Origin of the sequence: Streptosporangium sp. NPDC002524, assembly GCF_040295985.1 — a bacterium.
GTDB lineage: Bacteria > Actinomycetota > Actinomycetes > Streptosporangiales > Streptosporangiaceae > Streptosporangium.
The window spans coordinates 115344-173014 of record NZ_JBEOWK010000002.1 but is presented as its reverse complement, the minus strand read 5'-3'; the positions used below and the strand labels follow the sequence as shown (position 1 = coordinate 173014).

The 57671-nt window shown below is 72.8% G+C and carries 26 protein-coding genes and 2 pseudogenes (2 of these 28 cut by a window edge); 21 read left to right on the top strand and 7 right to left on the bottom strand.

Features of this window, described 5'->3' with window-relative positions; all coding sequences use genetic code 11:
• The 12 genes and pseudogenes from ABT053_RS03405 to ABT053_RS03360 form a co-directional block, all read left to right on the top strand.
• Positions 1 to 6677, top strand: partial view of a non-ribosomal peptide synthetase gene (locus ABT053_RS03405; RefSeq protein ID WP_350967225.1) — the 3' portion only. The gene continues 193 nt to the left of window position 1, outside the view; only the last 6677 of its 6870 coding nucleotides appear in the window; the start codon falls outside the window, past its left edge; its stop codon occupies positions 6675 to 6677.
• The gene (locus ABT053_RS03400; protein ID WP_350967224.1) at positions 6678 to 9959 is read left to right on the top strand and encodes a non-ribosomal peptide synthetase; all 3282 of its coding nucleotides are present in this window, start codon (positions 6678 to 6680) and stop codon (positions 9957 to 9959) included.
• Between the two features lie 308 nt (positions 9960 to 10267).
• On the top strand, positions 10268 to 15511 hold the full coding sequence (locus ABT053_RS03395) for a non-ribosomal peptide synthetase (RefSeq protein WP_350967223.1): 5244 nt from the start codon (positions 10268 to 10270) through the stop codon (positions 15509 to 15511).
• A gap of 512 nt (positions 15512 to 16023) precedes the next feature.
• Entirely contained in the window at positions 16024 to 21570 is a 5547-nt protein-coding gene (locus ABT053_RS03390) for a type I polyketide synthase (RefSeq protein WP_350967222.1), read from the top strand.
• On the top strand, positions 21567 to 21776 hold the full coding sequence (locus tag ABT053_RS03385; protein WP_350967221.1) for an MbtH family protein: 210 nt from the start codon (positions 21567 to 21569) through the stop codon (positions 21774 to 21776). Before ABT053_RS03390 ends, ABT053_RS03385 begins: the two co-directional genes overlap by 4 nt.
• Positions 21773 to 25009 (top strand): non-ribosomal peptide synthetase, encoded by a 3237-nt coding sequence (locus tag ABT053_RS03380; protein ID WP_350967220.1) that lies wholly within the window; start codon positions 21773 to 21775, stop codon positions 25007 to 25009. The genes ABT053_RS03385 and ABT053_RS03380 overlap by 4 nt, the downstream gene beginning before the upstream one ends.
• Positions 25010 to 25125: 116 nt before the next feature.
• Positions 25126 to 32358, top strand: coding sequence for a non-ribosomal peptide synthetase (locus tag ABT053_RS03375; protein WP_350967219.1), 7233 nt, complete (start codon positions 25126 to 25128; stop codon positions 32356 to 32358).
• A pseudogene (locus tag ABT053_RS43435) lies at positions 32355 to 33698 on the top strand (condensation domain-containing protein); the annotation flags it as partial. The gene ABT053_RS03375 and the pseudogene ABT053_RS43435, both read left to right, overlap by 4 nt.
• Positions 33675 to 35063: pseudogene (locus ABT053_RS43430) on the top strand (AMP-binding protein); the annotation flags it as partial. The pseudogenes ABT053_RS43435 and ABT053_RS43430, both read left to right, overlap by 24 nt.
• Before the next feature lie 165 nt (positions 35064 to 35228).
• Positions 35229 to 36545, top strand: coding sequence for a thioesterase domain-containing protein (locus ABT053_RS43425; RefSeq protein WP_502991702.1), 1317 nt, complete (start codon positions 35229 to 35231; stop codon positions 36543 to 36545).
• A gap of 364 nt (positions 36546 to 36909) precedes the next feature.
• On the top strand, positions 36910 to 38193 hold the full coding sequence (locus tag ABT053_RS03365) for an MFS transporter (RefSeq protein ID WP_350967217.1): 1284 nt from the start codon (positions 36910 to 36912) through the stop codon (positions 38191 to 38193).
• 474 nt (positions 38194 to 38667) lie between these two features.
• A complete protein-coding gene (locus tag ABT053_RS03360) occupies positions 38668 to 39477 on the top strand; it encodes a maleylpyruvate isomerase family mycothiol-dependent enzyme (RefSeq protein WP_350967216.1) in 810 nt (269 codons plus the stop codon).
• A gap of 230 nt (positions 39478 to 39707) precedes the next feature.
• Here the strand turns inward: ABT053_RS03360 and ABT053_RS03355 are convergent, their stop codons facing one another.
• Both ABT053_RS03355 and ABT053_RS03350 read right to left on the bottom strand, forming a co-directional pair.
• Entirely contained in the window at positions 39708 to 40085 is a 378-nt protein-coding gene (locus ABT053_RS03355) for a VOC family protein (protein ID WP_350967215.1), read from the bottom strand.
• Complete coding sequence (locus ABT053_RS03350) at positions 40082 to 40699, bottom strand: TetR/AcrR family transcriptional regulator (protein ID WP_350967214.1); 618 nt, start codon at positions 40697 to 40699, stop codon at positions 40082 to 40084. The genes ABT053_RS03355 and ABT053_RS03350 overlap by 4 nt, the downstream gene beginning before the upstream one ends.
• Before the next feature lie 85 nt (positions 40700 to 40784).
• On the opposite strand from ABT053_RS03350, the gene ABT053_RS03345 reads away from it, so the two are divergent.
• Complete coding sequence (locus ABT053_RS03345; RefSeq protein WP_350967213.1) at positions 40785 to 41657, top strand: SDR family oxidoreductase; 873 nt, start codon at positions 40785 to 40787, stop codon at positions 41655 to 41657.
• A gap of 85 nt (positions 41658 to 41742) precedes the next feature.
• Here ABT053_RS03345 and ABT053_RS03340 read toward each other — a convergent pair whose 3' ends face one another.
• Complete coding sequence (locus ABT053_RS03340) at positions 41743 to 46359, bottom strand: bifunctional nitrate reductase/sulfite reductase flavoprotein subunit alpha (protein WP_350967212.1); 4617 nt, start codon at positions 46357 to 46359, stop codon at positions 41743 to 41745.
• A gap of 703 nt (positions 46360 to 47062) precedes the next feature.
• On the opposite strand from ABT053_RS03340, the gene ABT053_RS03335 reads away from it, so the two are divergent.
• Positions 47063 to 49186: an alpha-L-fucosidase gene (locus tag ABT053_RS03335; RefSeq protein WP_350967211.1), complete on the top strand. Its 2124-nt coding sequence runs from the start codon at positions 47063 to 47065 to the stop codon at positions 49184 to 49186.
• A gap of 80 nt (positions 49187 to 49266) precedes the next feature.
• Here the strand turns inward: ABT053_RS03335 and ABT053_RS03330 are convergent, their stop codons facing one another.
• A complete protein-coding gene (locus tag ABT053_RS03330) occupies positions 49267 to 49731 on the bottom strand; it encodes an ATP-binding protein (protein WP_350967210.1) in 465 nt (154 codons plus the stop codon).
• The gene (locus ABT053_RS03325) at positions 49728 to 50030 is read right to left on the bottom strand and encodes a hypothetical protein (protein ID WP_350967209.1); all 303 of its coding nucleotides are present in this window, start codon (positions 50028 to 50030) and stop codon (positions 49728 to 49730) included. The genes ABT053_RS03330 and ABT053_RS03325 overlap by 4 nt, the downstream gene beginning before the upstream one ends.
• Before the next feature lie 128 nt (positions 50031 to 50158).
• Between ABT053_RS03325 and ABT053_RS03320 the strand changes: the two genes are divergently transcribed.
• Together ABT053_RS03320 and ABT053_RS03315 are read left to right on the top strand one after the other, a co-directional pair.
• On the top strand, positions 50159 to 51016 hold the full coding sequence (locus ABT053_RS03320) for a helix-turn-helix domain-containing protein (RefSeq protein ID WP_350967208.1): 858 nt from the start codon (positions 50159 to 50161) through the stop codon (positions 51014 to 51016).
• Positions 51017 to 51039: 23 nt separating this feature from the next.
• Positions 51040 to 51237, top strand: a complete 198-nt coding sequence (locus ABT053_RS03315) for a DUF397 domain-containing protein (protein WP_350967207.1) — start codon at positions 51040 to 51042, stop codon at positions 51235 to 51237.
• A gap of 704 nt (positions 51238 to 51941) precedes the next feature.
• On the opposite strand, the gene ABT053_RS03310 is transcribed toward ABT053_RS03315, so the two are convergent.
• The gene (locus tag ABT053_RS03310) at positions 51942 to 52433 is read right to left on the bottom strand and encodes a hypothetical protein (protein WP_350967206.1); all 492 of its coding nucleotides are present in this window, start codon (positions 52431 to 52433) and stop codon (positions 51942 to 51944) included.
• Positions 52434 to 52845: 412 nt separating this feature from the next.
• On the opposite strand from ABT053_RS03310, the gene ABT053_RS03305 reads away from it, so the two are divergent.
• The 4 genes from ABT053_RS03305 (at position 52846) to ABT053_RS03290 (ending at position 56801) form a co-directional block, all read left to right on the top strand.
• Positions 52846 to 53664 (top strand): NAD-dependent epimerase/dehydratase family protein, encoded by an 819-nt coding sequence (locus ABT053_RS03305; protein WP_350967205.1) that lies wholly within the window; start codon positions 52846 to 52848, stop codon positions 53662 to 53664.
• Complete coding sequence (locus tag ABT053_RS03300; RefSeq protein WP_350967204.1) at positions 53661 to 54818, top strand: DegT/DnrJ/EryC1/StrS family aminotransferase; 1158 nt, start codon at positions 53661 to 53663, stop codon at positions 54816 to 54818. Before ABT053_RS03305 ends, ABT053_RS03300 begins: the two co-directional genes overlap by 4 nt.
• Before the next feature lie 161 nt (positions 54819 to 54979).
• Positions 54980 to 55864, top strand: a complete 885-nt coding sequence (locus ABT053_RS03295) for a glycosyltransferase family 2 protein (RefSeq protein ID WP_350967203.1) — start codon at positions 54980 to 54982, stop codon at positions 55862 to 55864.
• Between the two features lie 103 nt (positions 55865 to 55967).
• Positions 55968 to 56801 (top strand): MBL fold metallo-hydrolase, encoded by an 834-nt coding sequence (locus ABT053_RS03290; protein WP_350967202.1) that lies wholly within the window; start codon positions 55968 to 55970, stop codon positions 56799 to 56801.
• A gap of 105 nt (positions 56802 to 56906) precedes the next feature.
• Here the strand turns inward: ABT053_RS03290 and ABT053_RS03285 are convergent, their stop codons facing one another.
• Positions 56907 to 57380 carry a MarR family winged helix-turn-helix transcriptional regulator gene (locus ABT053_RS03285; protein WP_350967201.1) on the bottom strand — a complete coding sequence of 158 codons (474 nt, stop codon included), beginning with the start codon at positions 57378 to 57380 and terminating at the stop codon, positions 56907 to 56909.
• A gap of 103 nt (positions 57381 to 57483) precedes the next feature.
• On the opposite strand from ABT053_RS03285, the gene ABT053_RS03280 reads away from it, so the two are divergent.
• Positions 57484 to 57671, top strand: partial view of a dihydrofolate reductase family protein gene (locus ABT053_RS03280; protein WP_350967200.1) — the 5' end (the start) only. It continues 364 nt past the right edge of the window; only the first 188 of its 552 coding nucleotides appear in the window; it begins with the start codon at positions 57484 to 57486; its stop codon lies off the right edge, out of view.

Sequence of the window (57671 nt, the reverse complement as noted above, 5' to 3'; positions counted from 1 at the left end):
CCGCCGCGTACACGATCCCGATGACGTTGCGGCTGACCGGACCGCTGGACGTCGCGGCGCTGGAGCGGGCGATCGGGACGGTGGTCGCCAGGCACGAGAGCCTGCGGACGCGCTTCCCCGCCGACGAGGACGGGCGTCCGACGGCGGTGGTGGAGGAGCGGGTCGAGGTTCCGCTGGAGAGGGCGGAGGCGGACGGCGAGCGGTCGGCGATACGGCTGGTGAGCGACGCGGCGGCGCTGCCGTTCGACCTGGCGCGGGGACCGCTGCTGCGGACGCTGCTGGTACGGGTGGGCGGCGGGAGCCCCAGGGACGTCGTGGATGCCGGGCGTGCCGGGGACACCGGGAGCGCCGAGGATCATGTGTTGCTGGTGGCGCTGCACCACATCTGCGGTGACGGCTGGTCCACCGACATCCTCGCCGAGGAGCTGGGGGCCTGTTACGCGGGGACGGAGCTTCCCGAGCCGCCGGTGCAGTACGGCGACTACGCGCTGTGGCAGCGGGACCGGCCCGTCTCCGAGGCCGGTCTGTCGTACTGGCGCTCGCGGCTGGCCGGGGTGGTCCCGCTGGAGCTGCCCCTGGACGGGCGGCGCCGGGGCGAGCAGACGTTCGCGGGGGCCTCGCACGGTTTCGACATGGGACGGGACCTGCTGGAGGGGCTGACGCGGCTGGCGCGCGAGTCCGGCACGACCCTCTACATGGTGTTGCTGGCGGCGTACCAGGTGCTGCTGGGCCGGTACGCGCGCCAGGACGACTTCGCGGTCGGCTCCCCGGTGGGCGGGCGTCCCCGGCGGGAGCTGGAGGGCGCGATCGGCATGTTCGTGAACGTGCTGGCGATGCGCGCGGACCTGTCGGGCGACCCGGGGTTCCTGGAGTTGCTGGAGCGGGTCAGGCGGACCACGACGGAGGCGTACGAGCACCAGGAGCTGCCGTTCGAGCAGCTGGTCGGCGAGCTGGGCATCGAGCGGGACGTGAGCAGGTCGCCGGTGTTCCAGGCGGTCTTCGCGCTGCAGAGCTATGGGCGCAGGGAGGGGACGCGCTGGCCCGGCCTGTCGGTGGAGCCGTGCCTGTTCGAGGCGAGGGCGACGCGTTTCGACCTGGAGCTGTTCCTGAGCGAGCAGCCGGACGGGATGGGCGGGCTGTTCGTCTACAACCGCGACCTGTTCGACGCGGCCACGGTCGAGGGGATGGCCGCGCAGCTGGAGACGCTGCTGCGGGCGGTGGTGGCGGCCCCGGCCGCGCGGATCTCGGAGCTGGACGTCCTTCCCGCCGGGGAGCGGGAGCGGGTGCTGGCGTGCGCGGCGGGTCCCGGCGAGCCGTACGCGGACGGGGCGACGCTGGGCGGGATGTTCGAGGCGCAGGTGGCGAGGACACCTCGGGCGGTGGCGCTGGAGTTCGAGGACGAGCGCCTGACGTACGCGGAACTGGAGACGCGGGCCAACCGGCTCGCGCACCGGTTGCGGGGGCTGGGAGTGGGGCCGGGCGCCCTGGTGGCGGTGTGCGCGGAACGGTCGGTCGAGCTGGTGGTGGCGTTGCTGGGGGTGGTGAAGGCCGGGGGCGCGTACGTGCCGCTGGACCCGGAGTACCCGCCGGAGCGGCTCGCGTTCATGCTGGCCGACGCGGCGGCGCCGGTGCTGCTGGCGCAGCGGGCGGTGCTCGACGTGCTCCCCGAAGACCTGCGGGACACGGTCACGGGCGCGGGTGCGGTCACGGGCGCGGGCGCGGATCCGGGTGCGGATGCGGTCATGGGCGCGGGTGCGGTCATGGGCGCGGGTGCGGGTGCGGTCATGGGCGCGGCCGGGGAGGTGCCCCGGGGCGGCCGGGTGGTGACGGTGGTGCTGGACGATCCGCTGGACGGGCCGGACACTCCCCCGGAGCCGTCGGCGACGTCGGCCGACGCGGCATACATGATCTACACCTCCGGGTCGACGGGACGGCCCAAGGGGGTGCCCAACACGCACGGGGGCATCCGCAACCGGCTGGGCTGGATGCAGGACGTCTACGGGCTGACCGGCGACGACGTGGTGGTGCAGAAGACCCCGGCGGGCTTCGACGTGTCGGTGTGGGAGTTCTTCTGGCCGCTGGTGACGGGCGCGCGGCTGGTGCTCGCCCGTCCGGGCGGGCACCGGGACGCGGCGTACCTGCGGGACCTGATCGTGGACCGGGGGGTGACGACCGCGCACTTCGTCCCGTCGATGCTGGCGGCGTTCCTGGAGGAGGAGGGCGTCGAGGCGTGCGGGTCGCTGCGCCGGGTGGTGTGCAGCGGCGAGGAGCTCACCGCGCACGTGGCCGAGCGGTTCTTCGGGCGGCTGCCGGGGACGGGGCTGTTCAACCTGTACGGGCCGACGGAGGCCGCGATCGACGTGAGCCTGTGGCGGTGCCGCCCGGGTGACGCGACGGTGCCGATCGGGCACCCGGTGGAGAACACCTCGCTGTACGTGCTGGACCGGCACCTGCGGCCGGTGCCCTTCGGGGTCCCCGGCGAGCTGCACATCGGCGGGGCGCAGGTGGCGATGGGCTACCACGCCCGGCCGGGACTGACGGCGGAGCGGTTCGTGCCCGACCCGTTCGGGACGGCCGGGGCGCGCCTGTACCGGACGGGTGACCTGGTACGGCTCCGCCGCGACGGCGCGATCGAGTTCCTGGGGCGGATCGACCACCAGGTGAAGATCCGCGGGCAGCGGATCGAGCTGGGCGAGATCGAGGCGGTGCTGCGCGGGCTCGCGGGGGTGCGCGAGGCGGTGGTGACGGTCCGGGAGGACGGCGCGCCGGGCGACAGGCGGCTGGTCGCGTACGTGGTCCCCGCGGACACCGGCACGAACACGGGCACGACGCCGGGCGCGAACACGGGCGCGAACACGGGCGCGAACGGGAACGGGAACGCGGCCGGGAACGGAAACGCGCGCGCGGCCGGGAACGCGCTCGACGGGGCGGAGCTGCGGCGGGCGTCGAAGGTGACGCTGCCCGACCACATGGTGCCGTCGGCGTTCGTGGTACTGGACGCGCTGCCGCTGAGCCCGAATGGCAAGCTGGACCGCAAGGCGCTGCCCGCGCCGGAGCGGCGGAGCGCCGAGGCGGCCGGGCCGGGGGCCGAGCCCCGGACGCCGGTGGAGCGGGCGATCGCCGAGATCTGGCGGGAGCTGCTGGAGGTGGAGTCGGTCGGCGCCGACGGCGACTTCTTCGAGCTGGGCGGCCACTCGCTGGTCGCGATCCAGGCGGTGGCGCGGATGCGCAAGGCGCTGCCGGTGGTCGGGGGGCGCGCGGTCGGGGTGATGGACCTGTTCAAGCACCCCACGGTGCGCGAGCTGGCGGCCCTGGTGGAGCGGCCCGCGGGTCCCGCGGGGCCGAGGAGCCTGCTGTACGAGCTGACCAGGCCGGGGCCCGCGCTGATGACGTACGTGTGCATCCCGTACGGCGGCGGCAGCCCGCTGATCTTCCAGCCGCTGGCCGACGCGCTGCCCGACGGGTGCTCGCTGCACGCGCTCGCCTTCCCCGGCCACGACCCCGGGTTGCCGGACGAGGAGACCAGGCCGATCGACGAGGTCGCGGACCTGTGCGTGACCGAGATCCTGGAGAACGTCGAGGGCCCCCTCGCCCTGTACGGGCACTGCGGCATCGGCGGCGCGCTGGTGGTGGAGGTGGCGCGCCGTCTGGAGGAGCGGGGCCGCGCGCTGGAGGCGGTGTACATCGGGGCGATCTTCCCGTTCGCCAGGCCCCGGGGCCGGATCGCCGGGCCGCTGGCGCGGCTGACGCGCTACGACCGGCTGCGCGGCGACCGGGTGTACGAGAACCGGATGAAGTCGATGGGCACCGACATCTCGGGGCTGGACGACGAGCAGGTCCGGTTCATGGTGCGCAACCAGCGGCGCGACACCCTGATCGCGGAGGAGATCTTCACGCGGGTGCTGGCCGAACGCGTGGAGCGGCTGCGGGCGCCGGTCATCTCGGTGGTGGGCGAGCAGGACCCGACGACCGATTACTACCAGGAGCGCTACCGGGAGTGGCACTTCCTGAGTGACACGACGGCGCTGGTGATCCTGGACGAGGCAGGCCACTATTTCCTGAAATATCGGGCTGCTGAGCTGTCGGAGATCCTCACCAACACGCACATCGCGATGGGGTACGGCGCGGCGGGCACGCTCGACCGGCCCTCGCGGGGCCCGGGGGCGGGCTGGTGGGTCGAGGAGGTCTCCGTCGACTCCCCCGCTCCGGATCTCGCGGAGGAGGCCTCCGCTCCGGACCTCGTAGAGAAGGCCTCCGCCCCGGACCTCGCGAAGGAGGCCTCCGCTCCGGGCCTCGCGAAAAAGGCTCCCGCTCCCGGGCGGCCCCCCGTACGGAATAAACCCGCTAAAACCGGGACGAAAATCAAGGCGCCGCCGCCCAGTCTGCGGCGGTTCCTGGTGGTGGCGGCGTTCCAGCTGGTGTCGATGGTGGGCACCGCGATCACGGACTTCGCGATCCCGGTGTGGATCTACCTGACCACCGGGTCGCTGGTGGACTTCGCCCTGTTCGTGGCGTTGTCGATCATGCCGGGGGTGCTGATCGCGCCGCTGGCCGGGGCGATCGTGGACCGGTCGAGCCGCCGCTCGATGATGATCCTCGGCAACTGCATGGCCGGTGGCACGCAGCTCGTCCTGGGCGCCCTGTTCTGGACGGACACGCTGCAGATCTGGCACATCTACCCGCTGACCGCGTGCCTGTCGATCGCGCTGATCTTCCAGCGGCTGGGCTTCACCACCGCGCTCCCCCAGCTCGTCCCCAAGGAGTACATGGGACACGCGGCCGGGGTGGTGCAGATGGTGATCGGCACCGCGCAGTTCGCGGCGCCGCTGGTGGCCGTCGCGCTGCTCTCCACGATCGGCCTGGGCGGCATCCTCGTGGTCGACGTGGCGAGCTTCGCGCTCGTGCTGGGCGCCCTGCTGCTGATCCGCTTCCCGGACACGATGGCGCACTCGCCCAGGGAGCCCCTGTCGAAGGAGATCAGGCAGGGGCTGCGGATGTCGATCGGCAACCGGCACCTGCGGGCGGCGATGATCTACTTCGCGACGCTCAACGTGATGCTCGCGGCGCTGCTGCTCTCGATAACCCCGCTGGTGCTGTCGTTCTCCACGCTGACCGTCGCCGGGCAGATCTCCTTCGTCGGCGGCCTGGGCGGGACGCTGGGCGGCATGGTGATCGCGCTGTGGGGCGGGCCGAGACGGCGGCGGATGCGCGGGGTGATGCTGGCGACGCTGGGGCTGTCGGTGTTCGCGGTGATCACCGGGTTGCAGCCCACCGCGTGGGTGGTGGGGATCGGGGCGTTCGGCCTGTGGGGCTGCCTGTCGATCGTGAACGGCACCTTCCTGACGATCATCCACACGAAGGTGCCGCAGCGCTTCCACGGCCGCGTGCAGTCGCTCAACCAGATGGTGTCGTGGTCGACGCTGCCGATCGGCATGGCGGTGGTCGCGCCGCTCGGCGAGCGGCTGCTCAACCCGCTGCTGGTCGAGGGCGGCGCGCTGGCGCCGACGGTGGGCGCGGTGATCGGTGTCGGTCCGGGCCGGGGCGTGGCGCTCATGTACATCGTGCTGGGCCTGGGCATCGCGGCGCACGTGCTGATCTCGATGCGCACGCGGGTGCTGTCGCGGTTCGACGACGAGATGCCGGACGCCCCCGCCGACGACCTGGTCGGGGCCCAGATCCTGCGGGAGCGGGCGGGCAACCGGGTGAGCGTGTCCTGGACCGCCCCCGCGTTCGCCAAGGCGATCACGATGCCGCTGCCTCTGGAGCGCGCGAAGGCGGTGCTGCGCACCCCGTACCCGGACGCGGAGGTGCGGGAGGTGGTGCTGCGCACCGGCGGGGAGATCAGCGCGGTGTACGAGGTGAGGTGCGCCGACCGCGAGCTCATCGTGAAGATCTACCCGGACGTGCTGGCGGCGCGGCTGCACAAGGAGGCGCGCGTCTACGAGCTGCTGCGCGGCAGCGGCGCCTCCTGTCCCGAGATGGTGCACTGGGACGTCTCGCGGCGCGACCTGCCGCACGCGTACGCGGTGATGACGAAGGTGCCGGGGCGCCCGCTGTCGGAGGTCTCCGGCGGGCTCTCTGCCGGGGAGGTCGCGGGCCTGTACCGGGAGATGGGCCGGACGCTGCGGGCGGTGCACGGGGTGCGGGTGGAGAGGTTCGGGCCGATCGACGGGCCGCAGGAGGGCTCCAACGAGGCGTACGTGGGCGGGCAGCTGGACCTGAGGCTGGCGCAGTTCACCGAGTTCGGCGGGGACGCGGAGCTGCACGCGGAGCTCTCCGCGTACGTCGCGCGCCACCGCCACCTGGTGGCGCGCTGCGACTCCCCCGTGCTGTGCCACAACGACTTCCACGAGCGCAACGTCATGGTCGCCGGGGAGGACGGGCCCGGGAGCCCGCTGCGGATGACCGGGGTGATCGACATGGAGAACGCGCTGGGCGGCGACCCGCTGATGGACCTGGCGCGGACCGACTACTTCGCGGTCAGGGGTGACGCGGAACGGCGGCGGTACCTGCTGGAGGGGTACGGCGACCTGCCGGACGACTGGCCGGAGCGCCTGGCCTTCTACCGGCTCTGCCACGCCCTGGAGCAGTGGCACTGGCTGGCCACCCTGGGCGAGACGGACGCCCTGCCCGTGATCGCTGAACAGCTCCGCGAGTGCCTGAAGGAGAACGCGTAAATGGACGTCTTTCCCGCTTCGTTCGCCCAGGAGCGGATCTGGTTCCTGCACGAGCTCCTGCCGGACCTGCCCGTCTACAACATCCCCGTCCGCTTGGAGGCGACCGCTCTGCGGCCGATCGACCCCGGCCTGCTGGAGCGGGCGCTGGAGGTGCTCGCGGGCAGGCACGAGTCGATGCGGACGGCGTTCGAGCTGCGCGACGAGCGGGTGGTGCAGACGATCGCGGGCCGGGTGCCGGTCTCGGTGGCGAGGACCGACCTGTCCGGGCTGCCCCCCGAGGCGGCGGAGAAGGAGTTCGAGCGGGTCGCGGCCGAGGAGGCCCGCAGGCCGTTCCGGATGGACAGCGCCCCGCTCTGGCGGGTGCGGCTGGTCACGCTGGGCGGCGGGGAGGAACGGCTGCTGCTGGTCCTGCACCACACGGTCTTCGACGCCTGGTCGGCCGGAATCCTGTGGCGGGAGCTGAGCGAGGTCTACCGGGCGCTGCGCGAGGGCCGCGAGCCCGCGCTGCCCGAGCTCGCGATCCAGTACGCCGACTACGCGGTCTGGCAGCGCGACCGGCTGGGCGGCGGCGAGCTGGACGGCGACCTGGCCTACTGGCGGGAGCGGCTGCGCGGGAGCGTCCCGCTGGAGCTGCCGTCCGACCGGCCGCGCCCGGCGGAGATGAGCTACCTGGGCGCGGTGCTGGACTTCGCGGTGCCCGAGGAGCTGACCGGGCGGGTGGCCGCGCTGGCGAGGCTGCGGGGCACCACGCCGTTCACGGTGCTGCTCACGGCGTTCTCGGTGCTGCTGGCGCGCTGGAGCGGGCGGACCGACGTCGTGGTGGGCTCCCCCGTCGCCGGGCGGGAGCTGCCGGAGCTGGACGCGCTGATCGGCATGTTCGTCAACACCCTGCCGCTCCGTACCGACCTGGGCGGCGACCCCGCGTTCGGCGAGGCGCTGGACCGGGTCCGCACGACCGTGCTGGAGGCGTTCGACCACCAGAACGTGCCGTTCGCGAAGCTGGTGGAGGCGGTGAGCCCGCCCCGCGACCCCGGCAGGACGCCGCTGTTCCAGGTGGGGTTCAACCAGATCGCGGTGGACGGGCGCGGCCGGTACGGCAACGGCACCTCCAAGGCCGACCTCACCATGGAGCTGCACAACCCGGACGGCAGGATGGAGGGCTGGGTCGAGTACAGCACGGACCTGTTCGACGAGGACACGATCCGCCGCCTGGTGTCGGCGTACCTGACGGTGCTCGGCGCGGCCGTCGACGCCCCGGAGACGCCGATCTCCCGGCTGCCGCTGATGGACGGGCCGGAGCGGGCCCGGCTGCTCGCCTCCTGGCACGGCCCCGAGGCCTCCTACCCCGAACGCTGCCTGCACGAGCTGATCGCCGGGCGGGCGGAGCTGACGCCGGACGCCCCGGCGGTCGTCTCCGCCGAGGGGACGCTCACCTACGGGCGGCTGGAGGAGCGGGCCGGCGCGCTGGCCCGGCGGCTGCGCGAGCGCGGGGTGGGGGCCGAGACGCCGGTCGCGGTGTGCCTGCCGAGGAGCGCGGAGCTGATCGTGGCGCTGCTGGCGGTGCTGAAGACGGGCGGCTGCTACGTGCCGCTGGATCCGGAGTACCCGGCGGAGCGGCTGGGGTTCATGCTGTCCGACTCGGGCAGCCCGCTGCTGCTGACCCGCTCGACGCTGGTGGACCGGCTGCCGCCGGACCACCCCCCGGCGATCCTGCTGGACGCGCTGCCGGCGAACGGGACGAATGGGACGCCGGAGTTCGTCCCCGGCCCGGTCTCCCCCGACTCCCCGGCGTACGTCATCTACACCTCGGGGTCGACGGGGGTGCCCAAGGGGGTGGTGGTGCCGCACCGCGGGGTGGTGAACCTGGTCACCGGGCTCGGGTTCACCGAGCGGGAGCGGATGCTGCTGCTGACCTCGCTGTCGTTCGACATCGCGGCGCTGGAGATCTTCGGCCCGCTCACGGCGGGCGGCGCGGTGGTGCTGGCTCCCCCGTACGGCAACGGCGGGCTGGGCGAGCTGGTGGCGGAGGCGGGGGTGACGACGGTGCAGGCGCCGCCGTCGGTGCTGGAGGAGATCCTGGAGCGGCTGCCCGCCGGGCTGCCGCGCGTGTTCAGCGGCGGGGAGCCGCTGCCGGTGTCGCTGGCCAGGCGGATCCACCGGGTCGCCGGTGAGCTGTGGAACCTCTACGGGCCCACGGAGACGACGATCTGGTCGCTGGCGCACCGGGTGCCGGAGGGCGTGGGGTCGATGTCGATCGGGATGCCGGTCGCGAACACCACCGCGTACGTGCTGGACGAGGCGATGGAGCCGGTTCCGGCCGGGGTCGCCGGGGAGCTGTTCCTGGGCGGTGACGGGGTCGCCCGCGGCTACCGGGGACGGCCGGGCCTGACGGCCGAGCGGTTCGTCCCCGACCCGTTCGGCCGGGGCGGGCGTCTCTACCGGACGGGCGACCTGGTCCGGCGGCTGCCCGACGGGACGCTGGAGTTCCTCGGGCGCGCGGACGAGCAGGTGAAGGTGCGAGGGGTGCGGATCGAGCTGGGCGAGGTGGAGGCGGCGCTGGCGGCGCACCCGGGCGTGCGGCGGGCGGTCGCCGCGGTCAGGGACGACGCACCCGGCGGGCGGGCACTGGTCGCGTACGTGGACACGGGCGCGGGTGCGGATGCGGGCGCGGGTGTGGGCGTGGGTGTGGATGCGGGTGCGGGAACGGGCTCGGAGACGGTGACCGGAAAGACGGCGGCCGGGGAGACAGCGGCCGGGGAGACGGCGGCCGGGGAGACAGCGGCCGCAGAGACGGCGGCCGGGGAGGTGACGGCCGGGGAGCTGCGGGCGTTCCTGGCGTCGCGGCTGCCCGCCACGATGGTGCCGAGCCTCTTCGTGCCGGTGCGGGACTTCCCCCGGCTGCCCAACGGCAAGCTCGATCGCGCCTCGCTGCCCTCCCCCGCCGAGGAGGAGACCCGGGCGGCGCCCGCCGGGCCGGTCACCGCGAGTGAGGAGCTGGTGCACGAGATCTGGTGCGAGGTGCTGGGCAGGAACGGCATCGGGATCGACGACGACTTCTTCGACGTCGGCGGGCACTCGCTGCTCGGTACCAAGGTCGTCGCCAGGATCTGCTCGGCCGTGGGCGTCGACCTGCCGCTCAACGCCCTGTTCACCACGCGCTCGGTCCGCGGGCTGGCGCTGGTGGTGGAGGAGTGCCTGGCCGCGGAGATCGACCGGCTCACGGACGAGGAGGCCGAGCGGATCGCCGGAGAGTACGACCGAAATGACAGCGCGGTGAACTAAGACCGAAATTGGCATTTTGGACACTTGCTCTTGGTAGCCTCCGGCCACATTCGGTGTCCACAGAGTGAGACGACTTGCGACGCAGGGAAGCGGCAGGTCACCTTCCGTTCACGATATCGCCGTGAACTGCGGCGATGTCGGAGCGTGAGAACGACCGACGATCTTCCCGTGCGGCCGAAACCGGCATTCCGACACACGTTTAACTTTCAATCCTTGACTGCCGATGGCACAAATAATAGGAATGATCTGGCTTATCGCTTGTGAATACTTGACAGGGCATAAACCCTGTTTAGGGCTATGGGGGGTGAATGCTCGAAGCGATGCGGGGGGACTCGTCGTCCGCCTCGTTGCACGGTCCGTCGTCAACTCCACCGGCGCCGCCGACGGCCCCCGCTCCCGCCGCCTGGACGGCCGGACCATCCCACATCGCCCCGGACGCGCTGCTGTGCGATCTCGTCGCCGACCAGGCGGCGCGGACGCCCTCCGCGCCGGCGGTCCGACAGTGGGGGAACAGCCTCACCTACCGCGAGCTGATCGGCGCCGCCACCGCGCTTGCGCTGCGGCTACGCGCTCTCGGGGTGGGTCCCGAGGACCGGGTCGGGCTCTGTGCCAGGCGCACGCCGCTGATGACCGTCGCCGTCCTCGGCATCATGATGGCGGGCGGCGCGTACGTCCCCCTCGACCCGGCGCACCCGCGCAGGCGACTTGACGAGGTGCTCGACGACGCGAGCGTCGCGGTAGTCGTGGCCGACGGTCACGGCCGCATGCTGCTGGACGGGTGCGGGCGTCCCCTGGTCGAGCCGGAAACGGGCTCCGCGACCGGAACCGTGTCCGAAACCCACGCCGGAACCGCCACCGGAATCCCGGCCGGGAGCGTGACCGAAATCGCGGCGGAGCACACCGGCGGGATCGCCGGCGAGGTCGTCGGCGGCCCTGCGCTGCCGGGGAACGCCGCCTACGTCCTGTACACGTCCGGATCGACCGGCCGGCCCAAGGGCGTCGTCGTGAGCCACGCGTCCGCGGTCGCGTTCGCCTCGGCCGCGGCGGCCCACTTCGGCCTGGACGGCACCTGCCGGTCGATCGCGTTCTCCGCGCTCGGGTTCGACGTCTCGGTGCTCGACATGCTCGCGCCGCTCACCGTGGGCGGCTGCGTGCAGCTGGTGCCGGACGAGGACAGGACCGACCCGGCCCGCCTGCAGCGGTTCCTGGAGGCGCACGACGTCACCTGGGGGTTCGTCCCGCCCGCCCTGCTGCCGCTGGTCGACCCGGCCCGGCTGCCGCACCTGCGCGACCTGATCACGGCCGGTGAGCCGCCGGGCCCCGAGCAGGTGGCCCGCTGGTCGGCGCACACCCGCTTCCACAACTGGTACGGCCCCACGGAGACCACCGTCTGCGTGGTCGGCACCGAGCTGTCGGGGACCTGGGAGCGGTCGCTGCCGATCGGGTACCCCCTGCGCGGCTGCCGCGCGCACGTCCTGGACGAGGACATGCGCGAGTGCCCCGTCGGCGTCCCCGGCGAGCTGTACATCGGCGGGCCCCAGGTGAGCCGCGGCTACCTGGGCCTGCCCGGCATGACGGCCGAGAGGTTCGTCCCCGACCCGTTCGACGCCCTGCCCGGCTCGCTGCCCGGGGCGCGCCTCTACCGCACCGGCGACCACGTCGCCTGGCAGGAGGACGGCCGGATCGCCTTCATGGGACGGCTGGACCGTCAGGTGAAGATCCAGGGACAGCGGGTCGAGATCGGCGAGGTCGAGTCGGTGGTGCGGGCCCACCCCGAGGTGACGCAGGCGGTGGTCGACGCCCCCGGCGAGCTGGTCGCCTACGTCGCGCCGCTGGACGCGCCGGGGCTGGCGGCCCTGCGGGTGCACTGCGCCGGGCGGCTGCCGGTCTACATGCTGCCCACCCGCGTGGTGCGCGTCCCCTTCCTGCCGCTGAATGCCTCCGGCAAGGTCGACCTCGCCGCCCTGCGCGCGCTCCCCGGGGACGCCTCCGGGACGTCCGGGGACACTGACGGGGAGACGGCAGGGAACGGGGACGCGACCGGGGCCTCGGGACTGGCGGGGATCTGGGCGCGGGTGCTCGACGCCCCCGCCCCCGGCCCCGACGACGACTTCTTCGAGCGCGGCGGGCACTCGCTGCGGGCGATGCGCCTGGTGTCGGCCATCAGGGCGGAGCTCGGCCGGGACATCTCGGTCGAGGACGTCTACGCGGCCCGCACCTACGGCGCCCTCTCCTCCGGTGTCGAGAAGGCCCCCGCACGCTCCTCCGGTGTCGGGAACGCCCCCGCGCGGGACGCCTCGCCCTCGGAGGGCGCCGTGTCCGGCGAGCCTCCGTCGCTGTCGCCCGCGCAACGGCGCATGTGGTTCGTGGAACGGCTCGCCCCCGAGACCCCCGCGCACAACATCGCGATGGCCGAACGCGTACGCGGCCCGCTGGACCACGGCGCGCTGCGAAGCGCCCTGGAGTCCGTGGTCGCCGCGCACGAGACGCTGCGCTGGCGGATCGCCTCCCGCGACGGCGTGCCCCACGTAACGGTGGTCCCGCCCGGCGAGGTGCCGCTCCCGCTCGACGACCTCTCGGCGCTCCCCCACCCCGAGGCCGCGCTGGAGAAGGCGCTGGAGACGGAGGCTCGGACGCGGTTCGACCTGGCGCGCGACCCGCTGCTGCGGGCCAGGCTGATCCGGCTGGCCGAGGACGACCACGTGCTCGCGGTGACCGCGCACCACATCGTCTTCGACGGCTGGTCCCAGGACGTCTTCCACCGGGACCTGAGCGCCGCCTACCGCGGCGACCCGCAGGGCCCCGCGGGCGGGTCGTTCGCCGACTACGCGCGCTGGGCGAGGGAGCGCGCGGACGGCGACGGGGTCGAGTGGTGGCGCGAGCACCTGAGGGACGCCCCCATGGTGCTCGACCTGCCCAGGGACACCCCCCGCCCACCTGTGCAAACTTTTTTTGGAGCGCTCCGAACAGCGGAGATTGACGGCGAGACCGGAGACCGTGTCAGGAGGCTCGCGGTCCGGCTGGGGGTCACCCCGTACCCGGTGCTGCTGGCCGCGTTCGCGCAGCTGCTCGCCCGGCTGTCCGGGCAGCGGGACCTGCTCGTCGGCACCCCGTACGCCGACCGGGGGCACGTCGCGTTCGAGTCGCTGATCGGCATGTGCGTGCGGATGCTGCCGCTGCGGCTGCGCCAGGACCCCGAGGCGTCGTTCGAGGAGCACGTGACCCGCTGCCGCGACGAGCTCGCCGAGGTCGTCTCGCACGGCGACGTGCCGCTGGAGCGCGTCGTGGAGGCGCTGCGCGTCCCGCGCGACCTGGGGCGCAACCCGGTGACGCAGGTGCTGTTCAACATGTACAACTTCGCCGAGCCCAAGCTGGACCTGCCGGGCTGCGTGACCGAGCCGCTGCCCGCCGGGCTGCCGGGCGCGCTGTTCGACCTGACGATGTACGTCAGCGAGCGCGGTGACGGCGGCGACGGATATGTCCTGCAGCTCGTCTACAACCCCGACCTGTTCTCCGCCGCCAGGATGGACGCCCTGCTGGCCGGTTACGCGCACCTGCTGGGGGACCTGCTCGCCGATCCGGCGGGGGCGGCGGGCGGGGCCCGGCTGGCCCCGCAGGAGCCGCCCGCCGCGCTGCCGGTCTGGGACGGTCCCGGGCCGCTGGACACCCTGCACGGCGACGTCGTGGTGGAGGGCGCGGGGCGGGTCCTCGGGCACGCGGAGCTCACCGCGCTGCGCCACCGCACGACCTCGGCGCTGCGCGCGGCCGGGGTGGAGCCCGGCCAGGCGGTCGCGGTGCTCGCCGCGCGGGTCCCCGAGCTTCCCGGGCTGCTGCTGGGGGTGCTCGCCACCGGGGCCCGCTGGGTGATCCTCGACCCGACGCACCCGGCGCCGGTGCTGGCCCGCCAGGCCGCCGCCGCCGGGGCCGTGGCGGCGTTGCGCTGCCCGGGCGCGCCCCCGCTGCCGGGCCTCCCGGAGATCACACTCCCGGAGACCGGGCCGTCGGAGAACGGTCTCTCGGAGAACGAACCGTCAGAGAACGGGCTGTTAGAGAACGGGCCGGTCGGGACAGGGCTCTCGGAGACACTGCCGGACGGGACGGGGCTGTCGGAGACGGGGTCCCCCGAGACGGGGCTTCGGGAGAAGCGGACCGGCGCGGCGCCGTGGGAGCCGCATCCGGAGCGGGGATACCTGTCGCTCACCTCGGGGACCACCGGCGACCCCAAGCCGGTGGTGACCGGTGAGGGGCCGCTCGCGCACTTCGTCGCCTGGTACGCGGCGACCTTCGCGGTGACCCCGGCCGACCGCTTCGCCCTGCTGTCGGGCCTGGCGCACGACCCCGCGCTGCGCGACGTGTTCGTGCCGCTCGCCACCGGCGCCCGGCTGTGCGTGCCGGAACGGGAACTGCTCCGCGACCCCGTCCGGCTCGTCGCGTGGCTGCGCGAGCACCGCGTCACCGTACTGCACCTGACCCCGCAGCTGGCCAGGATGCTCTGCGGGACCGGCGCGGTGCTGCCCGGGGTCCGGCTGGCCGCGACCGGCGGCGACCGGCTCACCCACGCCGACGCCGCGCGGCTGCGCCGCCTGGTCCCGGCCGCCCGGCTGGTGGCCTTCTACGGCACCACCGAGACACCGCAGGCCCACGCCTGGCACGAGATCCCCGCCGGGGTGCGCGAGAGCGCGGAACCCGTCCCGGCGGGGCGCGGCATCGAGGGCAGCGAGCTGGTCGTGGTCGGCGAGCACGGCGGCCGGGCCGGGGTGGGCGAGCTGGGCGAGGTGGTCGTGCGCAGCGCCAACCTGGCGACCGGCTACCTCGACGCCGGGCTCACCCGGCTCCGCTTCACCGGGGACGCCTTCGCCACCGGCGACCTCGGCCGTCTCAACCCCGACGGGACGGTGACGATCGCCGGGCGGCGCGACGACCAGGTGAAGATCCGCGGCTTCCGGGTGGAGCTCGGGGAGGTGGAGGCGGCGCTGTCCGCCCACCCCGAGGTCCGCGCCGCCGCCGCGGTGGCCGACCGGGACGAGCGGCGCGAGACGGTGCTGCACGCCTACGCGGTGCCCCGCAGGCCCGGGCTGGCCGCGCCGAGGCTGCTCGACCACCTGCGCGCGGTACTGCCCGAGCACGCGGTGCCCGCCGAGGTGATCGTGGTCCCCACGCTGCCGCTCACCCCCAACGGCAAGGTCGACCGCGCCGCGCTGCGCCCGCCCGCGTCCCGGCCGGGGGGCGAGGCGGGCGGCGAGGTGTCCGGCCCGACCGAGCGGGCCGTGGCCGAGGTGTGGCGGGCCGTGCTCGGCGTGCCTCGGGTGGGCGCGGCCGACAACTTCTTCGAGATCGGCGGCCACTCGCTGGCGATCGCCGCCGTCCAGGCCCGCCTGGGCTCGGCCCTCGGCCGGGAGATCCCGATCGTGGACCTGTTCCGCCACCCGACTATCCGCGCGCTGGCCGCGCACCTCGACGGTGGAGGTCCGGCTCCCGGCCTCGACCGCGCCGCACGGCGGCTCGCCGTGCGGCGAGACCGCCTCAAGGACCGCTCAAGGAAGCCGAGCTGACAACCGCACAATCACCCGCACCCGAATCCGAGCCCAGACTCGGTCCCACCCCCGAACCCCCATCCGACCCCGAACCCGAGACCGGACCCGGCCCCGCAGCCGAATCCGAGCCCGACCCAGAACCCGCATCCGAACCCATCCCCGAACCCGAGACCGGAATCGGCCCCGCAGCCGAATTCGAGCCGGACCCCGGACCCGAGACCGGACCAGGCCCCGTGGCCGGGTCCGAGCCGGGTCCCGCACCCGTACCCGAACTCGTACCCGAACCGACAGCCGTCCCTCCCCCGGCCCTCGCGGCCGGACCGGCCCCCGTCCACCCCCTCGCGTCCGAGGCCGCACCGGCGACCGCACGACCTTCCGGAGCGCGAGCCCGGCCGGTGACCCACCCGACGACCGAGCCGGCGATCGAGTCGCCACCCGCACGACCATCCGCACCGGAAGCCGAGATGACACCCGTCCAACCCCCCGCACCGGCGCCGACCGCGCCAGGCATGGAAGAAAGGGACCCCCGCATGGCCGAGGAGCCCACCGTCGAACCGATCGCGATCATCGGCCTCTCGTGCCGGGTGCCGGGAGCCGGGGACGCCAGGCAGTTCTGGCGCAACCTCGCCGACGGAGTCGAGTCGCTGACGCACTTCACCCGCGAGGAACAGCGGGCGCTCGGCGTGCCCGACCACATCCTCGACGACCCGGACTTCGTCCCGGCCGCGATGATGCTCGACGACCACCAGGGGTTCGACGCCGCGTTCTTCGGCATGTCGATCAGGGAGGCGGAGATCCGGGACCCGCAGCACCGGCTCTTCCTCGAACTGTCGCACACGGCCCTGGAGGACGCGGGCTACGACTCGTTCAGGTATCCGGGCGAGATCGGCGTCTACGCCGGTTCCGGCTCGGACTTCTACCAGTGGATCAACATCAGGAGCAACGCGCAGGCCCACGCGAACGCGGGCTGGCTCGCCGTCATGGTCGGCAACCACGTCGACTACTGCGCCACGCTGTCGTCGTACAAGCTGGACCTGCGCGGCCCGAGCTACACCCTGCACACCGCGTGCTCGACCTCGCTGGTCGCGATCCACGTCGCCGCCGAGGCCCTGCGCAACGGCGAGTGCGACATGGCCCTGGCGGGCAGCGCGATGCTCGACCTGCCGCAGGGTCAGGGCTACGTGTACGACGAGGACGGCATCGTCTCCCCCGACGGCCACTGCCGGGCCTTCGACGCCAAGGCGGCCGGGACGATCTGGGGCAGCGGCGGCGGCGTGATCGTGCTGAAGCGGCTGTCGGAGGCGATCGAGGACGGCGACAACGTCCGGGCGGTCATCCTGGGCAACGCGATCAACAACGACGGCGCGAGCAAGGTCGGCTTCTCCGCGCCCAGCATGGACGGCCAGGCCGCGGTGATCGCCCAGGCGCTCGGCGTCGGCGGGATCGACCCGCGCACGATCACCTACGTCGAGGCGCACGGCACCGGCACCGCGCTGGGCGACCCGATCGAGGTCGCGGCGCTGAGCAACGTGTTCCTCCAGGACACCGACGACACCCAGTGGTGCGGCATCGGCTCGGTCAAGAGCAACATCGGCCACCTGGGCCAGTCGGCGGGCATCGCGAGCATCATCAAGGCCGTGCTGGCCCTGGAGAACGGGCTCATCCCGCCCACGCTGCACTACGAGAGCCCCAACCCGAAGATCGACTTCACGCGGAGCCCGTTCTACGTGACGGGGACGCCGACCAAGTGGGAGCGCAACGGCTTCCCCCGGCGGGCGGGCGTGAGCTCGTTCGGCATCGGCGGCACCAACGCGCACATCGTGCTGGAGGAGGCTCCGGTGCCCTCCCGCCAGGAGCGCGAGGGGCGCGAGCCCCGCCCGGCGCACCTGCTGCGGCTGTCGGGCAGGACCGACACCGCGCTCGCCGCCGCCGCCGAGCGCCTGGCCGCGCACCTGGAGGCCCACCCCGACATCGACCTGTCCGACGTCGCCCACACGCTGCGCGTGGGGCGCAGGGAGCTGTCGCGCAGGAGCGCGGTGGTGGCCTCCGGCGTCGCCGACGCGATCGCCGCGCTCCGCGACCCCAAGCGGACGGTCTCCGGTGCCGCCACCCGGCGCACCCCGCGCCCGGCCTTCCTGTTCTCCGGGCAGGGCTCGCAGTACGCGGGCATGGGCGCCGAGCTGTACCGCACCGAGGCGGTCTTCAGGGACGCGGTCGACGAGTGCGCCGAGATCCTGCGGCCGGTGCTGGGCGAGGACCTGCGCGAGCTGATCTTCGCGACCAGCGAGGAGGCCGGCGAGCGGCTGCGGCAGACGGCGCTCACCCAGCCCGCCCTGTTCACCGTGGAGTACGCCCTGGCCGCGCTCTGGCGCTCGCTGGGCGTCGAGCCCGCCGGGATGATCGGCCACAGCATCGGCGAGTACGTCGCGGCGACCGTGGCCGGGGTCTTCAGCCTGCCGGACGCGCTGCGGCTGGTCGCCGCGAGGGGCCGCCTGGTGCAGGGCATGCCCGCCGGGGCGATGCTCGCCGTGCAGCTCGCGCCGGACGAGATCGGGCCGCTGCTGCCCGACGACGTGTCGGTGGCGACCGTCAACGGCCCCGGCACGTGCGTGGTGGCCGGTCCCCCGGCCTCGGTCGCCGAGCTGGCGGCCCTGCTGGAGGAGGAGGGTATCGGCAGGGTGGAGCTGCGCACCTCGCACGCCTTCCACTCCTCGATGCTGGACCCGATCCTGGGCGAGTTCCACGCGCTGGTCGCCGGTGTCGAGCGGTCGGCGCCGAGCCTGCCGTTCCTGTCGAACGTGACCGGGACCTGGATCACCGCGGACGAGGCGACGGACCCGTCGTACTGGGCCCGGCACATGCGTGAGCCGGTGCTGTTCGGCGACTGCGTGGCGACCCTGCTCGCCGAGGGCGACTGGATCATGATCGAGTGCGGCCCCGGCAAGCAGCTCGCCGGGATGGCCAAGGCGCAGACCCCGCCGGGCGCGGTCGCGCCGCTGTCCTCCCTGCCCGCCCCCAAGGACGCCAGGGGCGGCACCGGAGACACCGCCGTGCTCTCGGCGGCGTACGCCACCCTGTGGGTGAACGGCGTCGCGCTGGAGGCGTTCGGCGAGGAGGGGCACCGGGTCTCGCTGCCCACCTACCCGTGGGAGCGCCAGCGCGCCTGGATCGACCCCGACCCGAACGGGGCGTTCGTCGGCGGCGTGGCCAACCCCGCGCCGGTCGAGGACGACCTGCCGTTCGACCGCTGGTTCAGCGTGCCGGTGTGGCGGCAGGTCCCGCCGGGGCCGGCGCCGCTGTCGCCGGTCACCCGCGCCCTGGTGTTCGCCGACGACGCCTCGGCCGGGCTGGTGGACGCGCTGCGCGCGACGGGCGCCGAGGTGATCGAGGTACGGCCCGGCGACGGGTTCTCCGCGGGGAACGCGGAGGGCTCGGGCGGCGCCTACACCGTCCGTCCCGCCGAGCGCGCCGACTACGACGCGCTGCTGTCGGCCGTGGGCGAGGTGCCGGGACGGGTGGTCCACGCGTGGACCGTCGGCGACGAGCCCGCCGCCGGGACCGAGGGGACCTGGAAGGCCCAGGACCGAGGCTTCTTCGGCGTGCTCGCCCTGGTGCAGGCGCTGACCGCGGCGCAGCCCGCCGACGGGGTGGAGCTGACGCTGCTCACCTCCGGGGCGCAGGACGTCACCGGCGGCGACCTGCTCCGCCCGGAGCACGCGACCCTCGCCGGGTTCCCCCGGGTGGTGCCGCTGGAGACGCCGTGGCTGCGGGTGCGCCACATCGACGTCGAGGGACGCGACTGGGTCAGGCACGCCGCCGCGGAGCTGGGCAGGACGCCCGAGCCGGACGAGGCGGGGCTGCTGCCCACCGTGAGCCTCAGGGGCGGCCGCCGCTGGCTGCAGCACTACGAGCAGCTGGAGGTGCCCGCGGCCTCCCCGGAAACGGCCGAGGCGGCCGGGACGGGTCCCCGCGACGGGCAGGTCTACCTGATCACCGGCGGCCTGGGCGGCATCGGCATCTCGCTCGCCGAGGACCTCGCCGCGCGGGCAAGGGTGCGGCTCGTCCTGCTGTCCAGGACCGGGCTGCCGGACCGGGCGGAGTGGGACGCGCACGAGGCCGGCCGCGCGGGCCGGGCGATCGCCGCGATCCGCAGGATGGAGGAGGCCGGGGCCGAGGTCCTGGTGCTCGCCGCCGACGTCACCTCCCCCGCCGACATGCGCCGGGTGCGGGAGGAGACGATCGCCGGGTTCGGCCGGGTGGACGTGATCGTGCACGCCGCGGGACTGCCCGGCGGCGGCATGGCCGAGATCAAGGAGCGGGCCGCCGCCGAGGAGGTGCTGGCGCCCAAGGTGGTCGGCACGCTCGCGCTGCGCGAGGCCTTCGGCGACCTCGACCTGGAGGCCGTGGTGCTCTGCTCGTCGATCACCGCGGTCGCGGGCGGCTTCGGCCAGGTGGACTACTGCGCGGCCAACAACTTCCTCGACGCGCACGCCAGGGGCGAGCACGGCTGGGGCGCGGCCACGGTCGTCTCCGCCAACTGGGGCAAGTGGCTGGAGGTCGGCATGGCGGCCGAGGTCGCCGCGCCCGCCGGGTTCGTGGCGCTGCAGCGCGGCGACCGGATCAAGGCCGTCGACCACCCGGTGCTGTCGGCCTGGCACGAGGCCGACGGCGAGGGGCTCGGCTGGGCCGGGGGCAGCCTCTCCCCCGACACGCACTGGGCGCTCGACGGGCACCGCATCTCCGGGGTGCCGGTGCTGCCGGGCACCGGCCACCTGGAGCTGGCCCGCTGCGCGAGCGAGGTGGTCCTGCCGGGTCCCGGCGCCGTCGAGCTGCGCGACGTGGTGTTCGTCGAGCCGTTGTCGGTGGCCGACGGCGCCTCCGCGGAGGTACGGGTGACGTTCAGCACCGAGGCGGACGGCGCGGACTTCCAGGTGCGCAGCGTCATCGGCGGCGAGCAGCGCACCCACGCGCGCGGCACCGCGGCCAAGGTCGACGCGGGCCCCGCCGGGCGGGCCGACGTGGCGGCGATCATCGAGCGCTGCACCCCGGCGTCCGACGAGCAGGGCGGCGTCCCGCTGTCCGGGCTGCTCACGCTCGGCCCGCACTGGGGCCACATGAGCAAGTGGTACATCGGCCAGAACGAGGCCCTGGGCCTGTTCGAGCTGCCCGAGGAGCTGTCGGAGGACCTGGACGGCTGGGGCCTGCACCCGGCGCTGCTGGACAGCGCCACCTCCTTCACCTGGATCGACGTCGTCGGCCACTACCTGCCGCTCGGCTACGGCCGCATCACCGTCAGGGACCGGCTGCCCGGCAGGTTCTGGAGCCACATGCGCTTCCGCGACAGCGGCACCGACGAGGTGCTGGCGGTCGACGTGACGCTCATCGACGCAGGCGGCGCGATCGTCACCGAGATCTCCGACTACGTGCTGCGCCGCATCAACACCGACGCCGTGGTGGCCGGGGTGACGGCCGACGCCGGAGCCCAGAAGGCGGGCACGGTCACCGTCCCCGACCAGGGCGGCCAGGTCGCGACGACCGCCGGAGGCCCCGACGCGGTCGGCATCCGCCCCGCCGAGGGCGCCGAGGCGTTCCACCGGCTGCTGGCCACCCCCCTCGGCGCGCAGGTGGTGATCGCCGCGACCCCGGTCGCCGCCTACCTGGCCGGGGTCGGGTCGGTCACCCAGGAGACGGTCGAGACGGAGCTGGACCCGGCCGCCGTGTCGGACCGTCCCCGTCCCGGCGGCGCGGCGGCCGACGACTACGTCGCGCCGCGCGGCGACGTCGAGACCGCCATCGCCCGGCTGTGGAGCGAGGTGCTCGGCGGCGAGCGCATCGGCGTCGACGACGACTTCTTCGAGCTCGGCGGCAACTCGCTGATCGCCGTGCAGCTCATCGCCCTGATCCGCAAGGAGCTGGGCGTGCGGCTGCCGATGCGCAGCCTCTTCGAGGAGCCCACGGTGGCCGGGGTCACCGCGCTCATCGAGCAGGCGCGCGCCGCCGCGCCGGCGGCCGAGACCGCCCCGGCCGCGAGCCAGACCATGATTCCCCGTCTCCCCCGCAGGAGTGAGCAGCAGTGACCGAATCCGTTCCCGACACCAAGGTCGTCCTCAACGACGAGGAGCAGTACTCCATCTGGCCCTCGGGCCGCGACAACCCGGACGGCTGGCGCGACGCGGGCTTCACCGGCAGCAAGGACGAGTGCCTGGCCCACATCGAGCAGGTCTGGACCGACATGCGTCCGCGCAGCCTGCGCGAGGCGATGAAAGCGGGAGACGCGGGATGACCGGACAAGTGGTGGACGTCTTCCCGTCCTCCTCCGGGCAGGAGCGGATGTGGTTCCTCGCCCGCTTCGAGCCCGAGCTCGCCGTCTACAACATCGGCATGCTCATGCCGATGAGCGCCCGCCAGCCGGTCGATCCTCGCCGGCTGGAGGCCGCCGTCGCCCAGGTGGTACGCCGCCACGAGGTGCTGCGCACCGTCTTCGAGTTCAGGGACGGCCAGGTGGTGCAGATCGTCAGCGGCGCCGTCCCCCCGGTGCGGCTCACCGAGACCGACCTCACCCACCTGCCCGGCGGCGAGCGTGAGGCCGAGCTGGCCCGGCTGGCCAAGTCCGACTCGGTCACGCCGTTCGTGCTGGACCAGGCGCCGCTGTGGCGGCTGCGGCAGGTGCGGATGGGCGACGACGACCTGCGGCTGATCTGCGTGTTCGACCACACCGTGTTCGACGGCGTCTCCAGCCACGTCTTCGTCAACGAGCTGGAGGAGTGCTACGACGCCATCGGCGAGGGGCGCGAGCCCAAGCTGGCGGAGCTGCCCATCCAGTTCGCCGACTTCGCCGTCTGGCAGCGGAACCGGCTGACCGGGACGTTCGTCGAGGAGGAGCTGGCGCACTGGCGGGAGACGCTGGCCGGGATCCCGGCCGACCTCGCCCTGCCCGCCGACCGGCCGCGCCCGCGCAGCCGGTCCTACCGGGGCGAGATGCAGCTGGGCGCGTTCTCCCCGGAGGTGTCGTCCGGGATCGAGCGCCTGGCCAAGGACCTGAACTCGACGCTGTTCACGGTCATGCTCACCGCGTTCGCGACCGTGCTGGCCCGCTGGTCGGGCCAGTACGACGTCGTGGTGGGCACCCCCATCGCGGGGCGGCTGCTGCCGGAGACCGAACCCGTCATCGGCATGTTCGTCAACGCCGTGGCGCTGCGCGCCGACCTGACCGGCGACCCGACGTTCGCCGAGGCGGCCGGGCGGGTGCGGACCACGGTCGCCGAGGCCCTGGACCACCAGGAGCTGCCGTTCGAGCGGCTGGTGGAGGCGCTGCAGCCGACCAGGGACCTGAGCGTGCCGCCGATCTACCAGGTGATGTTCAACCTGGCCGCCGACACCAACGAGGGCCAGATCGCCAACGGCACCGCCAAGGTGGACCTGCAGCTGGACCTCAACATGCGCGGGGGGCGGCTGCACACCCGCCTGGAGTACAGCACCGACCTGTTCGACCGGTCCACGATCGAGCGGTTCGGCGCCTGCCTGGAGACGCTCGTCGAGGCCGCGGTCGCCGCCCCGGGGACGCCGATCTCCCGGCTGCCGCTGCTCACCCCCGCGGAGCGGGACCGCGTCCTCGCGCTCGGCTCCGGCGAGGACGCCGCCGGCGTCGCGAACGTCCTGGACGGCGCCGGTGACGGTGCGACGCCGACCTCGCTGACCTCGCTCGTCGAGGCCCAGGTGGCGAGGACGCCTGACGCTCCGGCCGTGGTCGTCGGCGACACCACGCTGACGTACGCGCAGCTGGACGAGCGCGCCGGCGCGCTGGCCCGCTGGCTGCGCGGGATCGGGGTGCGGCGGGGCAGCCCGGTGGCGGTGTGCGCCGAGCGGTCGGCCGAGCTGGTCGTCGGCCTGCTCGCGGTGCTCAAGGCGGGCGGGGCGTACGTCCCCCTCGACCCGGAGTACCCGCCGTCGCGGCTGGCGTTCATGCTGGCCGACAGCGGGGCCCGGGTGATGCTGACCCAGCGTCACCTGCGCGACCTGCTCCCCGAGGGCGCCGTCAAGCCGGTGCTGCTCGACGCGCCCGACACCTGGGGACCGCAGCCCCCAGGAACGGCGCTCCCGGTGACCGGTCCCGACGACGCCGCGTACGTGATCTACACCTCGGGTTCGACCGGGCGCCCGAAGGGCGTCGTCAACACCCACGGGGCCATCGTCAACCGGCTCGCCTGGATGCAGGAGCGGTTCGGCCTCACCCCGGACGAGGCGGTCCTGCAGAAGACCCCGACGAGCTTCGACGTGTCGGTGTGGGAGTTCTTCTGGCCGCTGGTCACCGGGGCGTCCCTGGTGCCGGTCCGGCCGGGCGGGCACCGCGACCCCAACCACCAGCGCGACCTGATCAAGGCGCACTCGGTGAGCACCGCGCACTTCGTCCCCTCGATGCTGGCCCTGTTCCTGGAGGAGACCGGCATCGAGTCGTGCCGCTCGCTGCGGCGGGTGATCTGCAGCGGCGAGGAGCTGCCGCCGCGCCTGGCCGCCCGCTTCTTCGAGCGGCTGCCCGGGGTGGAGCTGCACAACCTGTACGGGCCGACGGAGGCGGCGGTCGACGTGACCGCCTGGCGGGTGGAGCCCGAGGGGGTGGACGCGCGGCACACGCTGCCCATCGGCCCGCCGATGCCGGGCAACCGCCTGCACGTCCTGGACGACCTGCTGCGGCCGCTGCCGGTCGGCGTGCCCGGGCACCTGCACATCGGCGGGGTCCAGGTGGCGCGCGGCTACGCGGGCCGTCCCGCCCTGACGGCCGAGCGGTTCGTGCCCGACCCCTACGGGCCGCCCGGCTCGCGGCTGTACGCGACCGGCGACCTGGCCAGGGTCCGCGCCGACGGGGGCATCGAGTTCCTGGGACGGCTGGACGACCAGGTGAAGGTGCACGGCTGGCGGGTCGAGCTCGGCGAGATCGAGGCCGTGATCGCCGAGCACCCCAAGGTGCGGCAGGCGGTCGTGGCGCTGCGCGACGACGCCCCGGGCGGGCGCGGGCTGGTCGGCTACGTCGACTGGTCGGGAGAGGCCTCGGCGCTCACCGGGGAGCTGCGCAGGACGCTCGCCAGGAAGCTGCCCGCCGCGCTCATCCCGCAGGCGTTCGTCGGGATCGACACCGTCCCGCTCGGCCCGAGCGGCAAGCTCGACCGGGGGGCGCTGCCCGCGCCGACCGGTTCGGGCCGGGGCGACCTCGGCACGCCGTACGCGGAGCCGCGCACCCCGCTGGAGACCGAGCTGTGCGCCCTGTGGAGCGAGCTGCTCGGCCGGGAGCGCATCGGCGTCGAGGACGACTTCTTCCAGCTCGGCGGCCACTCGCTGCTGGCGGTGCTGCTGGTCACCCGCTACCGGGAGGCGTACGGCGTGGAGATGCCGCTGCGGCGGTGCTTCGAGATCACCACGGTGACCGAGCACGCCCTCGCCGTGCTGGAGCTGCAGCTCGGGGACGACGACGAGGAACTGGCGGCGCTGCTCGCGGCGCTGGAGGATCCCGCGGATGAGTGACCTGAGGGCGAAAGAGGCACTGGCGGCGCCGCCTGCGGCGCTGGAGGACCGACGATGAGTGACCTGAGGGCGAAAGAGGCACTGGCGGCGCTGCCTGCGGCGCTGGAGGACCGACGATGAGTGACCTGAGGGCGAAACTGGCGCGGCTCAGCCCGGAACAGCGGGCCGCGCTGGAGGAGAGACTGCGGCGGCAGCCGCCGCCGCGGCGTCCGTCGGGCATCCCCCGGCGCGCGGACGACGGCGGGCCGCCTCCCCTGTCGTTCGGCCAGGAACGTCTGTGGTTCCTGCAGCAGCTGGACCCGTCCGACGCCTCGTACAACATGTTCATGGTGCAGCGGCTGCGCGGGCACGTCTCGATCGAGGCGCTGGAGTACGCGCTCGGCCGGCTGGTGGAGCGGCACGAGACCCTGCGCGCCCGCTTCACCTCGCACGAGGGCAACCCGGTGCAGGAGATCGGGCCGCCCCTGCCGGTCGAGCCCGACCTGATCGACCTCACCGGGCTGCCCGCCTCCGAGCGGGAGGCCCGCGCGACCGGGCTGGTCGCCGACCTCACCAACCGCCCGTTCGACCTGGCGGCCGGGCCGCTGCTGCGGGTGCACCTGATCACCATGTCGGAGAGCGACCACGTGCTGTGCGTGGTGCTGCACCACATCGTGGCCGACGGCTGGTCGCTGAAGGTCCTGCTGGGCGAGCTCGCCGCCTGTTACGGCGCGCGCCTGGAGGGACGCGAGGCGGACCTGCCCGAGCCGGTGCTGCGGTACGCCGACTACGCGGCCTGGCAGCGCGCCCTGCTGGACGAGGAGGGGGTGCGCCGCCAGCTCGGCTACTGGAGCCGGCAGCTGGCCGGGGTACCCGCCCTGGACGTCCCCGCCGACCGGCCCAGGCCGCCGGTGAAGTCGTCCAACGGCGACTACGCGGCGCGGCGGATCGGCCGGGAGCTGACCGCCCGGCTGGACCGGCTGGCCAGGGACGAGCGGTGCACCCAGTTCATGGTGCTGCTCGCCGCCTTCCAGGCGCTGCTCGGCGCCCACTCCGGCCAGGACGACGTGTGCGTGGGGTCGGTGATCGCCGGTCGGGAACGTCCCGAGCTGGAGCAGGTCGTCGGGTTCTTCCCCAACACGCTCGCGCTGCGCGGCGACCTGTCGGGCGACCCCGGCTTCAGGGAGCTGCTCGGCCGCGTCCGGGCGACGGTGCTCGACGCCTTCGCCCACCAGGACATCCCCTTCGAGCGGCTGCTCAACGAGCTGCGCGTCGAACGCGACCTGAGCACCACGCCGCTGTTCCAGGCGATGTTCGTGATGCAGGACAAGGAGGCGTCCGAGCTGGTCATGCCCGGCATCGAGACCGACGTGTTCGATCCGGGGGCGCGGCAGGCCAAGTTCGACCTGATGCTCGACGTGACGCCGCGCTCGGACTCGCTGTACGCGCTGCTGTCCTACAACGCCGACCTGTTCGAGCCGGACACGGTGGCGAGGATGCTGCGCAGGTACGAGCGCGTCCTGGAGGCCGTGGCCGACGATCCCGACGTCCCGCTGTCGCGGCTGCGGGCCGCGATGCTGCTGCCCGAGGACCGCCTGCCCGCCGCCACCGCGTCCTTGTCCACGGCTCTTCCCGGCCTTTCCGCGGCGACCGGTTCGGCTGGACTGGCTGTTTCATCCCGTTCGGCCGGTTCGCCCGGTCCGGTCGGGGTGGCCGGTTCGGCCGGACAGGCCGGTCCGGCCGGGGTGGTCGAGTTGTTCGAGGAGCGGGTGCGGCTGGCGCCGGACGCGGTCGCCGTGAGCCACGGCGACCGGCGGCTCGGCTACGCCGAGCTGCGCGAGCGCGCCGCGAGCCTGGCGGCGCGGCTGGCCTCGGCGGGGGCCGGTCCCGAGACCGTGGTCGCGGTGTGCGCCCGGCGCGGTCCCGAGCTGGTCGTGGCCCTGCTGGCGACGGCCATGGCGGGAGGCGCCTATCTCCCGCTCGACCCCGCCTACCCGGCCGAACGCCTGCGCTGGATGCTGCGCGACAGCGGGGCCGCGCTGCTGCTGTCCCAGGACGGCCTGCTGGGGTCCGGCCTGCCGACGATCCCGCTCGACGGCGTCGCGGACGACATCACGGACGGCGTCGACACCGACACCGTCGCCGATGGGGGTTCACCCACCGGTGACGGCCGGGCGACGAGGCCCGGCGGGCCGGGGAACCTGGCGTACGTGATCTACACCTCCGGTTCGACCGGCACCCCCAAGGGCGTGCAGGTCGAGCGGCGGGCGCTGGACGCGCGGGTGGCGTGGATGCGCGCCGAGTACGGCATCCGGCCGGACGACCGGGTGCTCCAGTTCGCCTCCGTGGGCTTCGACACGCACGCCGAGGAGATCTACCCGGCGCTCACCTCGGGGGCCGAGCTGGTGCTCGCCCCCGACGAGCCGCTGCCCGACTTCCTGCGGACCCCGCGGGGCGCGTCGCTGACGGTGATGGACCTGCCCACCTCCTACTGGCAGGAACTGGTCGCCGCCCGTACCTCCTGGCCGCCCGCGCTGCGCCTGCTGATCCTGGGCGCCGACCCGCTGCCGGGACCGGCGCTCGCCACCTGGTACGAGACGCACGGCGAGCGCGTCACCCTGGTCAACAGCTACGGCCCGACCGAGACGACGATCATCGCCACCGCCGGGGAACTCGACCCGGCCGAGGCGTCCAGGCGGCCCACCGTGGGTCACCCGCTGTCCGCCACCCGCGTCCACGTGCTGGACGAGCACGGCGCGCGGGTGCCCGTCGGCGTGCCCGGCGAGCTGTGCGTCGGCGGCGACGGGCTCTCCCGCGGCTATCTGGGGGCGCCCGCCCTGACGGCGGAACGCTTCGTGCCCGACCCGTACGGCCCGGCCGGTTCACGCCTGTACCGCACGGGCGACCGGGCCAGGTACCGGCCCGACGGGCGCCTGGAGATACTCGGCCGCCTCGACCGCCAGGTCAAGATCCGGGGCTACCGCGTGGAACCCGGTGAGATCGAGGCCCGCCTCCTGGCCCACCCGCGGGTGGGCCGGGCGACCGTGACGGTCAGGGAGGACACCCCCGGCGACCGCCGCCTGGTCGCCTACGTCGTACGCCATGACAAGAACGCCGACGCGCTGACCGCCGACGAGCGGGTGGCCGACACCGGGGAACTGCGGGAGTACCTCGCGGCGGAGCTGCCGCCGCACCTGGTGCCGAGTGCCGTGGTGGAGGTCGGGCACATCCCGCTCACCCCGAGCGGGAAGGTCGACCAGGGCGCGCTGCCCGCCCCCGAGCACCGCTCGGGCGAGGGGTACCTGCCCCCGGAGACCGCCACGCAGGAGCTGGTGTGCTCGGTGTGGGCCGAGGTGCTGGGAGTGGAGCGGGTGGGGGCACTCGACGACTTCTTCCAGCTCGGCGGCCACTCACTGCTGGCGACCAGGACGATCGCCAGGCTCTCCGCGGCGACCGGGCTGGACGTGCCGCTGAAGCTCGCCTTCAGCCACCCGTCCGTACGGAGGCTGGCGCAGGCGCTGGACGCGCTCGCGGAGGCCGGGCCCGGCGCGGGTCCCGAGGTGGGATCCGGGCCGGTACGACGCCCGGAGGGCACGGCGCCGCCGCTGTCGTTCGCCCAGGAGCGGCTCTGGTTCATGGAGCAGTTCAGCCCGGGGACCGGCGCCTACGTGCTGCCCGCGGCGGCACGGCTGCGCGGGCCGCTGGACCTCGCGGCGCTGGACGCGCGGCTGGACGCCACCGTGACGCGGCACGAGAGCCTGCGGATGCGCTTCCCCGCCTCCTCCGACGGGAGGCCCGAGGTACGGGTCGTCCCGGCCGGGGACCCGGAGGCGCGGATCGCGATCCGCGTCGTCGAGCCGGGACCGCCGGGATCGGCCTCGGTGGCCGACCACGGAAAAGACCACGGGAAGGACCACGGGAAGGACCACGGGAAGGACCACGGGAAGGACCGAGGGAAGGACCACGGAAAGGGCTCCGGGAAGGAGGAGGCGGAGGGAGCGGAGGCGGAGGCGCGGCGGATCGTCAGCGCCGACGCGGCACGTCCCTTCGACCTCGACGGCGGCCCGCTGCTCCGGGTGACCCTGGTCAGGCTCGCCCCCGAGGACCACGTGCTGCTGGTCGCCGTCCACCACATCGTGGCCGACGGCTGGTCCGCGGAACTCCTGCTGGACGAGCTGCTCTCCGAACGCGACGACCGCGACGACCGCGACGCTCGCGGCGACCGTGACAGTCATGACGACCATGACTGTCACGACGAACACGACGACCGCACCGGACATGCCGGTCGTGCCGAACGTGCCGGTCATATCGGCCACACCGGTCGCGCGGGACGGCCGGAGCCGCGTATCGGGTACGGCGACTACGCGCTCTGGCAGCGCGAGCGCCTGGCCGGACCGCGCCTGGAACGGCACCTGGAGTTCTGGCGGGAGGAGCTGGCCGCGCTGCCCCCGCTCGATCTCCCCCTCGACCGGCCCAGGCCGGCCCGGCAGGGACACCGGGGCGCCTGGCACGACCTGCGACTGGACGCCGGGCTCACAGGGGCGCTCGGCGGACTGGCGCGGGAACGCGGCGCGACCCTCTACATGGCGCTGCTCTCCGGGTTCCAGGCCGTGCTCTCCCGCTGGTCGGGACAGCACGACTTCGCGGTGGGCTCGCCGGTCGCCGGCCGGGACCGGGCGGAGTTCGAGGACGTGGTCGGGTTGTTCGTGAACCTGCTGCCGCTCCGGGCCCGCCTGGAGGGCGATCCCACGTTCGCCGAGCTGCTCGGCCGTACTCGTGACGCGGCTCTGGAGGTCTACGGCCACCAGGAGCTGCCGTTCGAGAAACTCGTCGCCGAACTGGACCTGGCCAGGGACGCCACCCGCCCGCCCGTGGTGCAGGTGCTCTTCGCCCTGCAGAGCTACCTCGGCGGCACGGTCCCGGCAGGCCGCCCCACACCGGCGGCCGGGTTCCCGGCCGGGCCCGTGACACCCGTGACCGAACCGGTGACCGGGTCCACCGCCACGGCGGCGACCGGGTCCCCGGCTCAGAAGACCGGGTCCACGGCCACGACCGGACAGGGGTCCGAGCTCACGACCGGGGAACACACCGGGTCTCCGGCTATGACCGGATTCACGACCACGACCGCGAAAGAGACCGGGTTCACGACCGCGAAAGAGCCAGGGTTCACGACTGGGGAGAAACCAGGGTCCCCGGCCGGTCGAGTGGGGAGGCCGGTGGCCGAGCCGTTCGCGCCGGACACCACCTCGACCCGGTTCGACCTGGAGCTGTACGTCTCGGAGACCGGTGACGGCCTCGCGGCGAGGTTCGTCTACAACCGCGACCTGTTCCTGCCGGAGACCGTCGGGCGTCTCGCCGCGTCCTTCGAGACGTTCCTGCGCGCGGCCGTCGCCGCCCCGGGGACCCGCGTCGGCGACCTGGAACTGCTCTCCCCCGGGGAGCGGGACCTGGTGCTGACCGGCTGGAACGCCACCGAGACCGCGTACCAGCCGGAGGAGACGCTGCACGGTCTCGTCGAGGCCCAGGCCGCGCGGACCCCCGATGCCCCGGCCGTGGTCTTCGAGGGCGAGACGCTGACCTACGCCGAGCTGAACGACCGCGCCGACCTGCTGGCCGCGCGGCTGCGCGCCTCCACCTCCACCTCCGTCGCCGCCACCGAAAAGAACGGCGGCACGGGCACGGAGAGGGTGTTCGCCGTGCGGGCGGAGCGCTCCCTCGACCTGCCCGTGCGGCTGCTCGCCGTGCTCAAGGCCGGGGGCGCCTACCTCCCCCTCGATCCGGGGCTGCCCGAGCGCCGGGTCGAGGCCATGCTCGCCGACGCCGGGGCCGTGGAACTCACCGCGGCCCTGGACGCCTCGCCGGACCCCGGGAACGCGGGTCCCCCCGTGCGGAACCAACCCGACTCGCTCGCGTACGTGATCTTCACCTCGGGGTCCACCGGAAGGCCCAAGGGCGTCGGGGTGTCGCACCGGGCGATCGTGAACCGGCTGCGCTGGATGCAGGACACGTACGGCCTGGACGCGAGCGACGCCGTGCTCCAGAAGACCCCCGCCGGGTTCGACGTGTCGGTGTGGGAGTTCTTCTGGCCGCTGGTCACCGGGGCCCGCCTGGTGCTCGCCCGGCCCGACGGCCACCGCGACACCGCCTACCTGCGCGACCTCGTCACCGAACGGGGAATCACCACGGTCCACTTCGTCCCCTCGATGCTCGCCGCCTTCACCGCGGAGGAGCGGATCGAGGAGTGCCGCTCGCTGCGCCGGGTGATCTGCAGCGGCGAGGAGCTGACGGCGGGGGCCGCGGAACGGCTGACCGGGCGGTTGCCCGGGGTCGAGCTGCACAACCTCTACGGGCCGACCGAGGCCGCGGTCGACGTCTCCCGGCACCGCTACACGCCGGGCGAGAAGGTCGTGCCGATCGGCCGCCCGGTGGCCAACACCCGCCTGTACGTGCTGGACGGGGCGTTGCGCCCGGTACCGGCCGGGACGCCGGGCGAGCTGTTCATCGGCGGGGTCCAGCTGGCCAGGGGCTACCTGGGCAGACCGGCCCTCACCGCCGAACGCTTCGTCCCCGATCCCCACGGACCACCCGGCTCCCGGCTGTACGCCACCGGGGACCGCGCCCGGTGGCGGCCCGACGGCGAGCTCGAATACCTCGGCCGCCTCGACACCCAGGTCAAGATCCGCGGCATGCGCGTCGAACCCGGCGAGATCGAGGCCGTACTCGGCGGGCACCCGGACCTGAGCGCGGCGGCCGTCGGCGTGTGGCACGACGGCGCCGGGGCCAGGCTGGTCGGGTACGGGGTGCGGCGCGAAGGGGCACGGGACACCGGGGACATCGGGAACACCGGGGACACCGGGAACACGGCGAACGCGGTGGACGCCGATCCCCGCGAGTGGCTCAGGGGCGAGCTGCCCGACCACATGATCCCCACCGCCTGGGTGACGCTGGAGGCCCTCCCGCTCACCCCCAACGGCAAGCTCGACCGGGCCGCCCTGCCGCCCCCGCCCGGCCGGGGCGATCTCCCCTGGGAGCCGCCGCGTACCGACGCGGAACTCGCCGTCGCCCAGGTGTGGCAGGACGTGCTCGGCCTGGACAAGGTCGGCCGTCACGACGGGTTCTTCGGCGTCGGGGGTGACTCGATCCGCAGCCTCTCGGTGGTGGCCCGGCTCCGCGACCTGGGCTACGGGCTCGACCTGCAACGGCTGTTCACCCACCAGACGGTGGCCGAACTGGCCTCCGTACTGGACACACCGGACACCGGGCCCGCCACGGCGGCGACGCCGGAGCCGGAGGCCGCGACCGGGGCGACCGAGGCGTTCGGCATGCTCGGCGCCGCGGACCTGGCCAAGCTCAGGAAGGGCGAGCGATGATCGAGGACGCGTACCCGCTGGCCGCGCTGCAGGCGGGGATGCTCTACCACAGCGAGCTCGAACCGGGCAGTCCCACCTACCACGACCTGATGACCATCACCCTGCGCGGCGCCCTGGACGTCCCGGCGCTGACCGGGGCGCTGGCGGGGGTCGCGGCAGGGCACCCGGTGCTGCGCACCTCGTTCGACCTGACCGGGTTCAGCGAGCCGCTGCAGCTCGTCCACGACACCGCGACCATCCCTCTGGAGGTCACCGACCTGCGCGGGAGCGGTCCGGCTGAAAGTGGGCTGGCCGGAAGTGGTCCGACCGGAAGCGGTTCGGATGGGAGCGGTCTGGACCAGAGTGATTCTGACGGAGGCGGTCCCCGGGAGCGGCTGGCCGCGTGGCGGGAGGCCGAGAAGCACAACGGGTTCGACTGGTCGTCGCCGCCTCTGCTGCGGGCGTACGCGCACGTGCTGGACGACGACGAGTTCGCGCTGAGTCTCAGCTTCCACCACGCCGTCCTCGACGGCTGGAGCGTCGCGGCGCTCGTCACCGAGCTGCTGGGCCGCTACGCCGCCCACGGCTCGCGTGAACCCGCCCCGCCCCGGGCCCTGTTCAGGGATCTCGTGGCGGCCGAACGGGCCGCGGTGGGTTCGGCGGCGGCGCGGGAGTTCTGGCGGGAGCGGGTCGAGGACGCCCCGGAGAGCCGTCTGCCCCGGCTGCCCGGGTTCCCGTCCGGCGGGCCGCGCGCCGCCGAGGTGGTCGCCGTACCGGTGCCGCACGACACGGGGGCGGCGCTGGAGCGGCGGAGCCGCGAGCTGCGGGTCCCGCTGCGCACCACCCTGCTGGCCGCGTACGTGACGGCGCTGGGCCTGGTCACCGGCGAGCGGGAGGTCATGACCGGCGTGCTCAGCCACGGCAGGCCGGAGAGCGAGGGGGGCGGCGAGGTGCTGGGGCTGTTCCTCAACACGCTGCCCCTGCGGGTCCGCCTCGACGCCGACGACCGGGCCGACCGGGCCGACCGGGCTGACCGGGCTGACCGGGCCGAGCTGATCAGGCGGGTCTTCGAGGCCGAGGTGGCCGCGGTGCCGTACCGGCGCTACCCGCTGTTCGAGATCCAGCGGATCGCGGGCCGCTCACCGCTGCTGGACACGCTGTTCGACTTCCGGGACTTCCACGTGTACGGAGGGCTGTCCGGTGACGGCGTGGCCGTCACCGGGCAGGAGTTCTTCGAGCAGACCGACATGCCGTGCACGGTGGCCTTCGTCCGGGTACCCGGCGGCGGGCTCACCCTCACGGTCTCCTACGACGCCTCCCAGTTCCCGCCGGAGCAGATGGAGTCCCTGGCCGGGCGGGTGATCGACGCCCTGACCGGCGAGCCGGGCGTGGGCGAGGCGGAGAACGACGCGATCGACCGCTGGAACGCCACCGGGCGCGAGCACCCGGGCGGCACGCTGCACGGCCTGGTGTTCGCCCAGGCGAGGCTGACGCCCGACGCCCCCGCGGTGGGCTTCGAGGGCTCGTGGACCACCTATCGCGAGCTGGCCGGGCGGGCCCTGGCGATCGCCGGGGAGCTGCGCCGCGCCGGGGTGTCACGCGACCGGCCGGTGGGAGTGCTGCTCGAACGGAGCGCGGACCTGCCCGCGGCGCTGCTGGGCGTCCTCGCCGCCGGGGGCGCCTACCTCCCGCTGGAGCCCGGCCACCCGGCCGGGCGGGTGCGGGGCATGCTCGACGACGCGGGCGCCTCGGTGCTGCTGACCTCCGCCGACCTGGCGGACGAGGCCCCCGGGGGTACGCGGGTCGTCCTGCTGCCCGACGCCTCGGAGGTTCCCGCCGACGTCTCCTTCCCGGAGGATCCGCCGGACTCGCTCGCGTACGTGATCTTCACGTCGGGGTCCACAGGGAGGCCCAAGGGCGTCGGGGTGTCGCACCGCGCGATCGTGAACCGGCTGCGCTGGATGCAGGCGACGTACGGGCTCACCCCGGCCGACCGGGTCCTGCACAAGACGCCGGTCTCGTTCGACGTGTCGGTGTGGGAGCTGTTCTGGCCGCTGCTCACCGGCGCGGGGCTGGTGGTGGCGAGGCCCGGCGGGCACTACGAGCCCGGTTACCTCACCGAGCTGATCGCCCGCGAGGGTGTCACCACGGCGCACTTCGTACCGTCCATGCTGGACCCGTTCCTGGACACGCCCGGCCTGGAGTCCCTGGGCGGCGTACCGGGCGCGGCCGGTCCGGGCGCGGCCGAACCAGGCGCGCCCAACCCGGGCGCGCCCAACCCGGGCGCGTCCAACCCGGGCGTGGACGGGCCGAGCACGGGCGAGCCCGACGCGGCCGGTCCGGGCGCGAGTGACCTCGCCGTGGACGGCCTCGCTGTGGACGAACTCGCCGTGGACGAGCCCGCTGACGGGCCCGCTCTGGACGGGCCCGCTCTGGACGGACTGGGCGCGGGCAGGCTGCGCAGGGTGGTGTGCTCGGGTGAGGCGCTCCCCGCCGAGCTGGTGCGGCGCTTCGCCGAACGGCTTCCCGGGGTGGAGCTGCACAACCTCTACGGCCCCACCGAGGCCGCGGTGGACGTCTCCTGGCACCGGTGCGACCCCGCCGAGCAGGCGGTGCCCATCGGCCGCCCGGTCGACAACACCCGCCTGGAAGTGCTCGACGAGCGGTTCGGACGGGCGCCCGTGGGCACCCCGGGGCAGTTGTTCATCGGCGGGGTCCAGCTGGCCAGGGGCTACCTGGGCAGACCGGCCCTCACCGCCGAACGCTTCGTCCCCGACCCCCACGGACCACCCGGCTCCCGCCTGTACGCCACCGGGGACCAGGCCCGGTGGCGGCCCGACGGCGAGCTCGAATACCTCGGCCGCCTCGACACCCAGGTCAAGATCCGCGGCATGCGCGTCGAACCCGGCGAGATCGAGGCCGCGCTGCTCTCCGAGCCCGAGATCCGCGCGGCGGCCGTCGTCGTCGACGGCGACCGCCTGGTCGGCTACGTGGTGACCACCGAGGCGGAACCGGCGGTCGACTGGCGGTCCAGGCTGCGGGCCACGCTGCCCGACCACATGATCCCATCGGCCTGGGTGACGCTGGAGGAGCTCCCCCTCACCTCCAACGGCAAGCTGGACAGGAAGGCGCTGCCCGCGCCGGACCCTGCGGCGGGCGCGGACGGATTCCGGGTGCCGCCGAGGGACCCGGTCGAGGGGCGGGTCGCGGCGATCTGGGAGGAGTTGTTCGACGTCCCCATGGTCGGGGTGTTCGACGACTTCTTCGACCTGGGCGGGCACTCGCTGCTGGCGCTCCGGCTGGCCGTGCGGATCAGGCAGGAGTTCGGCAGGGAACTACCGGTGGCGACCGTGCTCGCCTCGCCGACCGTCGCGGGCCTGGCGGACGTGCTGCGCCGCCCGGAGGACCTGGGCGAGCAGCGGGTCGTGACGCTCAACGCGGACGGCGACCGTACCCCGGTCGTCCTGGTGCACGCCCTGGGCGGGCAGGTCTTCCGCTACCACCCGATGGCCCGCAGGCTCGGCCCCGACCAGCCCGTCTACGCGATCGCGGCCAGCGGCCTCGCGCCCGGCGAGGACCCGCACACCACCATGGCCGACATGGTCGAGGACTACGTCGACCGGCTGCGCGCCGTCCGTCCCCACGGGCCGTACGTGCTGGGCGGGTTCTGCATCGGCGGGAACATCGCGATGGAGATGGCCAGGCGGCTGCGTGACCTCGGCGAGGAGGTGCCGCTGCTGGTGCTGTTCTACTCCGACGCGGACGAGCCCGTGATCACCAGCTCGCTGGAGGACGACGCCTCGCTCATGACCCACGCGCTGGCGGGAGGCCCGCTGGAGACGGACGGCGCGGAGTTCGCCGGGCTCGGCCCCGAGGAGATGCTGGTGGCGGTCATCGCCGCCGCCGGCCGGGAGCGGCGGCTGGCGCCCGACACCGCCGACGTCGAGCAGGCCGGGCGCTTCCTGCGGGTCTTCCGGGCCAACGCCCACGCGGTCGGCCGCTACCGGCACGAACCGTACGACGGTGACGTGGCGCTGTTCGCCCCCGCCGGTGACCGGCCCGATCTGGGCTGGAACGGCGTGGTCAAGGGGAACCTCGCGATCGAGGCGATCCCCGGCGAGCGCGTGGTCATCCTGTTCGAACCCCTGGTCGCCGAGGCGGCCGCCAAGCTGAGGAGTTGGATCGACCATGGCGTCACCGGACACTGAGAGTCCCCAGAGCGCCGGGAGCACGGGACCGCCGCGGAGCACCGGAAGCACCACGACGACCGGAGCGCCCGAGACAATCGGAACACCCGGGACGACCCCGGCATCCGGAACGACCGCGACGACCGCGACGGCCGCCACGACTTCGACGACCGAGGTGTCCGAGGCGTCCGGAACGGCCGGCGATGCCCGGAGCGCCGGGAACGGCGAGCCCGCAGCGGGCCCCGAGGTCCTCGACGTCCCCCGGAACGCCCCGGCCACCGGAGCCCCGGCCACCGGAGCCCCGGAAGTCCCCGAGGCCCCCGGCGGTCCCGGGTCCTCCGAAAGCCCGGGAGGACCTGGAGGACCCGGAGGACCCAAGGACCTCGTGGACCCCGGCCCCCCGGGAGGCGAGAAGGGCTCCGGCGAGGACGACAGTCTCTGGCGCAACCAGGACTTCCTGCGGCTGTGGACCGGCCAGACCCTCTCCCAGTTCGGCTCCCAGATCTCGTACGTGGCGATCCCGCTGATCGCCGTCGTCACCCTGGGCGCGAGCGCGACCGAGATGGGAATCCTGGGCGCGCTGGTCCGGCTGCCGATGCTCGGGTTCCTGCTGTTCGGCGTCTACATCGACCGGATGCGCAAGCGGCCCGTGCTGATCTGGTCGGACCTGGGCCGGGCCGCGGTGCTCGCCCTGGTGCCGCTGCTGTACGTGATGGACAGCCTCACGCTCGGGGTGCTGTACGCGGTCGTGTTCGTCCTGAGCCTGCTGTCGGTGCTGTTCCAGGTCGCGTACCGCTCGTACTTCCCGTCGCTCGTCCCGCTGCGGCACCTGGGCGACGGCAACGGCAAGCTGCAGCTGAGCGAGTCGCTGGCGCAGACCGCCGGGCCCGGCGCGGCGGCGGCGCTGATCAAGGTGGTCGCCGCACCGCTGCTGATCATGATCGACGTGCTCTCCTACCTGTTCTCCGCGATCGCCATCCTCCTCATCCGCAAGCGCGAGGAGGTGCCCACCCCGGACGACGAGACGGCCGGGAGCGTGCACCGGGCGATCTGGGCGGGCTTCCGGTGGGTGATGGACCAGCCGATGATCCGGCCGCTGGCCATCGCGAGCGGGCTGTACTCGTTCTTCGTCATGGGCGCGATGCAGTCGATCTACGTGCTGTTCCTGCTGCGGGGCGGCCCCGACCTGCCGGTGGAGTGGGTCGGGATCGTCATGGCGACCGGCGGCGTCGGCGCCATCCTCGGCGCGACCCTGTCGGTGCGGACCATGCGCCGCATGGGGATCGGCCCGACACTTCTGTGGAGCACGATCATCGGCAACTGCGCGCTGCTGCTGGTGCCGTTCGCGTCGGGACCGGTCTGGGTCGCCGCCGGGATGCTCGGTCTCTCCCAGTTCATCGTCTGGGCGAGCAACCAGGTCTTCTTCGTCAGCAACATGACCCTGGTGCAGTCGATCACCCCGCCGCACCTCCAGGCCAGGGTGATCGGCACGATCTACTCCCTCGGGCTGATCCCGGCCCCGCTCGGCGCCCTGGGCGCGGGCCTGCTCGGCGAGACCCTCGGTCTGCGCCCGGCCATCCTGTTCGCGGTGGTCGCCGGAGCCATCCTGCCGATCCTGCTGCTGGTCTTCTCCCCGATCCCGAAGGTGAAGGAGATCCCCGGCACCTGACCGGCCGCGCGACCGGCACCCGTCCCGAGCCCCACCGGGAACGGGTGCCGGTCCACCCCCGAGACCCCCGGGCCCCACTGGGAACGGGTGCCGGTCCCCCCGGAACCCGCCGGGAACGAATGCCGGTCCGCCCCGGCACCCTCGGGACCCACCGGGAACGAGTGCCGGTCCGCCCACGGCCCCCCCGGGACCCACTGAGGACGGGTGCCGGTCCCCCGAGACCCCCGGGACCCGCCGGGAACGAGTGCCGGTCCGCCCCCGGAACCCGCCGGAACCCCCGAGACCTCCCGGAACCCGCCGGGAACGGGTGCCGGTCCGTCTCCAGGCCCCACCGGGGACGGGCGCCGTCGCGGGAGAGGATGATGGTAGGCCAGGCGGCAGCGGGCACGATCGAGGGGAGGCCCCGGGTGGCCCCCCGGCCCGATCGCGACGGCTCACGTCGCCCCATCCCGTTCCCATCCCGGCAGGAGAACCATGACCACGCTCGCCGACAGGACCATCACGGCTCTGCGTACCAACCATGACGAGCTGACGGCCTTCGTCCGAGGTCTGGACGCCGCCGACCTCACCCGCCCTTCGGGCTGTTCGGAGTGGACCGTCGCCCAGGTGCTCAGCCACCTCGGCAGCGGCGCCGAGATCGGCCTGGCGACGCTGCGCGCGGCCCAGGCGGGCCAGGACGCCCCCGGCCAGGACTTCAACCACCCGGTCTGGGACCGCTGGAACGCGAAGGAGCCCAAGCAGCAGGCCGAGGACTTCCTCACCGCCGACGCGGAGATCGTCTCCGCGTACGAGAGCCTCGACGCCGACGCCCGCGAGCAGTTGCAGATCAAGCTGGGATTCCTCCCCATGCCTGGCAGCGTCGCGCTGGTAGCCGGGATGCGCCTGAACGAGGCCGCCCTGCACGCCTGGGACGTCAGGGTCGCCTTCGACCCCGCGGCCACCGTCGCGCGGGACGCCGCGGGGGTGCTGACGGACCTGTACGCCGGGCCGCTCGATTTCATGATCGGTTTCATCGGCAGGTCCGACGCCCTCGACCCGCGCGTGGCCACGACCCTCCGGGTCGAGACGACCGACCCCGAGCACGTCCTGGGCCTCACCCTCGGGGAGACCGTCGGCTTCAGCGACGCGCCGGACCCGGCCGACGTCACCCTGTCGCTTCCCACCGAGGCCTGGTCGCGCCTGCTCGGCGGCAGGCTGGCCCCCGAGCACACCCCGCCGTCGGTGACCGTCACCGGCGACGGCGTCACCCTGGACGACCTCCGCCGGGTGTTCCCGGGCATCTGACGCCCCCTGCGCGGCACCGTGGACGGCGCCCTCCCGCCGCGCCGCCCACGGGCCCGGCGACACCGGGAATCACCGGTGACACCGGGAATCACCGGGGATCACCGGGCGTCATCCGCTCGCGGTCACCTCTCCGGTGACGTCACCGGTGCGGCCTGGCCCCTGGACGCCGGATCCCACGCCGGGCCGGCCCCGACGCCCTTACCGCCTAGAGGGGAACGGACGGCCGCCGGTCAGCCGCGAAGCAGGCAGAAGGGGTGTCCGGCCGGGTCGGCGTAGATCTGCCAGCCGCGGGCGTCGTCTCCGGCGTCCAGCAGGGTGGCGCCGAGCCGGAGGACCTGCTCCCGGGCCAGGCCGAGGTCGGCCACCTCGATGTCCAGATGGAACTGCTGCGGGCGCGCCGGGTCCGGCCGGCGCGGCGGCCGGTGATCCGCCACGCCCTGGAACGCGAGCACGAGACCCGAGCCGGTGTGAAGGGTCGCCCAGAGATCGCTGAGCCCCCATCGGGGATCGGGCCGGTTGAGCTCGCCACCGAGGAGCGACCGGTAGAACCGGGCGAGGGCCGGCGCGTCGGGACAGTCCAGCACCACGCACTGCAGGTTGCCGATCACACGTCCTCCGACGGCCACGCGGTCAGCGCCAGTTCGGCGGTTTCGGTGAGCTCGGCCGCCGTGGCTCCGTCGCGGGCGCGCTGCGACATGCCCTGGACGACCGTGGCGAAGTACGCGGCCAGCGCGCGGGGGTCCGCCCCGGCGGGCAGCTCGCCCGCCTGCCGCGCCGTCCGCAGCCGGGCCTCGAAGGTGGCCAGGTTCCCGTTGCGCAGGTCACGGAGGAACACCCCCACCTCGGCGTCCTGCGTGGTGACGTTGGTGGCCGCGCTGATCGTCAGGCAGCCCGCCGGGTGGGAGGGGTCGGGATAGATGACCGCCGCCTCGCGCAGGATCCGGGCGAACGCGCCGTAGGCCGTGGGCTCCTCCTCCAGGGCGACGCCCATGAACGCGCCCACGGGCGAGCGCCCGTATTCGCGCACCACTTCCTTGAACAGGGACTTCTTGTCCCCGAAGGCCGCGTACAGGCTGCCGGGCCTGATGCCCATCGCCTCGGTCAGCTCACCGACGGACGTGGCCTCGTAGCCGCGCTCCCAGAACAGCCGGGTCGCGGCCGTCAGCGCCGCGGCGTGGTCGAACGTCCGCGGCCGTCCTCGCTTCGCACCTGTTCCACTCACCCCACGAATTTTAGAGCACTCGTTCAAGAACACGTGATACGGTTTTTTGAGCAATCGTTCAATAAATGAAGGGCGATCATCGGTCATGGGTACACGTGCACTTGAGGGCAAGGTCGCGCTGGTCACCGGCGGCAGCCGGGGCATCGGCCGGGCCATCGCGGAACGGCTCGGCCGCGACGGCGCCACCGTCGCCGTCGCCTACGCCCGCGACGAGACGGCCGCGCACGACACCGTCGAACGCATCCGCGAGGGCGGGGGCCGCGCGTTCGCGCTGCGCGCGGAGCTGGGACGGCACGGTGACGCGGCCTCCCTGTGGGCCGCCTTCGACGCCGAGAGCGCCAAGAGCACCGAGAGCGCCAAGAGCGCCAGAGGCACCGGAAGCACCGGGACCCCTGGGAACTCCGAGAACTCCGGAAACCCCGAAAGTGCCGGGGACTCCGGATCCGCGCCCGATGGCACGGTCGACATCATCGTCAACAACGCCGGTATCGGCAGCGGCTCGGACCTGGCCGGGCTGACCGAGGAGGCGTTCGACGAGGTCTTCGCCGTGAACGTCCGCGCGCCGTTCTTCGTCGTGCGGGAGGGGCTGCGGCGGCTGCGCGACGGAGGGCGGATCATCAACATCTCCAGCGGCGCGGCCCGCCTCGCCATGCCGGGGATCATCGCCTACGGCGCCACCAAGGGCGCCCTGGACACCTTTACCCTCAACCTCGCCAAGGAACTGGGTCCCCGGGGAATCACCGCGAACTCGGTGGCCCCCGGCATCATCGACACGGACGTCAACGCCGACTGGCTGCGCGGCGATCCGCAGGCCGAGGCGCACGCGGCGTCCGTGGCCGCCCTGGGCCGGGTCGGGCAGCCGGAGGACGTGGCCGACATCGTGGCCTTCCTCGCCTCGGACGACGCGCGCTGGGTGACCGGACGGGTGATCGACGCGACGGGCGGTTCCGGGCTGTGAGCCTTCTCCCCTGAACGGGAGCACCGCGCCGCCCCTCCCCCGAAGGGCGGATCCGGTCGGCGTACCGGGCGTGAGAGGCGGGGGTTCAGTACACGTCGCGGACGTAGCGCCTGGTGGTGGCCAGGTGCTTGACGTACACGGTGGCCTCGTCGTCGCCGAGGCCGCCGTGGACGGTGGCGATCTCGCGCAGGGTCCGGTCGACGTCCTTGGCCATCCGGCTGGCGTCGCCGCAGACGTACAGGTGGGCGCCGTCCTGGAGCCAGGACCAGAGCCGGCCGCCGTGCTCGCGCATCCGGTCCTGGACGTAGACCTTGGCGCGCTGGTCGCGGGAGAAGGCCAGGTCCAGCCGGGTCAGCAGCCCGTCGCGGTACGACGCGTCGAGCTCGTCGCGGTAGTAGAAGTCGGTGGAGCGGCGCTGCTCGCCGAAGAAGAGCCAGTTGCGGCCGGAGTGGCCCAGCGCGCGGCGCTCGTCCAGGAAGCCGAGGAAGGGCGCGACGCCCGTACCCGGGCCGATCATTATCATCGGGACGGCCGGGTCCGCCGGTGGGCGGAAGTGCCTGTTGCGCTGGACGAAGACGGGCACGGGAGTGTGTTCGGGGCTGTCCGCCAGGAAGGACGAGCACACTCCCCTGCGCGCCGTGCCGCGCGGGTTGTCGAAGCGGACGACCGAGACCGTCAGGCGCACCCGGTGCGGGTCGGCCAGCGGGCTGGAGGAGATGGAGTACAGGCGCGGCTTCAGGCGTTTGAGGACGTCTGCCCACTCCTGGGCCGTGGCCCGGACGGGGAGCTCACCGGCCACGTCGACGGCCTGGCGGCCCCAGGTCCACTTGGCCAGCTCTCCCCCGTTGCCCGAGCGCAGGAACCGGGTGAGGTCGCGGTCGCGGGTACGTTCGGCGACGAACCTGAGCAGGCCGGGGGTGATCCTGGTGATCTCCAGGTGGTGTCGCAGGGCCTCGCCGAACGGAACGGGGCCGAGGCCGAGGCCGGGGATCTCGACGCCGTCGGCGGGGTCGAGACCGGTCACGGCCAGCCATTCGGCGACCAGCCCGGCGCCGTTGACCGGCAGCACCCCGAGCGCGTCACCGGCCCGGTAGTCCAGCTCGCCGCCCGTGTCGAAGGTGAACTGCCGCACCTCCTTGGCCGACCCGGGCAGGCTGAGCAGCCGGTTGCCGGCCAGGGGGGCACTGTACGGCGCGGCCCTGCCGGACCCCGCCGCCGGCCCGGGGTCCGAGGGCTTCGCCCCGAGATCCACGGGTGCGGGTGTCACCTCAGGACCGGGCGATGTCGAGCCGGGGCCCGAGGTGTCCGGGCCGGGACGCGAGAGTGCCGTTCCGGGGTCCGGGGAGGCCGGAACGGAACCTGAGAACGTGGGCTCCGGTCCCGCACGCGCCGGCTCAGGTCCCGAACGTGTCGGGTCCGGCGGGGAGGGCGCGGGGTCCGAACGCATTGAGTCCGGCGGGGATGACGCCGAGTTCGGCGGGGATGACGCCGAGTTCGGCGGGGATGACGCCAGGTCCAGTGGGGAGGGCCCCGGGTCCGGTGGGGAGGGCTCGGCGAGGGTGTTGAGCAGTTGTTCGAGCCAGCCCAGGGCCCGCGAGTGGTCGTCGGGCTCGCAGTCCACGCGGGGTGCCAGGCGCAGGGCGCCCAGTTCCTCGAGGCGCTGGTCGAGCCGTCGCCCGTGGCCGCAGAAGTCGTCGTAGCTGGAGTCGCCGAAGGCGAGCACGGCGTAGCGCACGCCGTCAAGCCGAGGCGCGCCGGACCCAATGAGGGCCTCCCAGAATCCGACGCCGTTGTCGGGGGCCTCGCCGTCGCCGAAGGTGCTGGAGATGACGAGCAGGTCCGCGCCACGGGGAATGCTGTCCGGGGCGCAGTCGGCCATGCTGACCAGCCGGGGAGCCCGCCCCGCGCCGGTCAGCCGGTCGACGCTGGTGACGGCGAACTCCTCGGCGTTCCCGGTCTGGGAGGCCCACAGGACGACGATGTCGCGCACCGGCGGCACCGGATCGCCGGTCGCCCGGCGGGGTGGCGGCGCGAGGGTGCGGGAGAACATACCGGCCAGCACCCCGTTGATCCACAGGGCGTGGGCGGGGGCGACGGGCGCGTGCTCCGGCAGGACCGGCACGACCGTACCGGCGGACAGCGTGCCGCCGAGAGCGGGCGCCGTACCGTCCGGGGCGGACGCCGGGCCGCCGAGAGCGGGCTCCGCGCCGTCGAGAAAGGACGCCGAGCTGCCGAGGGCGGACAGGAAACCGGCCATGTAGCGGCGCTCGTGGTCGGCGAGCACCGGCGGCGTCAGGTCGGCCACCCCGAGCAGCCCGGCCAGCGCGGCGATCCGGGCGGGCCGCGCGTCCTCCGGTGCCGTTCCCGCGTACTCGGCTCCCGCACGCTCGGCTCCCGCGTACTCGGCTCCCGCATGCTCGGCCCTCGCACGCTCGGCTCCCGCGTACTCCGGAATCACGTCCTCCGGAACCACGCTCCCCGGAACCGTGGGGAACGCGACCGTCCCGGCGCGCTCCGAAACGACCGGTGTCACCGGCGACGTCTCGGAGACGACCCTGGTGAGGGAGACCGCGCACGCCTTGAACTCGGGCTGGAAGGAGATGGGGTCGACGGCGTCGCTGGTGACCGCGTTGACGCTGAGGTACTCGCCGAACAGGTCGTTCCAGTGGAACGGCGCGAAGCAGCCGCCCGGCATGACCCGGTCGCTCAGCCGGGCGGGCAGCACGGCCCTGCCGCGCCGGGAGGCGATCTCCACCAGGTCGCCCTCGCCGATCCCGTGCTCGGCCGCGTCCCCCGGGTGGATCTCGACGAAGGGCCCGGGGTTGAGCTTGTTGAGCTTGGCGACCCTTCCCGTCTTGGTCAGGGTGTGCCACTGGTGCTGCAGCCTGCCGGTGTTGAGGACGAAGGGGTAGGCGTCGTCGGGCAGCTCGGCGGGGGGCAGGTGCGGGCGGGGGAAGAAGACGGCCCGGCCGTTCGCGGTGGCGAAGGCGAGGCGCGGGCGGCTGCCGTCGGGCCGGGTGAGCGGTGTCCGGCTGGTGCCGTCGTTGAGGTAGCGGACGGGGTTGCGCTCACCGCCGCCCGGCGCGCTCGGCCACTGCACGGGTGTCTCGCGCAGCCGCTCGTAGGTGACGCCCCGCAGGTCGTAGCCGGTCCCGGGGTTCCACGCCCGCTTGATCTCCTCGAACACCTCCTCCGCGCTCTCGTACGAGAAGGCGTCCTCGAAGCCCATCTCGCACGCGACGCGGGCGATGATCAGCCAGTCGGGCAGCGCCTGTCCCGGCGGCTCCACGGCCCGCCTGAGCAGGGTGAGGTTCCGCTCGGAGTTGACCATCACGCCCTCGGTCTCGGCCCACATGGCCGCGGGCAGGACCACGTCGGCGTAGGCGTTCGTCTCGGTGGCGGCGAAGACGTCCTGGGTGACGACGAACTCGGCGGCCTCCAGGCCGGCGATGACGGTCCTGCGGTTGGCGACGCTGGCGACCGGGTTGGTGCAGATGATCCAGCACGCCTTGATCTCGCCCTCGGCCATGCGCGAGAACATCTCGACGGTCCCCCGGCCGACCTCGGTGCGCAGGGTGCCGGGCGGCAGGTTCCATAGCTCCTCGGTGAAGCGGCGGTCCTCCTCCACCAGCACCGAACGCTGGCCCGGCAGGCCCGGTCCCATGTAGCCCATCTCGCGCCCGCCCATGGCGTTGGGCTGGCCGGTCAGGGAGAACGGGCCGCTGCCGGGGCGGCAGATCGCGCCGGTGGCCAGGTGCAGGTTGCACAGCGCGTTGGTGTTCCAGGTGCCGTGCGTGCTCTGGTTGAGCCCCATCGTCCAGCAGCTCATCCACTCCCCCGCCGCGCCGATCCACTCGGCCGCCCGGCGCAGGTCGTCCTCGGGGACGCCGGTGAGCGCGGCGACCGTCTCGGGAGGGTAGTCCCGCAGGAAGTCCGGCATCGCCTCCCAGCCGTCGGTGTACCGCTCGACGAACTCGTGGTCGACGTGGCCGCCCTCGACCAGCAGGTGCAGCAGCCCGTTGAGCAGGGCGAGGTCGGTGCCCGGCCTGACCTGCAGGAACAGGTCGGCCTTGTCGGCGGTGGCGGTACGGCGGGGATCGACCACAATAAGCTTGGCCCCGGCCTTGACCCGCTCCATCATCCGCAGGAAGAGGATCGGGTGGCAGTCGGCCATGTTCGCGCCGATCACGAAGAACAGGTCGGCGCGGTCGAAGTCCTGGTACGAGCCGGGCGGGCCGTCCGACCCCAGCGACAGCTTGTAGCCGCTGCCCGCGCTGGCCATGCACAGCCGGGAGTTCGACTCGATCTGGTTGGTGCCGACGAAGCCCTTGGCGAGCTTGTTGGCCAGATACTGCGCCTCCAGCGTCATCTGGCCGGACACGTAGAACGACAGCGCGTCCGGCCCGTGCTCGTCCAGGATCCGCCGCAGCCGCCGGGCGGTCTCACCGATCGCCGCGTCCACACTCACCGGGGCGGGCTCGGCACCCCGGTCCGGCCTGACCAGCCCGCTTTCGAGACGGCCGGGGGCGGCGAGCATGTCCGCGGTGGTGGCCCCCTTGGTGCACAACCGGCCGGCGTTGGCCGGGTGACTCCTGTCGCCGGAGGCCTTGACGACCCGGCGCCGCCCGTCCACCTCCAGCACGATCCCGCAGCCGACACCGCAGTACGAGCAGACCGTCTTCACTTTCTCTGACGCCGCCATAGGTCCCTTCTCCCTGAGCAGGGGCCCCTGGCGCCCCCCACCGGACAGCGGGGACGCCAAAGCCGCATCGGGCGGATCCAACGACGGAAACATAAGAAACAGGCGTTACACAGACGTCACAGCCGCCCGCGCCCGGCTGTTACATCCCCATCACCGCCGATCCCCACCGGCCACGTCCGGGGGATCCCGGTTCGGCGGCGGGCCGCGTTCCTCCGGCAGGGCCGCGTTCCTCCGGCAGGGGCGCGTCCTCTCCCCGACGGCGGTGGCGAGCACGTCGACTACCCGGGACCGGGCCTCGCCCGGCGGGCCCGGTCCCGGCGGAGATCCCGTCGCCGCGGGCGCGTTCCCCGAACGGGTGACCGCTCTCGTACGGGCTCCGGCGGAAAGCCCCGAGAAGGAACGATCCATAAGACATCCGATGTGTACCCGCAGTACAACGGGCCAGCGAAGGCATCGTCACGGTCGATGCCGAATCAACCCCCAAGCCAACGGGTTGATCACCTGAACACATCCTAAGCAACCCCGGCTCAACCCTTGACAGATCGGATGTTTCGCGAGATCAATCAATTATTAATTTTAGGAAATCTCGTCGAAACATCCCGGGCGGCTTGGAGGTGCCCAGGTATTTCATCCGGTTCGCCGCGGCCCGTAACGGCGTGCGCGCGGTGGCGAGCCGGCCGCATCCACCAAAGGAAAGGACTCCATGCGATCAACACTCGTACGAGCAGCACTGTCCCTGCTGGTCGCACTGGCGGCGACGGCCGTCGCGCCGCCGGCACCGGCGGTCGCCGCGCCGGGTGACAACTACGTCGTCGACGACGCGCTGACCTCGTCGCGCACCCGCTGGTTCGACGAGGCGCGCTTCGGGATGTTCATCCACTTCGGCACGTACGCCATGTACAAGGGCCAGTACAACGCGTGCCGCGAGGTCGAGTGGATCAAACGGCAGTGCAACATCCCCTGGAGCGAGTACGAGGCGAAGGCCGCCACCTTCAACCCCACCTCGTTCGACGCGAACGCCATCGTGCAGCTGGCCAAGCAGGCCGGTCAGAAGTACATCGTCATCACCGCGAAGCACCACGACGGATTCGCGATGTGGCCCACCGCCGTCAACCGGTGGAACATCCGCGACCACTCCGGCTTCTCCCGCGACCTCCTGCGCGAACTCAAGACCGCCGCGACCGCCAACGGCATCAAGCTCGGCTTCTACTACTCGATCTGGGACTGGCACGACCCGGACTTCGTCGGCAACTTCCCGGCCTACGTCACCAAGATGAAGGCGCAGCTCCGGGAGCTGGTGACCGGCTACGACCCCGCCGTGCTGTGGTTCGACGGCGAATGGGCCGAGACCAACCCCACCAACCCGTGGTCGGCCCAGGACGGCGAGGACCTGGAGCGGTTCGTCCGCGGCATCTCGCCGCAGGTCGTCATCAACAACCGGGTGGGCAAGCGCCGCGCCGTCGACGGCGACTTCGGCACCCCCGAGCAGGCGCTCGCGGGTTCCCCGCCGTCGATCCAGCTGCAGGAGTCCTGCATCACGATCAACAACACGTGGGGGTACGCGGCCTGGGACACCAACTTCAAGTCACCGACCACGATGGTGCGCGACCTGGCGACCCTGACGAGCAACGGCGCCAACCTGCTGCTCAACATCGGCCCCACCGACACCGGGGCGGTCACCGCCGGGCAGGCCGACGGCCTGCGCGGCATCGGGACGTGGATGGCCACCAACGGGGCGGCCATCACCGGCGCGGGCCACACGGGCCTGGTCAACCAGCCGGCCTGGGGCCGCGTCACCCGTAAGGGCAACAAGCTCTACCTGATCGTCAACAGCTGGGCCGGCACCCTGCACCTCAGCCGGCGTGCGCCGTTCACGGTCACGGGCGCGCGGGTGCTCGGCAGCACGTCACCGGTGACCGTGCGGGTCGCCGGGGACGGCTACGACTTCCTGCCCGCCGGCGGCGCCACCAACGCCATCGCCACCGTCATCGAGGCCGACATCACCCCCACGGCGCCGACGGCCGTGGGCACCGGTACCGGGCTCAGGGCGGAGTTCTGGAACAACGCCACGTTCACCGGCACACCGGCGGTCACCCGGACGGATCCGACCGTCAACTACGCGTGGCGTTTCGGCGGCTCCCCGGCTCCGTCGATCGGCGTCGACAACTTCTCCGGCCGCTGGACCGGATCGATCGAGCCGCGCTACTCCGAGCGCTACACCTTCACCACGGCCTCCGACGACACCGTACGGCTGTGGATCGACGGGCAGCTCGTCATCGACAACGCCACCCCGCACACGGCGGCCGTCGACCAGGGCAGCGTGACCCTCGTCGCCGGGCGCCGCCACGACATCCGCCTGGAACACACCGAACGCGGCAGCGAGGCGTTCATGAAGCTCGCCTGGGCCAGCCCCAGCACACCGGCCCAGATCGTGCCGCAGTCGCAGCTGTATCCCACCGTGAGCACGACCCAGCGGTTCAACGACAGCGCGGCCACCTACAGCACCGGCTGGTCGACCAGCAGCGGCCGGGGCTTCGGTGACTACAACGACGACGTGCGGTACACGACCACCAACGGCGCGTCGTTCACCTTCACCTTCAACGGCACCGGAGTCGACTTCCTGACGGAACGCAACTCCGACCAGGGCCTCGTGGACATCTACCTCGACAACGTCCTCCGGGCCACCGTCGACACCACCAACGCCACCCGTCTGACCCAGCAGGTCGTCCACAGCGTCCGCGGGCTGCCGCAGGGGTCACACACCCTGCGCGGCGTCAAACGATCGGGCACCTACATGCTCGTCGACCGCTTCGACGTCATCCCCTAACCCCCAGGGAGCCGGCGGGGTTCTCCCCCGCCGGCTCCCTCGGACCCCGAACTCGACATGGTGAGCGCGTAAGCAAGGACCTAAAAGGTCGCCGATCCGTCGCGAGGGAGCCGGAACCAGACCGTTCCACCCGCCTCGGCGTGATCGGTGCCCCAGACAAGGGCCAGCCGGTCCACCCAGCTCAGCCCGCGCCCGCTGAGACTGTCGTCGTCGGTGTCCCGGATCGCGGGAACGTTGGTCGCCGAGCCCTCGTCGATCACCTCAACGTGGACGAGGTCGCGCCCCAACCCCACCCAAATCACGATGATCCCCTCCGACCCGGCCGAGTCGCTGTGCAGGATCGCGTTGGTGACCACCTCGCTGACGAGAAGTTCGGCCGTCTCCAGCGTCTCGGCGGCCACCTGACCACGCAGAAGCTCCACCACCCATGTGCGGGCGGCCCTCGCCGACCGCGCGACACCGGGAAAGTCCCGTCGACCCGCGACGCGCAGACCGTCCCGGTTACCGATGATCGCGTCATGACCGACCCGCTCGCGCGCGTTCATACGCGCACCGCCGACACGATCATGTCGGCCGCGTTGTCCGCCTCGGCCCAGACCCAGTCGTTCCGCCGCCACAGCACCGACCACCACGGCCGCCAGGTGAAGACCCAGCCCCACGCGCGGTGAACGACCCGGACCCGGAGCCGCACCCCGGACGCGGACATGATCTCCAGCACCGGCGGCCCGGTGACGGGAACGACCACCGACGTGGAGATCCCGAGGACCCGCAGATCCCAGCCCAGCCGTACGAGATGGATGTACTGCTCCTGCTGCGGATCGCGCTTTCGTGCCGGTGTCGCCATTTTCACACCGCCTCTGTAGTTGCCTGACTACACTTCGGAAGCTACCGCAGGTTATGCTGTTTTGGTAGTTACCTTTGGAAGTTTCCAAAGGAAGTTTCTGCAGGCGAACCTCGAAGGAAGGGGTGGCCATGGCCGCCGACACGAGTCCCACCGTGCGCAGACGTCGCCTGGCGTCCGAGTTGCGACGGCTGCGCATCGAGCACGGGCTGTCCATGCAGGAGGTGGCCGAACGCATGGAGCTCACGGCGGCCTCCGTCAGCCGGATCGAGACGGGCCGCAGGGGCATCCGGCCGCGAGACCTCCGCGCCTTCCTCGACATGTACGGGGTTCCGGAAGCCGACCGGGAGCCGCTGCTCGCCCTGTCCAGGGAGGCACGGCAGCGGGGATGGTGGCAGAACTACGGGGACGTGCTCCCCGGCGAGTACGCGACGCTCATCGGCCTCGAAGCCGAGGCGACGTCTCTGAGGACCTACCAGCAGACGCTGGTCCCCGGCCTGTTGCAGACCGCTGACTACGCGCGATCGGTCATCGCGGCCACACGTCCCGGTGACACGCCCGAAGAGGTCGAGCGCAGGGTCTCCGTGCGGATGGAGCGGCAGAAACGGCTCACGGACGACAATCCGCTGGAACTCTCCGTCATTCTCGGCGAGGGTGTGGTGCGTCAACACGTGGGAACGGCCCAGATCACCGCCGACCAGTTCAAGCACCTCGCCGAGGTCGGCCGTCGGCCCAACGTGATGCTCCAGATCCTCCCCTACCGGGCAGGAGCGCATCAGGCGATGACCGGATCGTTCACCCTCGTGGGATTCCCCGCTTCGAGCGACCTGGACGTCATCTATCTGGAGAACATGTCCAGCGGCCTGTACCTGGAGGACGCCACGGACGTCCGCCGGTACGTCTCGGTGTTCGACTACCTCAGGGCGGCGGCCCTCAGTCCCGCCGACACGGCGACTATGCTGACAAACGCGCCGAACAACCTGGCGTGAGTGTCCAGCCGAAGGGGCGCGCGATGTCCAACCCGGTAGACCTGACCAACGCCGCGTGGCGCAAGAGCTCGCTCAGCGGAGGCAACGGCGACTGCGTGGAAGTCGCGGACCTGGGCGACGTCGTGGCCGTCCGCGACTCCAAGAACCCCGGCGGCCCCAAACTCGTCCTCACCCGCGCCACCTGGTCGGCCTTCGTCGCGGGCCTCAAAAACGACGCGTAACTCCCCGGCGGGGGACCGGGTTCCGGACCGGGACCCGGCCCCGCGCCGCCGGACGGTGAGCCCGTCCCCTGACCGAGCCGCCGCCCGCCCCTCCCCCCACGGGCAGGCCGCGGGCGCGGGCGGGATACAGGGTGGCCGGTAGGACGTGGCTGTGGGCGGTGGCGAGGTCGACGGCGGGAGCGAGTCGATGAACGCCGCCGGTGCGGGGCCTGCTCCCCGGCGACCACCCGTTACGTACGGTCACCACGAGACGGCTCGGTTCTCCGCACGCGCCATGGAGCGCACGGCCACGCGGGGACTCAACCTCTCGTTGGCCGGGGGCCGACCGCACCGCGACGTGCTCGGGTCGATCACCGCCGTGGTGCCGGATCCCGGCCATGCGGGCCAGGTCCGGGGAGACGTCGAGCGTGGCTCGACAGGTGATCACGTGGAGCCTTCCGGCCGAGGATCTTGTGGTGAGATTTCTTCCGCCGGGACTCCACGCTCACCTCAGGGACATCGCGACCTGTCCCGGTTCGTGCGCTCCTCCTGTCATCGCGGATTTCTCGCCCGCCGACGCGGGAGACCGGCACAACGACCCCGTGGCCGGGAACGCTTCCCTGAGCCGCGATGAGTGAGGGGACCCGGCCACCCGCTGAGTTCCGGGCCGTGAACGCGGGGAAGCCGGGCCCGACGCGCCTGTGCCCGCGAAACTCCGGCGTTTCTCACCGAATCCTGGTGAGGTCGATCAGGTGGAGCCGGTCTCCGAGCGTGTAGCTGAGGAGCCGACCGGTCGAATCCGTGGAAGGCATGCTGATGGACTGGTCCTTCGCGCGGATGCCCAGGTCACCTGAGGCGCCGGTGCTCAGGTCGTAGAGTCCCACGCCGTCAAGCATGCCGTCGCCGTAACTTGAGGTGAAGAAGCGGTCCTGGGAGGGCGGCGTCGTCATGAACGGATGACCGGGTACGGACTTGTAGGCGGTGCCGTCCCGGTGCCGGAAGAAGCTCTCATCCTCTGCGGTGTTGCCGAGGCAGATGGTCACGCCGCAGAAGCGGATCGTCTCGCCGGGGTGAGTGACGGCCGTTCTGGTCTCGCCGGTCTCGACGTTGAGGATCCGGGCGTACGAGGCGCCGTGCGGCTCGCCGCCCAGCCCGGGCGCGCCGATCCACGGCCAGGTGAGCAGGTGCATCCCGGCGCCTCCCTCGACCGGTTCCACCGCGCCACCCGCGAGCGGGACGGAAAAGACCCCCCGGTGTAGAACGAGAAAACAATCGTGTCGTCGGCCACCGCCAGCTGGTCGATCCCACTGCCGTCGTCAGACGGCGCGAGCTTCCGCTCGGCGACCATCTTGGCCGTTCCGCCCGCCAGCGGCACCGCCCACAACCGCGCGACGGAGTCCTTCGCGCTCCACCAGACCACGTGCCCGCCTCCCACGGCGAAGCCGTCCTCGCCCTTGGGCTCCGGCAGGGTGGTGATCTCGCGTTCCGCGCCCTTGTCCAGGTCGTAGGCGTACACAGCGGCCGCCCGCCCGACGTCCGCCGTCGAGGACTCCATCAGCAGCGAGCGATCGTCGACCTGCTGAAGGCCGCCGACTGCCTGGACCGCTACCGGCTGCCGCTCCAACGCTGGTGGCCCGACCCCTCACACCTGCGGATCGCCATCCCCGGCACTACGCCTCCCCCATCATCGCCGCGAAGATCGCCGCCGCCATCGGTGTCCCCCACTACGTGTTCTTCTCCTCCTGCAGCGTCTACGGCAGCCGTGAAGGCACCGTCGACGAAGACACCGCCCCGAACCCGCTGGGGATCTACGCCCGCACCAAGGTCCTGGCCGAACAGCGGCTGGCCTCCCTGCTGGAGGGCCGCGCCGACCTGACGGTGCTGCGGCTGGCGACCGCGTTTGGACGCTCTCCGCGTCAGCGCCTGGACTCGGTCGTCAACCGCATGACCGCCCAAGCTGTCACGACCGGCCGCATCCCGCTCAACGGCGGCTCGCAGCGGCGCCCCCTGGTGCATGTCGCCGACGTCGCCCAGGTGCTCGCCGCCACGCTCGACACCCCCTCCGGGCAGCGCACCTTCAACGTCGGCTCCGACCGCGAGAACTTCACCATCGCCGAGATCGCCGAAACCATCGAAGCGGCGGTGCCCGGCTCACGCATCGACCGCGGCCCCGAACGCGACGAGGCAGACGCCCGCGACTACCAGACGTCCTTCGCCCGGCTCGCGGCCACGTTCCCCAGCGTGTGCGGTACCTCGCTGCGTGAGGGCGTGAAAGAAGTCGCCGCAGCGGTCGCCACCAAGGAGGTGGGCGACCCCGACCTGCCCGAGTACGACAACTTCAAGGGCCTGGTGGCGTCCCGCGAAGCCGGGCACATCGGCGCCCTGCGGTCCGCCGGATGTGAACACATGTACGGCGAGTACGCAACCGCCGATTGGAGCGCACGATGATCCCGCCCGTTGAGGCGCCGCTGCTGCTGCCGTGGAACCGCCCGTCGATCGGCGAGGAGGAGATCGCCGAAGTCATCGACACCCTCCGTTCGGGGTGGCTGACCCACGGCCCCAAAGCGACCCGGTTCGAGCGGGAGGTGCGGGACGCGCTCGGCGTTGAGGACGCCTTCGCGGTGTCGTCGTGCACCGCGGCCCTCCACCTCGCCTTCCTCTCCGCCGGTATCGGCGACGGCAACGAGGTGATCACCCCGAGTCTCACCTTCTGCGCCGCTCCGAACGCGCTCCTGCAGGTCGGGGCCCGCCCCGTGTTCGTCGACGTGGAACGGGCCACATTCAACATCGACCCGCAGGCAGCCGAAGCCGCCATCACCAACCGCACGAAAGCGATCGTGGTCATGCACTACGGCGGGCATCCCTGCGACCTGCGCGCGTTCCGCAAGCTGGCCGACGACCACGGACTCCTGCTGATCGAGGACGCCGCCCACGCCCTGCACGCCAGCCGCGACGGACAACGCGCCGGCAGTGTCGGTGACCTGGCGGTCTTCAGCTTCTACCCGAACAAGGTGATGACCACCGGGGAGGGCGGCATGCTGGCCGGCCTGAGCCGGTTCGTCGAGCATGCCCGCCTGCTGGGACGGCACGGCGTCGACTCGTCGGTGTGGCAGCGGCACGGCACCCGCAGCACCGCCGACTACGATGTGGTCGTCCCCGGTCTGAAGTACGTGATGTCCGATGTCACCGCAGCCATCGGCGTTCAGCAGTTCCGTAAACTGCCCGCCTTCACCGCTCGCCGCGCCGAGATCGCCGACACCTACACCCGGGCCCTGACCGGCCTGCCGGGCCTGGCGACGCCGACCGTCCTGCCCGGGGTAGAGGCCGGCTGGTTCCTCTACTCGATCTTCATCGACGCGGACAGCGCGCCGCTCACCCGCGACGAAGCCGCCCACCACCTGCTGGCCGACTACGGAATCGCGACCAGCAGGCACTTCACACCCGTCCACACCCTGCAGCTCTACCGCGGCACCGCCACACGCCCGCTGATCGTCACCGAAACCGTCGCGGCGCGGCAGCTGTCCCTGCCCTGCTACCCCGGCATGACGTCCCAGGACGTGGACCGGGTCATCGCCGCCCTTCACACTCTCTGGCGGCGCTGACCCGGAAGGCGCCCGCCCGCGCAGCTCACAGGCGGGCGCCACACCCGATGTCCATGTGGCTGACGTTAAAACACGGCGACGCTAGGGTGAACCGGAGAAGAACCACTGCCTCGCCCATCCCTCAACAGGTCGCGCAGAGCGCTCACCGTCCGGGAGACGTGATGACCAGCCCGCAGACCACCGTCGTTGATGTGGTGGTCCTCACCATGAACGACCGCCCCGCCGAGTGCCGGCGGGCGCTGGCGTCGCTCCTCGCCCAGCAGGGCGTCGAACTGCGGGTGGTCATCGTGGGCAACGGCGTCGAACCCGACCACGTGCCCGCCGACGCCCACACCATCTCCCTGCCCGTCAACGTGGGCATCCCCGAGGGCCGCAACGTCGGTGCCGACGCTCTGGCCGACCCGGGCGGCGAGTTCGTGTTCTTCCTCGACAACGACGCCGTCCTTCCCGCCCCCGACATCCTGGCCCGGCTCGTCGCCGAAGCCCGATCCCACCCCGACGCCGCCTACATCCAGCCGCGCATCGCCGACCCCGACACCGGTGTCACCCTGCGCCGCTGGGTGCCACGGCTACGCGCAGGTGACGCCACCCGGCCCGGCATCATCACCGTCATGGCCGAAGGTGTCGTCCTCGTACGCCGCGCCGACTACGAACAGGCCGGTGGCTGGCCCGGCCACTTCTTCCTCTTCCACGAAGGCATCGACCTGTCGTGGCGGCTGTGGGACCTGGGCCGCACCGGCTGGTACGCGGCCGACGTCGTCATCCACCACCCCGCCACCGACCCCGCCCGGCACACCGGCTACTACCGCCTCGTCGCCCGCAACCGCGCCTGGCTCGCCTACCGACGCCTGCCCGTCCTCCTCATCCCCATATATCTGATGGTCTGGACGCTGCTCAGCCTCGCCCGGATCCGGTCGCGGACGAACCTCGCCGTCTGGGGCGCCGGCCTGTGGGAGGGACTCAAGGGCGGGCACGGGCAGCGCCGGCCGATGTCCTGGACCACCGTGCTGCGCCTGGCCCGTGCCGGCCGCCCCCCGATCGTCTGAGCATCCGCGTGGCGCCCCCTGGCCTTGATGAGTCGCCTGAGACCTGCGGCAGGTACCACCACCGTCAGGGCCTGAATCAGACCCCAAAGACGCCAGGAGACCCATGAGCGGCACATCCGACTTCGCGCACCTGTATACGGCCCGGGACGAGGACCTGATCGCGATCCTGGCGGCAGCCGACGCAGCCGACATCGCCCTGCACCACCCCGCGAACGTCAAACCACAGCCCCCCACCAGGTCGACGCCGTCCGGCACCTGCGAGGTGCTGCTGCTGGGAGCGCTGGGGTGCCGGTACGGGATGCTCGCCGGTGGCGCCGGTGGCCACCTGATCCGTACCGCGACCACCACCGTGCTCGTGGACCCCGGCCCGGCCGCACTGGGCGTGCTGCTGCAGCTGACCGAGCAGGGCCTGTTTCACTGGTCGGAGCTGGACGCCATCGCCGTCACCCACCTGCACCCCGACCACTACGCCGACGTGATCCCCTGTTTGGAAGGGATGGTCAGCTACTCCACCGGCGGCCGCAAACTACTGCTGGCCAACCCGACGTCCGCGGCGAGGTTCGCCGCGTTCTCCCCGTCGTTCTGGGCAGCGACGCGGCGTCCGCCGTCGCCGACTACCTCCGGAACCAGGCGTGCCTCTGAACGGGCCCTCGCACGGCCCCCATCGTTGTGGAACTGTGGGAGGACCTTCCGCTGCTCACGTCCGGACGGGTCAAGCATGAGCTCACCCGGCTACGGCCTGCATGGGTTCCCGCGAGGAGCAATCCAGCCGTCGACGAAGCCGACCGGCTCATCGCGTCCTTGTTCGATCGCCACCTGTCTGACACAGCAGGTCGTCTACAGCGTCCGCGGGCTGTCGCAGGGGTCACACACCCTGCGCGGCGTCAAACGATCGGGCACCTACATGCTCGTCGACCGCTTCGACGTCATCCCCTAGTCACCCGGGCCGCCGGCGGGGGTTCTCCCCCGCCGGCTCCCAGGACCGGCGGGCCTTCCCCCGAGGAAGCCCCGGAAAGGATCCACAAGGTCTCCGCCCACCGCGTCAGGTCGCCGGCCGCGCCGCCGCGGCGGCCTCGTTCCAGGCACGCTGGTGGCGGGTGATCTGCTGGAGGGTGTCCTTGAAGGCGGTGTACCGGTCGGCGCCGAGGGCCTGTTCGTAGCGGTCTTCGATCGCGGCGAGGATGGCGCGGGCTTTGGCGACCTCGTCCAGGGCGCGGTCGGTGGGGACGATGAGCTTGGCGCGACGGTCGGCGGGGTCGGGCCGGCGGGTGACGTAGCCGAGGCGGACGAGTTCGTCGGTGATCGTGCCGACGATCTGCTTGTGCTGGCCGGACCGGGCCGACAGGTCGGTCGCGCGGGTGCCGCCGGGGTCGAGGAAGGCCAGGACCGTTCCGTGCCGCGGGCTCACGTCGGGGTGTCCCTGCTCGGCCAGGGTGTGGAACAGTTCCCCCTGGATGGCCCGCATGAGCTGACCTGTGAGCATGCCCAGATCCGGGCCTCTGCCGGTGGTACCCATGGAAGTCCTCTCCGAATTTTTAGTCACGATCATTGACGATCATTGATCGTGACTATACCGTAGGTCTCAGTCGAGCCCACCCCCCGACCCGAAGAGGCAGACCATGCGCAAGATCATCGCATCCACCTACGCCACCCTCGACGGCTTCATCGACAACCCGCACGAGTGGTCGATGCGGTACTCCGACGCCGAGTCCCAGCATCACGCGTTGACCGTGACGCTCGGCGCCGACGCCCTGCTGCTCGGCCGCATCACCTACGAGGGCATGGCCCAGGCCTGGCCGAACATGTC

Excerpts from the sequence above, each read along its gene's own strand:
- ABT053_RS03330 (WP_350967210.1), bottom strand. The coding sequence starts at position 49,731 with ATGAACGCGCGCGAGCGGGTCGGTCATGACGCGATCATCGGTAACCGG.
- ABT053_RS03340 (WP_350967212.1), bottom strand. The coding sequence starts at position 46,359 with ATGGCGGCGTCAGAGAAAGTGAAGACGGTCTGCTCGTACTGCGGTGTC.
- ABT053_RS03390 (WP_350967222.1), top strand. The coding sequence starts at position 16,024 with ATGGCCGAGGAGCCCACCGTCGAACCGATCGCGATCATCGGCCTCTCG.
- ABT053_RS03375 (WP_350967219.1), top strand. The coding sequence starts at position 25,126 with ATGAGTGACCTGAGGGCGAAACTGGCGCGGCTCAGCCCGGAACAGCGG.
- ABT053_RS03295 (WP_350967203.1), top strand. The coding sequence starts at position 54,980 with ATGACCAGCCCGCAGACCACCGTCGTTGATGTGGTGGTCCTCACCATG.
- ABT053_RS03325 (WP_350967209.1), bottom strand. The coding sequence starts at position 50,030 with ATGGCGACACCGGCACGAAAGCGCGATCCGCAGCAGGAGCAGTACATC.
- ABT053_RS03395 (WP_350967223.1), top strand. The coding sequence starts at position 10,268 with ATGCTCGAAGCGATGCGGGGGGACTCGTCGTCCGCCTCGTTGCACGGT.
- ABT053_RS03335 (WP_350967211.1), top strand. The coding sequence starts at position 47,063 with ATGCGATCAACACTCGTACGAGCAGCACTGTCCCTGCTGGTCGCACTG.
- ABT053_RS03285 (WP_350967201.1), bottom strand. The coding sequence starts at position 57,380 with ATGGGTACCACCGGCAGAGGCCCGGATCTGGGCATGCTCACAGGTCAG.
- ABT053_RS03320 (WP_350967208.1), top strand. The coding sequence starts at position 50,159 with ATGGCCGCCGACACGAGTCCCACCGTGCGCAGACGTCGCCTGGCGTCC.
- ABT053_RS03345 (WP_350967213.1), top strand. The coding sequence starts at position 40,785 with ATGGGTACACGTGCACTTGAGGGCAAGGTCGCGCTGGTCACCGGCGGC.
- ABT053_RS03300 (WP_350967204.1), top strand. The coding sequence starts at position 53,661 with ATGATCCCGCCCGTTGAGGCGCCGCTGCTGCTGCCGTGGAACCGCCCG.
- ABT053_RS43425 (WP_502991702.1), top strand. The coding sequence starts at position 35,229 with ATGCGCGTCGAACCCGGCGAGATCGAGGCCGCGCTGCTCTCCGAGCCC.
- ABT053_RS03380 (WP_350967220.1), top strand. The coding sequence starts at position 21,773 with ATGACCGGACAAGTGGTGGACGTCTTCCCGTCCTCCTCCGGGCAGGAG.
- ABT053_RS03360 (WP_350967216.1), top strand. The coding sequence starts at position 38,668 with ATGACCACGCTCGCCGACAGGACCATCACGGCTCTGCGTACCAACCAT.
- ABT053_RS03315 (WP_350967207.1), top strand. The coding sequence starts at position 51,040 with ATGTCCAACCCGGTAGACCTGACCAACGCCGCGTGGCGCAAGAGCTCG.
- ABT053_RS03400 (WP_350967224.1), top strand. The coding sequence starts at position 6,678 with ATGGACGTCTTTCCCGCTTCGTTCGCCCAGGAGCGGATCTGGTTCCTG.
- ABT053_RS03290 (WP_350967202.1), top strand. The coding sequence starts at position 55,968 with ATGAGCGGCACATCCGACTTCGCGCACCTGTATACGGCCCGGGACGAG.